At 65.4% G+C, this 55,118-nt stretch carries 59 protein-coding genes and 5 tRNA genes (2 of these 64 only partly in view); 56 read left to right on the top strand and 8 right to left on the bottom strand.

Annotated features, from left to right (window positions below):
- The 4 genes from IB225_RS05170 to hemA form a co-directional block, all read right to left on the bottom strand.
- Positions 1 to 807 carry the 5' end (the start) of a tetratricopeptide repeat protein gene (locus tag IB225_RS05170; RefSeq protein WP_192310131.1) on the bottom strand. The gene continues 912 nt to the left of window position 1, outside the view, so 807 of the gene's 1,719 nt are visible here — the first part of the coding sequence; its start codon is at positions 805 to 807; its stop codon lies beyond the left edge, outside the window.
- Complete coding sequence (locus IB225_RS05165; protein WP_192310130.1) at positions 804 to 1,253, bottom strand: GNAT family N-acetyltransferase; 450 nt, start codon at positions 1,251 to 1,253, stop codon at positions 804 to 806. The genes IB225_RS05170 and IB225_RS05165 overlap by 4 nt, the downstream gene beginning before the upstream one ends.
- Positions 1,254 to 1,326: 73 nt before the next feature.
- On the bottom strand, positions 1,327 to 2,412 hold the full coding sequence (prfA, locus tag IB225_RS05160; protein WP_192310129.1) for a peptide chain release factor 1: 1,086 nt from the start codon (positions 2,410 to 2,412) through the stop codon (positions 1,327 to 1,329).
- Positions 2,390 to 3,670 carry a glutamyl-tRNA reductase gene (gene hemA / locus IB225_RS05155; protein ID WP_192310128.1) on the bottom strand — a complete coding sequence of 427 codons (1,281 nt, stop codon included), beginning with the start codon at positions 3,668 to 3,670 and terminating at the stop codon, positions 2,390 to 2,392. The genes prfA and hemA overlap by 23 nt, the downstream gene beginning before the upstream one ends.
- A gap of 68 nt (positions 3,671 to 3,738) precedes the next feature.
- Here hemA and IB225_RS05150 point away from each other — a divergent pair, with 68 nt between their 5' ends.
- The 54 genes from IB225_RS05150 (at position 3,739) to IB225_RS04885 (ending at position 46,251) form a co-directional block, all read left to right on the top strand.
- Entirely contained in the window at positions 3,739 to 5,424 is a 1,686-nt protein-coding gene (locus tag IB225_RS05150; RefSeq protein WP_192310127.1) for a hypothetical protein, read from the top strand.
- Complete coding sequence (gene lolB, locus IB225_RS05145) at positions 5,421 to 6,071, top strand: lipoprotein insertase outer membrane protein LolB (protein WP_192310126.1); 651 nt, start codon at positions 5,421 to 5,423, stop codon at positions 6,069 to 6,071. The genes IB225_RS05150 and lolB overlap by 4 nt, the downstream gene beginning before the upstream one ends.
- Positions 6,068 to 6,958, top strand: coding sequence for a 4-(cytidine 5'-diphospho)-2-C-methyl-D-erythritol kinase (gene ispE, locus IB225_RS05140; RefSeq protein WP_192310125.1), 891 nt, complete (start codon positions 6,068 to 6,070; stop codon positions 6,956 to 6,958). Before lolB ends, ispE begins: the two co-directional genes overlap by 4 nt.
- Positions 6,957 to 7,032 (top strand) — tRNA-Gln (locus IB225_RS05135). The genes ispE and IB225_RS05135 overlap by 2 nt, the downstream gene beginning before the upstream one ends.
- 31 nt (positions 7,033 to 7,063) lie before the next feature.
- Positions 7,064 to 8,023 (top strand): ribose-phosphate diphosphokinase, encoded by a 960-nt coding sequence (locus tag IB225_RS05130; RefSeq protein ID WP_055940747.1) that lies wholly within the window; start codon positions 7,064 to 7,066, stop codon positions 8,021 to 8,023.
- 112 nt (positions 8,024 to 8,135) lie between these two features.
- Entirely contained in the window at positions 8,136 to 8,789 is a 654-nt protein-coding gene (locus tag IB225_RS05125; RefSeq protein WP_192310124.1) for a 50S ribosomal protein L25/general stress protein Ctc, read from the top strand.
- Positions 8,790 to 8,840: 51 nt separating this feature from the next.
- On the top strand, positions 8,841 to 9,422 hold the full coding sequence (gene pth / locus IB225_RS05120) for an aminoacyl-tRNA hydrolase (RefSeq protein WP_192310123.1): 582 nt from the start codon (positions 8,841 to 8,843) through the stop codon (positions 9,420 to 9,422).
- Positions 9,423 to 9,502: 80 nt separating this feature from the next.
- Complete coding sequence (ychF, locus tag IB225_RS05115; RefSeq protein ID WP_192310122.1) at positions 9,503 to 10,594, top strand: redox-regulated ATPase YchF; 1,092 nt, start codon at positions 9,503 to 9,505, stop codon at positions 10,592 to 10,594.
- Between the two features lie 108 nt (positions 10,595 to 10,702).
- Positions 10,703 to 10,788 (top strand) — tRNA-Tyr (locus IB225_RS05110).
- 39 nt (positions 10,789 to 10,827) lie between these two features.
- Positions 10,828 to 10,901: transfer RNA gene (locus IB225_RS05105), tRNA-Gly, on the top strand.
- 52 nt (positions 10,902 to 10,953) lie between these two features.
- A tRNA-Thr gene (locus IB225_RS05100) sits at positions 10,954 to 11,029 on the top strand.
- A gap of 35 nt (positions 11,030 to 11,064) precedes the next feature.
- A complete protein-coding gene (gene tuf / locus IB225_RS05095; protein ID WP_192272445.1) occupies positions 11,065 to 12,255 on the top strand; it encodes an elongation factor Tu in 1,191 nt (396 codons plus the stop codon).
- Positions 12,256 to 12,354: 99 nt separating this feature from the next.
- Positions 12,355 to 12,430: transfer RNA gene (locus IB225_RS05090), tRNA-Trp, on the top strand.
- A gap of 61 nt (positions 12,431 to 12,491) precedes the next feature.
- Positions 12,492 to 12,881: a preprotein translocase subunit SecE gene (gene secE, locus IB225_RS05085; RefSeq protein WP_192310121.1), complete on the top strand. Its 390-nt coding sequence runs from the start codon at positions 12,492 to 12,494 to the stop codon at positions 12,879 to 12,881.
- A gap of 13 nt (positions 12,882 to 12,894) precedes the next feature.
- The gene (gene nusG, locus IB225_RS05080; protein ID WP_192310120.1) at positions 12,895 to 13,452 is read left to right on the top strand and encodes a transcription termination/antitermination protein NusG; all 558 of its coding nucleotides are present in this window, start codon (positions 12,895 to 12,897) and stop codon (positions 13,450 to 13,452) included.
- A 200-nt stretch (positions 13,453 to 13,652) separates the two neighbouring features.
- Positions 13,653 to 14,081, top strand: coding sequence for a 50S ribosomal protein L11 (rplK, locus tag IB225_RS05075; RefSeq protein WP_055945202.1), 429 nt, complete (start codon positions 13,653 to 13,655; stop codon positions 14,079 to 14,081).
- A 3-nt stretch (positions 14,082 to 14,084) separates the two neighbouring features.
- Positions 14,085 to 14,783, top strand: coding sequence for a 50S ribosomal protein L1 (rplA, locus tag IB225_RS05070; protein WP_055945206.1), 699 nt, complete (start codon positions 14,085 to 14,087; stop codon positions 14,781 to 14,783).
- Between the two features lie 373 nt (positions 14,784 to 15,156).
- Positions 15,157 to 15,693, top strand: coding sequence for a 50S ribosomal protein L10 (gene rplJ, locus IB225_RS05065; RefSeq protein WP_192310119.1), 537 nt, complete (start codon positions 15,157 to 15,159; stop codon positions 15,691 to 15,693).
- Between the two features lie 60 nt (positions 15,694 to 15,753).
- Positions 15,754 to 16,125 carry a 50S ribosomal protein L7/L12 gene (gene rplL / locus IB225_RS05060; RefSeq protein ID WP_192310118.1) on the top strand — a complete coding sequence of 124 codons (372 nt, stop codon included), beginning with the start codon at positions 15,754 to 15,756 and terminating at the stop codon, positions 16,123 to 16,125.
- Between the two features lie 236 nt (positions 16,126 to 16,361).
- Positions 16,362 to 20,513 (top strand): DNA-directed RNA polymerase subunit beta, encoded by a 4,152-nt coding sequence (rpoB, locus tag IB225_RS05055; RefSeq protein ID WP_192310117.1) that lies wholly within the window; start codon positions 16,362 to 16,364, stop codon positions 20,511 to 20,513.
- A gap of 92 nt (positions 20,514 to 20,605) precedes the next feature.
- Positions 20,606 to 24,838: a DNA-directed RNA polymerase subunit beta' gene (gene rpoC, locus IB225_RS05050; protein WP_192310116.1), complete on the top strand. Its 4,233-nt coding sequence runs from the start codon at positions 20,606 to 20,608 to the stop codon at positions 24,836 to 24,838.
- 234 nt (positions 24,839 to 25,072) lie between these two features.
- Positions 25,073 to 25,447, top strand: a complete 375-nt coding sequence (gene rpsL, locus IB225_RS05045; protein WP_055945224.1) for a 30S ribosomal protein S12 — start codon at positions 25,073 to 25,075, stop codon at positions 25,445 to 25,447.
- A 12-nt stretch (positions 25,448 to 25,459) separates the two neighbouring features.
- Positions 25,460 to 25,927, top strand: coding sequence for a 30S ribosomal protein S7 (gene rpsG / locus IB225_RS05040; protein ID WP_055945227.1), 468 nt, complete (start codon positions 25,460 to 25,462; stop codon positions 25,925 to 25,927).
- A gap of 177 nt (positions 25,928 to 26,104) precedes the next feature.
- Entirely contained in the window at positions 26,105 to 28,195 is a 2,091-nt protein-coding gene (fusA, locus tag IB225_RS05035; RefSeq protein ID WP_192310115.1) for an elongation factor G, read from the top strand.
- A gap of 75 nt (positions 28,196 to 28,270) precedes the next feature.
- On the top strand, positions 28,271 to 29,461 hold the full coding sequence (tuf, locus tag IB225_RS05030; RefSeq protein ID WP_192272445.1) for an elongation factor Tu: 1,191 nt from the start codon (positions 28,271 to 28,273) through the stop codon (positions 29,459 to 29,461).
- A 520-nt stretch (positions 29,462 to 29,981) separates the two neighbouring features.
- Positions 29,982 to 30,293: a 30S ribosomal protein S10 gene (gene rpsJ, locus IB225_RS05025; protein ID WP_027070119.1), complete on the top strand. Its 312-nt coding sequence runs from the start codon at positions 29,982 to 29,984 to the stop codon at positions 30,291 to 30,293.
- 11 nt (positions 30,294 to 30,304) lie between these two features.
- On the top strand, positions 30,305 to 30,958 hold the full coding sequence (rplC, locus tag IB225_RS05020) for a 50S ribosomal protein L3 (protein WP_192310114.1): 654 nt from the start codon (positions 30,305 to 30,307) through the stop codon (positions 30,956 to 30,958).
- Positions 30,959 to 30,969: 11 nt separating this feature from the next.
- Positions 30,970 to 31,575 (top strand): 50S ribosomal protein L4, encoded by a 606-nt coding sequence (gene rplD / locus IB225_RS05015; protein ID WP_192310113.1) that lies wholly within the window; start codon positions 30,970 to 30,972, stop codon positions 31,573 to 31,575.
- Positions 31,572 to 31,871, top strand: coding sequence for a 50S ribosomal protein L23 (rplW, locus tag IB225_RS05010; protein WP_055941273.1), 300 nt, complete (start codon positions 31,572 to 31,574; stop codon positions 31,869 to 31,871). Before rplD ends, rplW begins: the two co-directional genes overlap by 4 nt.
- An 11-nt stretch (positions 31,872 to 31,882) precedes the next feature.
- Positions 31,883 to 32,710, top strand: coding sequence for a 50S ribosomal protein L2 (gene rplB, locus IB225_RS05005; RefSeq protein WP_192310112.1), 828 nt, complete (start codon positions 31,883 to 31,885; stop codon positions 32,708 to 32,710).
- Positions 32,711 to 32,716: 6 nt separating this feature from the next.
- The gene (rpsS, locus tag IB225_RS05000; RefSeq protein WP_055941277.1) at positions 32,717 to 32,992 is read left to right on the top strand and encodes a 30S ribosomal protein S19; all 276 of its coding nucleotides are present in this window, start codon (positions 32,717 to 32,719) and stop codon (positions 32,990 to 32,992) included.
- Between the two features lie 12 nt (positions 32,993 to 33,004).
- Positions 33,005 to 33,340 carry a 50S ribosomal protein L22 gene (gene rplV, locus IB225_RS04995; RefSeq protein WP_055943295.1) on the top strand — a complete coding sequence of 112 codons (336 nt, stop codon included), beginning with the start codon at positions 33,005 to 33,007 and terminating at the stop codon, positions 33,338 to 33,340.
- A gap of 2 nt (positions 33,341 to 33,342) precedes the next feature.
- Positions 33,343 to 34,062 (top strand): 30S ribosomal protein S3, encoded by a 720-nt coding sequence (gene rpsC, locus IB225_RS04990; RefSeq protein WP_056878821.1) that lies wholly within the window; start codon positions 33,343 to 33,345, stop codon positions 34,060 to 34,062.
- Positions 34,063 to 34,068: 6 nt separating this feature from the next.
- Positions 34,069 to 34,482, top strand: coding sequence for a 50S ribosomal protein L16 (gene rplP, locus IB225_RS04985; protein ID WP_097121890.1), 414 nt, complete (start codon positions 34,069 to 34,071; stop codon positions 34,480 to 34,482).
- Complete coding sequence (gene rpmC, locus IB225_RS04980; protein ID WP_055941284.1) at positions 34,482 to 34,667, top strand: 50S ribosomal protein L29; 186 nt, start codon at positions 34,482 to 34,484, stop codon at positions 34,665 to 34,667. Before rplP ends, rpmC begins: the two co-directional genes overlap by 1 nt.
- 12 nt (positions 34,668 to 34,679) lie before the next feature.
- Entirely contained in the window at positions 34,680 to 34,946 is a 267-nt protein-coding gene (rpsQ, locus tag IB225_RS04975; RefSeq protein ID WP_055941286.1) for a 30S ribosomal protein S17, read from the top strand.
- Positions 34,947 to 34,960: 14 nt separating this feature from the next.
- Positions 34,961 to 35,329: a 50S ribosomal protein L14 gene (gene rplN / locus IB225_RS04970; RefSeq protein ID WP_013535986.1), complete on the top strand. Its 369-nt coding sequence runs from the start codon at positions 34,961 to 34,963 to the stop codon at positions 35,327 to 35,329.
- Positions 35,330 to 35,344: 15 nt separating this feature from the next.
- Complete coding sequence (gene rplX, locus IB225_RS04965; RefSeq protein ID WP_162338026.1) at positions 35,345 to 35,662, top strand: 50S ribosomal protein L24; 318 nt, start codon at positions 35,345 to 35,347, stop codon at positions 35,660 to 35,662.
- Positions 35,663 to 35,673: 11 nt separating this feature from the next.
- Entirely contained in the window at positions 35,674 to 36,216 is a 543-nt protein-coding gene (gene rplE / locus IB225_RS04960) for a 50S ribosomal protein L5 (RefSeq protein ID WP_055941290.1), read from the top strand.
- Between the two features lie 20 nt (positions 36,217 to 36,236).
- Entirely contained in the window at positions 36,237 to 36,542 is a 306-nt protein-coding gene (gene rpsN / locus IB225_RS04955) for a 30S ribosomal protein S14 (RefSeq protein WP_062352415.1), read from the top strand.
- 204 nt (positions 36,543 to 36,746) lie between these two features.
- Positions 36,747 to 37,145, top strand: coding sequence for a 30S ribosomal protein S8 (gene rpsH, locus IB225_RS04950; protein ID WP_093296356.1), 399 nt, complete (start codon positions 36,747 to 36,749; stop codon positions 37,143 to 37,145).
- Between the two features lie 16 nt (positions 37,146 to 37,161).
- Positions 37,162 to 37,689, top strand: coding sequence for a 50S ribosomal protein L6 (gene rplF, locus IB225_RS04945; protein WP_062352408.1), 528 nt, complete (start codon positions 37,162 to 37,164; stop codon positions 37,687 to 37,689).
- A 29-nt stretch (positions 37,690 to 37,718) separates the two neighbouring features.
- A complete protein-coding gene (gene rplR / locus IB225_RS04940; protein ID WP_055941298.1) occupies positions 37,719 to 38,075 on the top strand; it encodes a 50S ribosomal protein L18 in 357 nt (118 codons plus the stop codon).
- 156 nt (positions 38,076 to 38,231) lie between these two features.
- The gene (rpsE, locus tag IB225_RS04935; RefSeq protein ID WP_192272439.1) at positions 38,232 to 38,774 is read left to right on the top strand and encodes a 30S ribosomal protein S5; all 543 of its coding nucleotides are present in this window, start codon (positions 38,232 to 38,234) and stop codon (positions 38,772 to 38,774) included.
- The gene (rpmD, locus tag IB225_RS04930; protein ID WP_055941302.1) at positions 38,767 to 38,958 is read left to right on the top strand and encodes a 50S ribosomal protein L30; all 192 of its coding nucleotides are present in this window, start codon (positions 38,767 to 38,769) and stop codon (positions 38,956 to 38,958) included. The genes rpsE and rpmD overlap by 8 nt, the downstream gene beginning before the upstream one ends.
- Positions 38,958 to 39,401: a 50S ribosomal protein L15 gene (gene rplO / locus IB225_RS04925; protein ID WP_082563251.1), complete on the top strand. Its 444-nt coding sequence runs from the start codon at positions 38,958 to 38,960 to the stop codon at positions 39,399 to 39,401. The genes rpmD and rplO overlap by 1 nt, the downstream gene beginning before the upstream one ends.
- A 7-nt stretch (positions 39,402 to 39,408) precedes the next feature.
- Positions 39,409 to 40,770: a preprotein translocase subunit SecY gene (secY, locus tag IB225_RS04920; protein WP_192310111.1), complete on the top strand. Its 1,362-nt coding sequence runs from the start codon at positions 39,409 to 39,411 to the stop codon at positions 40,768 to 40,770.
- 340 nt (positions 40,771 to 41,110) lie between these two features.
- Positions 41,111 to 41,467 (top strand): 30S ribosomal protein S13, encoded by a 357-nt coding sequence (gene rpsM, locus IB225_RS04915; protein ID WP_056878872.1) that lies wholly within the window; start codon positions 41,111 to 41,113, stop codon positions 41,465 to 41,467.
- A gap of 12 nt (positions 41,468 to 41,479) precedes the next feature.
- Positions 41,480 to 41,872 (top strand): 30S ribosomal protein S11, encoded by a 393-nt coding sequence (gene rpsK, locus IB225_RS04910; RefSeq protein WP_055941307.1) that lies wholly within the window; start codon positions 41,480 to 41,482, stop codon positions 41,870 to 41,872.
- Positions 41,873 to 41,886: 14 nt separating this feature from the next.
- Positions 41,887 to 42,516, top strand: coding sequence for a 30S ribosomal protein S4 (gene rpsD, locus IB225_RS04905; protein ID WP_055941309.1), 630 nt, complete (start codon positions 41,887 to 41,889; stop codon positions 42,514 to 42,516).
- A 50-nt stretch (positions 42,517 to 42,566) separates the two neighbouring features.
- Positions 42,567 to 43,565 (top strand): DNA-directed RNA polymerase subunit alpha, encoded by a 999-nt coding sequence (gene rpoA, locus IB225_RS04900; protein ID WP_056878832.1) that lies wholly within the window; start codon positions 42,567 to 42,569, stop codon positions 43,563 to 43,565.
- A gap of 192 nt (positions 43,566 to 43,757) precedes the next feature.
- Positions 43,758 to 44,132, top strand: coding sequence for a 50S ribosomal protein L17 (gene rplQ / locus IB225_RS04895; protein ID WP_062352388.1), 375 nt, complete (start codon positions 43,758 to 43,760; stop codon positions 44,130 to 44,132).
- A 157-nt stretch (positions 44,133 to 44,289) separates the two neighbouring features.
- Positions 44,290 to 44,805, top strand: coding sequence for a disulfide bond formation protein B (locus IB225_RS04890; RefSeq protein WP_192310110.1), 516 nt, complete (start codon positions 44,290 to 44,292; stop codon positions 44,803 to 44,805).
- 51 nt (positions 44,806 to 44,856) lie between these two features.
- Positions 44,857 to 46,251, top strand: a complete 1,395-nt coding sequence (locus IB225_RS04885) for a 3-deoxy-7-phosphoheptulonate synthase class II (RefSeq protein WP_192310109.1) — start codon at positions 44,857 to 44,859, stop codon at positions 46,249 to 46,251.
- 21 nt (positions 46,252 to 46,272) lie between these two features.
- Here the strand turns inward: IB225_RS04885 and IB225_RS04880 are convergent, their stop codons facing one another.
- The 4 genes from IB225_RS04880 to typA all read right to left on the bottom strand — a co-directional run bounded on the left by IB225_RS04880 (position 46,273) and on the right by typA (position 53,859).
- Positions 46,273 to 49,791, bottom strand: a complete 3,519-nt coding sequence (locus tag IB225_RS04880) for an EAL domain-containing protein (RefSeq protein ID WP_192310108.1) — start codon at positions 49,789 to 49,791, stop codon at positions 46,273 to 46,275.
- A gap of 102 nt (positions 49,792 to 49,893) precedes the next feature.
- Positions 49,894 to 51,492 carry an amidase gene (locus IB225_RS04875; RefSeq protein ID WP_192310107.1) on the bottom strand — a complete coding sequence of 533 codons (1,599 nt, stop codon included), beginning with the start codon at positions 51,490 to 51,492 and terminating at the stop codon, positions 49,894 to 49,896.
- A 51-nt stretch (positions 51,493 to 51,543) separates the two neighbouring features.
- Positions 51,544 to 52,014 carry a DUF2127 domain-containing protein gene (locus tag IB225_RS04870; RefSeq protein WP_192310106.1) on the bottom strand — a complete coding sequence of 157 codons (471 nt, stop codon included), beginning with the start codon at positions 52,012 to 52,014 and terminating at the stop codon, positions 51,544 to 51,546.
- Positions 52,015 to 52,029: 15 nt separating this feature from the next.
- Positions 52,030 to 53,859 carry a translational GTPase TypA gene (gene typA, locus IB225_RS04865; RefSeq protein WP_192310105.1) on the bottom strand — a complete coding sequence of 610 codons (1,830 nt, stop codon included), beginning with the start codon at positions 53,857 to 53,859 and terminating at the stop codon, positions 52,030 to 52,032.
- Positions 53,860 to 54,199: 340 nt separating this feature from the next.
- Here typA and IB225_RS04860 point away from each other — a divergent pair, with 340 nt between their 5' ends.
- Together IB225_RS04860 and IB225_RS04855 are read left to right on the top strand one after the other, a co-directional pair.
- Positions 54,200 to 54,697, top strand: coding sequence for a peptidylprolyl isomerase (locus IB225_RS04860; RefSeq protein WP_192310104.1), 498 nt, complete (start codon positions 54,200 to 54,202; stop codon positions 54,695 to 54,697).
- 52 nt (positions 54,698 to 54,749) lie between these two features.
- Positions 54,750 to 55,118: the start of a hypothetical protein gene (locus IB225_RS04855; RefSeq protein WP_192310103.1), read on the top strand. The gene runs 408 nt beyond the window's last position; 369 of the gene's 777 nt are visible here — the first part of the coding sequence; the start codon lies at positions 54,750 to 54,752; the stop codon falls past the right edge of the window.

Genomic DNA, 55,118 nt, shown 5'->3' with positions numbered 1-55,118 from the left:
CGGTTGCCCGGCGACGTCATGCAGCTGTGTCCCGTCCGCCAGCCGTTGCCGGATCGGGCTGCCGTCATCGGGCGTCAGGGAGAACAGGTGCACCGATGTCGTGTCGTGCGCCTGCAAGGCTTCGAAGAACGCCACGATCAGCAGGCCGGTGGGATGCGCACCGAAACCGTTGGACAGGAAGCCCAGGCGCAGTGGCGCGTCTTCCGGCATGTGCGGTGCAGGCGGCAACGGACGGATGACAGACGCCAGCGCCTGCGCGCGCTGCTGGGCGCAGGCGCGTTGTTCCTGCGCACTGGCGTCCTCGCTCAGGAACGCGAACGGTTCGACGACGCCACGGCCTTCGCGCACGGCGCGACGGACCTGCGCCGACAAGGTGTCGAGTTCGCGCCAGTCGCAGAGCTTGCGGCGCCAGTTCAACAGGTGCGCAGCGAACATCGGTTCGTCCGGCACCAGCCGGTACGCGTGCTCGTAGGCCTGCGCGGCGGCTTCGGCTTCGCCTGCATCTTCCAGTGCGTGCCCCAGCCACAGCGCGATGCCCGGATGCTGCGGTGCCTGCGCGGCGGCCTCGCTCAACGCCTGCGCGGCCTGCACGTGGCGGCCCGACAGCCAATGGCTGCGACCGAGCCGCGCGAGGGCTTCGGGATGGCGCGGGCGGAGCAGCAGGGCGCGCTCGGAGGCGCGTAATCCGGCAGTGGCATCGCCGTGGTCGAGTTCGGCGTCGGCCAGCATCACCCAGGCGATGAAGTCCTGCGGCTGTGCACTGACGGCCTGGCGCAGGCGGTCGCGTTCGCTGGCGGCAGCACTCATCGCAGGGGCAGGCGGAAACGCAGCGTGTCGTCGTACGCGGTCCAGCCCATCGCGTGGTACAGCGCCTGTGCCGTGGTGTTGTCGTGGTCGGTTTCCAGTTCCAGCCGCAGCGCACCGTCGGCGCGGGCGAAGTCGGCGGCGGCCGTCAGCAGGGCACGCGCAACGCCCTGGCGGCGCGCGGCAGGCAGCACCAGCAGGTCGTTGAGGATCCAGGTGCGGGTGGCACTGACCGACGAAAAGGCAGGGTAGAGCTGGGTAAAGCCGGCGGCGTTGCCGTCGACCTCTGCCAGCAGGATCACCGACTCGCCCTGCGTCATGCGGGCTTCGATGAATTCGCGCGCCAGCGCGGGATCCGACGGCTTGCCGTAGAACACGCGGTACAGGTCGAACAGGGGCGCGACGATATCGATGTCGGCGGGAGTTGCGCGGGTGATCGAGAGGCTCACGGTTCTTTCCTTGTCCCACGATGTGGCGTGGCGTCGGCATCCCGGTGAAGGGATTGCCTGGCCGGCATGCGGCTCAGGCCGCCTCGGTCAGTCGTGCCAATTCGTCCGCCAGATGCTCGCGGCCGAGGCGGTCGATCAGTTCGTCCAGGTTGCCCTGGATGATGTTGGGCAGGTCGTACAGCGTCAGGCCGTCCACGCGGTGGTCGGTGATGCGGCCCTGCGGAAAGTTGTAGGTGCGGATGCGCTGGCTGCGGTCGCCGCTGCCGACCTGCAGCTTGCGTGTCTCCGCCTGCGCGGCCTGCTGCTTGCTGCGTTCGGCGTCGAGCAGCTGCGCCTTCAGGCGCTTCATCGCCTTGTCGCGGTTCGCATGCTGGCTGCGCTCGGTCTGGCATTCCACCACCACGCCGCTGGGGACGTGGGTGATGCGGATCGCCGACTCGGTCTTGTTGACGTGCTGGCCGCCGGCGCCGGAGGAACGGAAGGTGTCGACTTTCAGGTCGGCCGGGTTGATGACGATATCGTCGACTTCGTCCACGTCCGGAATGATCGCCACGGTCGCCGCGGAGGTGTGGATGCGGCCCTGCGATTCGGTTTCCGGTACGCGCTGCACGCGATGGGTGCCGGATTCGAACTTGAGCTTCGAGTACGCGCCGCGGCCCACGACGCGCGCGACGACCTCCTTGTAGCCGCCGTGTTCGCCGGGGCTGTCGGATTCGATCTCGACCTTCCAGCCCTGACGCTCCGCATAACGCGCATACATGCGGAACAGGTCGCCGGCGAAGATCGCGGCCTCGTCGCCGCCGGTGCCGGCGCGCACTTCGAGGAACAGGTTGCCTTCGTCGCGGTTGTCCTTCGGCAACAGCAACAGCATCAGTTCGTCGTCGAGCTGCGCCAGGCGCTGCTGGGCGGCGGTGATCTCTTCGTCCGCCAGCTCCGCCAGTTCCGGGTCGTTGCGCATGGCCTGCGCGGCGGCCAGGTCGGCCTGCGCACGCTTTTCCTCCGCCATCGCGGTGGCCACGGGTTCCAGCTGCGAAAACTCGCGCGAGAAATTGCGGAAACGGTCGCTGTCGCCGATCACGCCGGGGTCGGCGAGCAGGCGTTCGAGTTCTTCCCGGCGTTCGGCCAACGCTTCGAGCTTACGGCGCAGCGTCGGCGTCATCGTCTTTCTTCAGATGGGAGTAGGGCGGCTGCGCGGGGAACAGGCGATCGGCCGCGCGCGCCAGTTCGGCATCGCCGCTCAGCGACGCTTCGCGCAGCGCCGCGGTCGGCGGATGCAGCAGGCGGTTGGTGAGCGTATGGGCGAGGAACTCGAGCACCTGCTCCGGCTCGCGACCACTGGCGAGCTGCTGCCGTGCCTTGGCCAGCACGTCCTCGCGGGTGGATTCGCCGAGCGCGCGCAGGCGCTTCAGCGGTTCCTGGCGGGCGCCGGCGTGCAGGTTCTCCATGAACCGGCCGACCTGCACGTCGATGATCGCTTCGGCGGCGTCGGCGGCCTCGCGCCGGCTGCGGCGGTTGTCTTCGACCGCACGTTCCAGGTCGTCGACCGTGTAGAGGTAGGCATCGCGCAAGTCGGCCACGGAGGCTTCGATGTCGCGCGGCACGGCCAGGTCGAACAGCAGCATCGGCTTGTGCTTGCGCTTGGCCAGCGCGGCGGCGACCTGCGCCTGCAGCACGACCGGCTCGCGCGCGGCGGTGGCGGAGAACACCACGTCGGCTTCGGCCAGGTGCCGTTCCAGCTCGGCCAGCGGCAGCGCGTAGCCGCCATGGCGCGTGGCCAGTTCCTGCGCGTGCGCCAGCGTGCGGTTGGCGATCAGCAGCCGGCGGACCTTGCCTTCGCTCAAATGCTTGGCGGCCAGTTCGATGGTTTCGCCGGCGCCGACCAGCAGCACGGTGGACTCGCTGAGGCGGGCGAAGGAGTTCTGCGCCAGGCGCACGGCGGTGGAGGCGACCGAGACCGGGTTCGCGCCGACACGGGTGTCGGTGCGCGCGCGCTTGGCGACCGCGAAGGTCTGCTGGAACAGGCGGTCCAGGCGGTTGCCCAGCGCGCCGTGTTCGCGCGCCGTGGCCCAGGCGTCCTTCACCTGGCCGAGGATCTGCGGCTCGCCCAGCACCATCGAGTCCAGCCCGGTCGCGACCCGGAACAGGTGGCGGACGGCATCGGCATCACGATGGCGGTAGAGGTAACCGTCCAGTCCTTCCGCATGCGTCGCCAGCCAGCTCGCCAGCACGTCGCCATCCTCGGCCACCGCGTACAGCTCGGTGCGGTTGCAGGTCGACAGCAGGGCGGCCTCGACCACGTCGGGCAGCGCCCGCAGCGACGACAGCGCCTGCGGCACCGTGCCGGCGTCGAACGCCACCCGTTCGCGCAGGTCGACCGGCGCGGTCTGGTGGTTCAATCCGAGGACCCACAACGTCATCGTTCAGGTGCTTGCAGTAAGCTGCTGGCTCATATCAGGGCCGCCATTTTACGGCCGACGTGACGTTCATGCCCGAAATGATTCGCAGGTGGGTTGCGGCGCTGGTTCTTGCAGCCGCGATCCCGTCCGCAGGCGCGGCAACCGCGCCCAAGGCCGCCGACACGAAAGACGACGCGCTGACCACGGTCATGGCGGGCGAATTCGCCCTGCAGGCGGGCCAGTTGCCGGATGCCGCGCGCTGGTACCTCGATGCGGCGAAGCAGGGCGATGACGCCGGACTGGCCGAACGGGCGACCCGCATTGCCCTGCTGGCCAAGGACGATGCCCGGGCCGCCCAGGCCCTCAAGCTGTGGCGCGCACGGTCCCCGCGGACGCTGGCGCTTCGGGGTGCCGAAGCCACGCTGGCGCTGCGCCAGGGTCAGGCACGCGTGGCGCGCCGGGAGCTGGCGGCGCTGATGAAGGATGCCGATGACCTGGGCTGGCGCTACGCGCTGACCGCGCTGGGCAGCGGCGGCAAGGACCCGGCGCTGGCGCCACGGTTGCTGCGGGAGCTGGTGGACGACGGTGCTATCCCCAACAAGCTGCAGCCATGGCTGGCGTTCACCGGCCTGGCCCAGCAACTGGAGCAGCCCGCGCTTGCCGAGCGCATGGTGGGCGACGTGGTGAAGCGCTTCTCCGGCGAACCGTTGGTGGCGCTGCTGCAGGCCAGCCAGTTGCAGCAGGCGGACCGCAAGCCGGAAGCGCGTGCCGTACTGGACACCCTGCTGCCGAAAGCATCGACCGACCCGGCCCTGCGCCTCAAGCTGGCCGAGGAATATGACCGTCTGGGCGATCCGGCCGCGGCGTCGCGCGCGATGGGGCAGGGTCCGCAGGACACGTTGACCTACGGACTGCGTGCCCAGTTGCTCGCCAAGGCCGACGACAAGGTGGCCTTGACCGCGCTTTACGAGGAACTGAAACAGGCCGGCGTTGACCAGCCCACCCAGTACAGCCCGGATCGCCGGTTGCTGCTGGGCCAGATGGCCGAGTTCCTGGAACTGCGCGAGGAAGCCCTGACCTGGTACCGCAGTGTGCCGGCTGGCGACCAGCGTGCCGACGCACGCCTGCGCGCACTCAAGGCGCTGTTCGATCTGGGGCGCAAGGACGAAGCCTTCACCGAGGCCCGTGCGTTGCAGGGCGATGCCAGTGTTGAAGACGGCACGCGCCGCGACGCCTATCTGATGGAAGCCGAACTGCGTCAGCAGGACGAACAGGACGAGGGTGAACTGGAAGTCTTCGCGCGCGGACTGGCGGCGTATCCCGACGACCTGGCGCTGCTGTATTCGCGTGGCCTGGCGTGGGAGCGGCGTGACCGCATCGATCACGCGGAAGCCGATTTCCGCCGGATTCTCGTCATCGAGCCGGACAACGTGGCGGCGCTCAATGCGCTGGGTTACACGCTCGCCGACCGCACCACGCGCTACCAGGAAGCGCTGGAGCTGATCGATCGCGCACGCACTGCGGTGCCGGATGACGCGGCCATCATCGACAGCTATGGCTGGGTGCTTTACCGGCTGGGCCGCAACGCGGAAGCGCTGGTCGAATTGCGGCGCGCCTTTACGCTGCAGAAGGATCCCGAGATCGCCGCCCACGTGGCCGAAGTGCTGTGGGTGATGGGGCAGAAGGACGAGGCGCGCCGGTACTTCGATGAGGCGCGCAAGCTCGATCCCGACAACCGCTCGCTGCTGCGGGCGCTGGAGAAGACAGGCGCATGAAGGTTTCAGGTTTCCTGCTGGCGGGGCTCGCGGCCCTGTCGATGGCGGGCTGCGCCACGCGTGGCGCGTCCGTGGATTCGCCGGTCCTGCGCGACCCCGAGGCGCTGGCGGCGGCGCAGGCCAGCCAGGCGACCCGCGCTGCGTGGCTGGCCTCGCAGGCGGATTGGTCGTTTGCCGGCCGGGTGGCCGTCAGCGCGAATGGAAAGGGCGGTAGCGGCCGCATCGATTGGCAGCAGACCGGCGCGGGTTACCTCGTCGCACTGAGTGCCCCCGTCACCCGGCAGAGCTGGCGTCTGAGCGGGGATCTGCAGTCCCGTGCCGCACGACTCGAAGGGCTGGAGGGCGGGCCACGCGAGGGCGCCGATGCTGACCGCCTGCTGCGCGAGGCCACGGGCTGGGACATTCCCGTCGCGTCGATGGCGCACTGGGCGCGCGGTGTGGCCGATCCGTCTGCGCCCGCCGAGGCGGTGGAGTACGACGTCGAGGGGCGGTTGCGGACGCTGACCCAGCAGGGCTGGCGGGTGGACTACCTGGACTGGTTCGCGCCCGAGGGTGCCCAGCCGGTCATGCCGCGCCGGATGGAGGCGCGCCGGCAAGGCGCGACGGTGAAGGTCGCCGTCGACCAGTGGCAACTGGCGCCGCAATGACGGCGTTCCCGGCCGCGGACGGCTGGTCGGCCTGGCCGGCGCCGGCCAAGCTCAATCTCGCCCTGCAGATCGTCGGGCGCCGGGCGGACGGCTATCACCTGTTGCAGACGGTCTTCCGGCTGCTGGACTGGGGTGACACGATCCACCTGCGGCTTCGAGAGGATGGTGACGTCAGGCGCGTGGGGGAGTCCGTTCCGGGTGTTGCGGAGGCTGACGACCTGGTTGTTCGTGCCGCCAATTTGCTTAAAAAATACGCCAATGTCGCCAAAGGTGTGGATATCGGAGTCGAAAAGCTCATTCCGGCTGGTGGTGGTTTCGGTGGGGGGTCTTCGGACGCCGCTACCGTGCTGGTCGCGCTGAATGTGCTCTGGGATTGCGGTCTGGATCCAGACCAACTGGCGTCCCTCGGACTCCAGCTCGGCGCGGATGTGCCCGTCTTCATCCTGGGTGAGAATGCCTGGGCGGAGGGGGTGGGCGAGCAACTGACGCCACTGGCGCTGCCTCCCGCCTGCTATCTGGTCGTCGATCCGGGGGTCCACGTGCCCACGGCGGCGCTTTTCGCGTCACCGGATTTGACGCGTGATGCTGCACCCGCGAAAATATCGGACTTCGTTTCGGGATCACTGCTCGGCAACGCGTTCGAGCCGGTCGTGCGTCGCCGGGAGCCTGCCATCGAGGCGGTCTTCCAGGCCCTGTCGCAGATCGGTACGCCACGTTTGACGGGTTCCGGTGGCGGCTGCTTCGTGGAGTTTGCCGACCGGACCTCTGCCGAGATCGCGCTGGCGTCACTGCCTGCCGGGCTTCACGTCCGGGTGGTGCAGGGCGCGGCGCGCTCGCCGCTGCTGGATGCGCTGGCGCAGGTCCGCGGGACGGAGAAAAACGCCTAGGGGCGTCGCCAAGTGGTTAAGGCACCGGGTTTTGATCCCGGCATTCGTAGGTTCGAATCCTTCCGCCCCTGCCAATCCAGTCACGCCGCATCCGCCGAGACGACCATGCAAGACGAACGTAACCTGCTTGTGTTTTCCGGCAACGCCAACAAGCCGTTGGCGAACAGCATCTGCCGCGAGCTGGGCGTGCGTCCCGGCAAGGCGCTGGTGTCCCGGTTCTCCGACGGCGAAGTGCAGGTGGAGATCCAGGAGAACGTGCGTCGGCAGGAAGTGTTCGTCGTGCAGCCGACCTGCGCGCCGAGTGCCGAGAATCTGGTGGAGCTGCTGGTCCTGATCGACGCGCTGAAGCGCGCATCGGCCAGCAGCGTCACCGCGGTGGTGCCGTACTTCGGCTACGCCCGCCAGGATCGCCGCATGCGCTCTTCGCGCGTGCCGATCACGGCGAAGGTGGCGGCGAAGATGTTCGGCGCGGTGAGCGCGGACCGCGTGCTGACGGTGGACCTGCATGCGGACCAGATCCAGGGATTCTTCGACATCCCGGTCGACAACGTGTACGCGTCCCCGCTGCTGCTGGCCGACATCTGGCGCGCCTACGGCACGGAGAACCTGCTGGTGGTATCGCCGGACGTCGGTGGCGTGGTGCGTGCCCGTGCCGTGGCCAAACGCCTCGATGACGCCGATTTGGCGATCATTGACAAGCGCCGTCCGCGCGCCAACGTCGCCACGGTGATGAACATCATCGGCGACGTGGAAGGCAAGGATTGCGTGCTGGTGGACGACATCGTCGACACTGCCGGTACGCTCTGCGCCGCGGCGGCGGCGTTGAAGCAGCATGGCGCCAACAAGGTGGCGGCCTACTGCACCCACCCCGTGCTCTCGGGCCCGGCCGTGGACAATCTGAACAACTCGGTGCTCGACGAGCTCGTCGTCACCGATACCATCCCGCTCTCGCCGCAGGCGCAGGGCTGCAGCAAGATCCGCCAGCTGTCGGTGGCGGAACTGCTGGCGGAAACGATCCGCCGCATCGCCTTCGGCGAGTCGGTCAGTTCGCTGTACGTGGATTGAGTCTCCGCTGCGCGCCGGAACATCGGCGGGCGGCATTCCGGGTTCATCTGGTCGCGGGTGAACCTTTCATCAGATCGCCGCAGGGCGGTCCAACAACTAGGTAGTGAAGAAAATGGCTAAGACGCATGAAATCAAGGTCGAGCGCCGCGAAGACGAGGGTAAGGGTGCGAGCCGCCGCCTCCGTCACGCGGGCACCGTGCCTGCCATCGTTTACGGTGGCGAACTGAAGCCGGTCAGCATCCAGCTGAACCACAACGAAGTCTGGCTGGCCTCCCAGCACGACTGGTTCTACTCGTCGATCCTGGACCTGAGCCTCAACGGCGACATCCAGAAGGTCCTGCTGCGTGACATGCAGCGCCACCCGTTCAAGCAGCAGATCATGCACCTGGACTTCCAGCGCGTGAACGAGAACGAGACGCTGCGCACCGCGGTGCCGCTGCACTTCCTCAACGAAGACAAGTCGCCGGCCGGCAAGTCCGCCGAAGTCGTGGTCACCCACGAACTGAACGAAGTCGTCGTCGAGTGTCTGCCGAAGGATCTGCCGGAATTCATCGAAATCGACCTGGCCGACCTGGCCATCGGTGCGGTGATCCACCTGTCCGACGTCAAGCTGCCAGCCGGCGTGACCATTCCCGAGCTGAAGCTGGGCAAGGAACACGACGTCGCCGTCGTGATCGCCAAGCACGGCAAGGAAGAGGCTGAAGAAGCCCCGGCGGAATCGGCCGAAGTGCCGGCGTCGAAGGTCGCCAAGAAGGACGACAAGTAATCGCGTGATCCTGCGCCCGCTCGCGCGGGCGCAGGTGCGCGTTGCGTCCCCATGGCAGGCTTGCGCCTCATTGTCGGGCTGGGCAATCCCGGTGCCGAACATGCCCGAACCCGGCACAACGCCGGGTTCCATTTTGTCGACGCCCTGGCGGAACGGCAGGGTGAGCGTTTCGGGCTGGACAGCAAGCTGTTCGGCGAAACCGCGAAGGTCGTGGTCGCCGGCCAGCCGGTGTGGCTGCTGAAGCCGGCCACCTTCATGAATCTCAGCGGCAAGTCGGTAGCGGCCGCGCTGCGCTTCTGGAAAATCGCGCCTGAAGAAGTGCTGCTCGCGCATGATGAGCTGGATCTCGCGCCGGGCGCCGCACGCCTGAAGTTCGATGGCGGCCACGGCGGCCAGAATGGCCTGCGCGACACCATCCAGCACCTCGGGCACGGCAAGTTCCATCGGCTGCGGATCGGTATCGGTCATCCCGGCCACAAGGATCGGGTGACGGGCTGGGTGCTGGGCAAGCCGGGCAAGGATGATGAAGTGCTGATCGCGCGTGCGATCGACGATGCGATGGACGTGCTGCCGCTGGCGGTGGCGGGCAATTTCATGGACGCGATGACGCGACTGCACACGCAGAAGGCATGATTGGTCATTGGTGATTGACGATTTTCAGGCGGTATCCGCCACGAATCGCCAATCACGAATTACGAATCCGGGAAGTAGACATGGGCATCAAATGCGGCATCGTGGGCCTGCCGAACGTCGGCAAGTCCACCCTGTTCAACGCGCTGACCAAGGCGGGCATCGCCGCGGCCAACTTCCCGTTCTGCACCATCGAGCCGAACGTGGGCGTGGTGCCGGTGCCGGATCTGCGCCTCAACCAGTTGGCCGAGATCGTCAAGCCGCAGAAGGTGATCCCGACGGCGGTCGAGTTCGTCGATATCGCCGGCCTGGTGGCGGGTGCGGCCAGCGGCGAAGGCCTGGGCAACAAGTTCCTGGCCCACATCCGCGAAGTGGATGCGATCACGCATGTGGTGCGCTGCTTCGAGAACGACGACGTCATCCACGTCAACAATCGCATCGATCCGCTGTCGGACATCGACACCATCGATACCGAGCTGGCGCTGGCGGACCTCGATAGCGTCGAGAAGGCGCTGAATCGTGCAGAGCGCTCGGCCAAGCAGGGCGAGAAGGACGCCATTGCCCGTAAGCCCGTGCTGCAGAAGCTGCAGGCCGGACTCAATGATGGCAAGCCGGGTCGCGCACTGGGCCTGGATGACGAAGAGAAGGCGCTGGTCCGCGACCTGTTCCTGTTGACGCTGAAGCCGGTGATGTACGTGGCCAACGTGCTCGAGGACGGCTTCGAGAACAATCCGCACCTGGATGCCGTGCGCGCGCGTGCCGCGACCGAAGGCGCCCAGGTGGTGCCGGTGTCGGCGGCCATCGAGGAGGAGTTGTCCCAGCTCGACGACGCTGACCGCGATGCCTTCCTGGCCGACCTCGGTCTGGACGAGCCCGGCCTGAACCGGGTCATCCGGGCCGCTTACACGTTGCTGGGCCTGCAGACCTACTTCACCGCAGGCGTGAAGGAAGTCCGCGCCTGGACGGTGCGGGGCGGTTCCACCGCCCCCCAGGCGGCGGCCGTGATCCATACCGACTTCGAGAAGGGCTTCATCCGCGCCGAGACCATCGCGTTCGACGACTTCCTCAAGTACAAGGGCGAGGCGGGTGCCCGCGATGCCGGCCGCCTGCGGCTGGAGGGCAAGGAATATCGCGTGCAGGAAGGTGACGTCCTGCATTTCCGGTTCAACGTCTGAGAAAAAAGTGTCCCGAACGCGTTGACAGACGTGCCGGCACACGCCAAAATCTCGGGCTGTTTCACCCTGGTTTGATTTGGCCCTTGGCCCAGTCAGTCCGGTGATCCCGGAGGGATACCCAAGCGGCCAACGGGGGCAGACTGTAAATCTGCTGGCTTACGCCTTCGGTGGTTCGAATCCACCTCCCTCCACCAGTTTTTCGTTGTTGTTTCGAGTTGTAGTGGTCTCCCGGTGCGGGAGTAGTTCAATGGTAGAACTGTAGCCTTCCAAGCTACTAGTGCGGGTTCGATTCCCGTCTCCCGCTCCACTGAACACCCGTGCAAGACCAGCGGCAATCCAGGCAACACAACCGGTTTCACGCTCACGTAGCTCAGTCGGTAGAGCACCTCCTTGGTAAGGAGGAGGTCGAAGGTTCGATTCCTTTCGTGAGCACCACTTCCATCCATTGATCCACTCGAGAACCAGCAGCCATGGCAAAGGGTAAGTTCGAACGCACCAAGCCCCACGTGAACGTGGGCACGATTGGTCACGTTGACCACGGCAAGACGACGCTGACGGCGGCGCTGACGAAGATCGGCGCGGAGCGTTTCGGTGGCGAGTTCAAGGCCTATGACGCGATCGACGCGGCGCCGGAAGAGAAGGCGCGCGGCATCACGATCTCCACGGCCCACGTGGAATACGAATCCGCCTCGCGCCACTACGCGCACGTGGATTGCCCGGGTCACGCCGACTACGTGAAGAACATGATCACCGGTGCGGCCCAGATGGACGGCGCGATCCTGGTGTGCTCGGCCGCTGACGGCCCGATGCCGCAGACCCGCGAGCACATCCTGCTCTCGCGCCAGGTCGGCGTGCCGTACATCGTCGTGTTCCTGAACAAGGCCGACATGGTCGACGACGCCGAGCTGCTCGAGCTGGTCGAAATGGAAGTCCGTGAGCTGCTGAGCAAGTACGAGTTCCCGGGCGACGACACCCCGATCATCTCGGGTTCGGCCCGTCTGGCGCTGGAAGGCGACCAGAGCGAAATCGGCGTGCCGGCGATCCTGAAGCTGGTCGATGCGCTGGACACCTGGATCCCGACCCCGGAGCGCGACGTCGACAAGCCGTTCCTGATGCCGGTGGAAGACGTGTTCTCGATCTCGGGTCGCGGTACCGTGGTGACCGGCCGTATCGAGCGCGGCGTGATCAAGGTGGGCGAGGAAATCGAAATCGTCGGTATCCGTCCGACCCAGAAGACCACGGTCACGGGCGTGGAAATGTTCCGCAAGCTGCTGGACCAGGGTCAGGCGGGCGACAACGCCGGTCTGCTGCTGCGCGGCACCAAGCGTGACGACGTGGAGCGTGGCCAGGTGCTGGCCAAGCCGGGTTCGATCACCCCGCACACTGAGTTCGAAGCCGAAGTCTACGTGCTGAGCAAGGACGAAGGCGGCCGTCACACCCCGTTCTTCAAGGGCTACCGTCCGCAGTTCTACTTCCGCACGACCGACATCACGGGCGCCGTGACCCTGCCGGAAGGCGTGGAAATGGTGATGCCGGGTGACAACATCAAGATGGTGGTCACCCTGATCAACCCGGTGGCGATGGACGAAGGCCTGCGTTTCGCGATCCGCGAAGGCGGTCGTACGGTCGGCGCCGGCGTGGTGGCCAAGATCATCAAGTAAGCCCCTGCGGTCCCGGCGAGGACTCGCCGGACAGCGACAAGGGCGGACCGGAACCTCGGTCCGCCTTCGCCGTCTAAGGGAAGGTTGTAGCAAATCGATACGCCAGTAGCTCAATTGGCAGAGCAGCGGTCTCCAAAACCGCAGGTTGGGGGTTCGAGTCCCTCCTGGCGTGCCACTTCCTCCCTCGCGGAGTCCGGGTCCCCGGTACTCCCCAAAAGCAAAGAGCGACAACTGACTTGAACAGCAAGGTCGAACAATCCAAAGCCGGCACGCCTGCAGCCGACATCACCAAGTACGTCCTGGCGCTGGCGCTGGTCGTGGCTGGCCTCGTCGCGTGGTGGTGGTTCAACGGCCAATGGGCTACGCCGGTGCGTGCGTTGGCGGTGGTCGCAGGACTGGTGCTGGGTGCGCTGGTGTTCCTGCAGACGGGCAAGGGTCGCGAGACGCGCGAATTCCTGTCCGAATCCCGTTTCGAGCTGCGCAAGGTCGTGTGGCCGACCCGTGAGGAAGCGACACGCACGACCTGGGTGGTCGTCATCGTGGTCATTATCCTCAGCCTGATCCTGGCTGCCTTCGATTTCGGCATCCAGAAGGCGATCGAGCTGTTCTTGAATTTTGGTCGTTGAGGAGAGTGCCGCAGTGAAGCGTTGGTATGTCGTCCATGCCTACTCGGGCTTCGAGAAGTCGGTGGCCCAGGCCCTCCGTGATCGCATCGTCCGCGATGAAATGCAGGAAAAGTTCGGCGACGTCCTCGTCCCGACCGAAGAGGTCGTGGAAATGCGCTCCGGCCAGAAGCGCCGTTCCGAGCGCAAGTTTTTCCCCGGCTACGTGCTGGTCCAGATCGAGACCCATGACGAAGCGGGCATCCCGCGCATGGACAATGAAAGCTGGCATCTGGTGAAGGACACGTCCAAGGTGTTGGGCTTCATCGGCGGCACCGCCGACCGTCCGCTGCCGATCCGTGACGAAGAGGCGGCCGCGATCCTTGATCGCGTCCAGGAAGGCGTCGAGAAGCCGAAGCCCAAGGTGCTGTTCGAGCCGGGCGAGATGGTCCGCGTCACCGATGGCCCGTTCAACGACTTCAATGGCGTGGTCGAGGAAGTCAATTACGAGAAGAGTCGCCTGCGCGTTGCGGTGCTGATCTTCGGCCGTTCCACCCCGGTGGAGCTGGAATTCGGGCAGGTCGAGAAGGCCTGACCCGGCGGCCCGGCGCGTTCAGCCGGGTCCGCAAAACCCTGATATACTGCGCGGCTCCCTGACGGCGATGCCGGGCAGGAGCCATGGCCGCCCTCGGGTGGCCATTGGTGCGTTCTAGAAAACGCGATGCCGGGACGCGTGATTTTCCCGGTCCGATGGGGAGCCTGTTACCCAGGCGTTAGCACCCGGAGAGTACTCACATGGCAAAGAAAGTTGTCGGTTACATCAAGCTGCAGGTGAAGGCCGGTCAGGCCAACCCCTCGCCGCCGGTCGGTCCTGCGCTGGGTCAGCGCGGCCTGAACATCATGGAATTCTGCAAGGCGTTCAACGCCGCCACGCAGAAGCTGGAACCGGGTCTGCCGATTCCGGTGGTCATCACGGCCTATTCCGACCGTACCTTCACCTTCATCACGAAGACGCCGCCGGCGTCGATCCTGCTGAAGAAGGCCGTCGGCATCACGTCCGGCTCCAAGCGCCCGAACACCGAGAAGGTGGGCAAGGTCACCCGCAAGCAGCTCGAGGACATCGCCAAGGCGAAGGAACCCGACCTGACCGCGGCCGACCTGGACGCAGCGGTGCGCACGATCGCGGGTTCGGCCCGCTCCATGGGCCTGACGGTAGAGGGTTAAGAGATGGCACAGAACAAGCGACAGAAGGCCATCCTGGCCGCCGTGACCCCCGGCAAGGCGTACGCCATTGACGAGGCCCTGAAGATCATCAAGACCGCGGTCAAGTCCAAGTTCGTCGAGTCCGTGGACGTCGCCGTCCGTCTGGGCGTGGACGCGAAGAAGTCCGACCAGCAGGTGCGCGGTTCGACCGTGCTGCCCGCCGGCACCGGCAAGTCGGTCCGCGTGGCCGTGTTCGCCCCGGCGGGCGCCAAGGCCGACGAAGCCGCCGCCGCTGGCGCCGAAGCCGTCGGCATGGATGACCTGGCCGAGAAGATGCTGGCTGGCGACATCAACTACGACGTGGTCATCGCCACGCCGGACGCGATGCGCGTGGTCGGTAAGCTCGGTACGGTGCTGGGCCCGCGCGGCCTGATGCCGAACCCGAAGGTCGGCACCGTGTCGCCGAACCCCGCCGAGGCGGTCAAGAACGCCAAGTCCGGCCAGGTGCGCTACCGCACCGACAAGGCCGGCATCATCCATTGCACGATCGGCAAGGCCAGCTTCGAAGACGAAGCGCTGAAGTCGAACCTGCAGGCGCTGCTGATCGACCTGGTGAAGGCCAAGCCGGCCACCTCGAAGGGTCAGTACCTGCAGAAGATCTCGGTCAGCTCGACCATGGGCCCCGGCGTGACCGTGGACCAGTCCTCGCTGTCCCTGAAGTAATCGCGTCATCCCTGTCCCGCGACGCGGGACAGGGCGCAACGAAATTTTGAGGGCAGTCGCCCAGGCCGGTCTCCGGTGCAAGCGACAGCCGTCAAAGACCGCAGGTGCGGTCAGCGCGCAACGACGACGGGCACGGAGGCTCGTGTTGGCAGGGAATCGCCGTCGTGGCTAGCGGGATCGCTTAATCCATTCCCCGCAAGGGAGTGCGCCTGCGTAGATGGTGCCGCCTTCTGGAAGTTTTCTGGTGCTGACCGCGAGGTCGGCCAGTCAGACAGGCCACCGACGGGACCGCAAGTCCCCGGCATCCAGGATGGACGCCGTCCAGGACCGCGAGCGGCAGGAGCCGCAAGCGGAGTCAATTAGTGAGGAGTGTATGGCTCTCAATCTGTCCCAGAAGCAAGAAGTAGTCGCCGAACTGGCAGACGTCGCCGCCAAGGCGCACTCCCTGGTCGCTGTCGAATACGCAGGCACCACGGTCACCCAGATGACCGCGATGCGCAAGAAGGCCCGCGAGACCGGCGTGTACTTGAAGGTTGTCAAGAACACGCTGGCCGTGCGTGCCATCGCCGGTACCGAGTTCGAGGTTGTCCAGGACAAGCTCGTCGGTCCGCTGCTGTATGCGTTTTCGACCGAGGAGCCCGGCGCTGCCGGTCGCCTGATCAAGGAATTCGCCAAGGGCAACGACAAGCTGCAGCCGAAGGTCGTCTCCGTGGGTGGCCAGCTGTATCCGGCCAGCCACGTGGAAGTCCTGGCATCGCTGCCGACCCGTGATCAGGCGCTGGCCATGCTGGCCCGCGTGCTGGCGGAACCTGCGTCCATGTTCGCCCGCGCCGTCAAGGCCGTGGCCGACAAGCAGGGTGGTGGCGAAGCACCGGCGGAAGCCGCTGCCGAAGCCCCGGCCGAAGCCTGAGTTCGACGTCTTTACGGTTCTACGAACCCTAATCCCAGATAATTTCCAAAGGTAAACACAATGTCCCTTTCCAACGAACAGATCGTCGACGCCATTGCCGGCAAGACCCTGATGGAAGTGATGGAGCTGGTCAAGGCCATCGAAGAGAAGTTCGGCGTCTCCGCCGCCGCCCCGGTCGTCGCCGCTGCCGGTCCGGCCGCCGCTGCCGCCCCGGTCGAAGAGCAGACCGAGTTCACCATCGTCCTGAAGGACGCCGGTGCCAAGAAGGTCGACGTCATCAAGGCTGTCCGCGCCATCACCGGCCTGGGCCTGAAGGAAGCCAAGGACCTCACCGAAGCCGGTGGCGTGCTGAAGGAAGGCATCTCGAAGGAAGACGCCGACAAGTTCAAGAAGGAACTCGAAGCCGCTGGTGCGAGCGTCGAAGTCAAGTAAGTCGTATCCGTCGCCGGTTCACCCAGGCGACAACCCGAGGCCGGGGGCGAAAGCCCCTGGCCTTCGGTCGTTTCAAGACGTAGCGATGTAGACGCGAGTTTGTAGTTGGAAGTAGCGGCAGAAGGCGTGCTGGTGCCGGCAATACCAGCGACTTCCAACTGGAAATTCCCCCGTTCGAAAGAATGTCCCCCGTGTGGTCGCGGACGCGCGCCCCACGCTGCCAGAGGCACAGTCACATGACGACATATTCGTTCACCGAAAAGAAGCGCATCCGCAAGGATTTCGGCAAGCAGCGGTCGATCCTCGAGGTCCCGTTCCTGCTGGCCATCCAGGTCGATTCCTACCGTGAGTTCCTGCAGGAGCACACCGATCCCGCCAAGCGCGAAGACCGTGGCCTGCACGCCGCGCTGAAGTCGGTCTTCCCGATCGCCAGCTACAGCGGCAATGCCGCGTTGGAATACGTCGGCTACAAGCTCGGCGAGCCCGTGTTCGACGAGCGCGAGTGCCGCAACCGTGGCCTGAGCTACGGCGCCCCGCTGCGCGTGACCGTGCGCCTGGTGATCTACGACCGTGAGTCGTCCACCAAGGCCATCAAGTACGTGAAGGAGCAGGAGGTCTACCTGGGCGAGATCCCGCTCATGACCGACAACGGCACCTTCATCGTCAACGGCACCGAGCGCGTCATCGTCTCGCAGCTGCACCGTTCGCCGGGCGTGTTCTTCGATCACGACCGCGGCAAGACGCACAGCTCGGGCAAGCTGCTGTACAGCGCCCGCATCATTCCTTACCGCGGCTCCTGGCTGGACTTCGAGTTCGACCCGAAGGACGCGCTGTTCACGCGTATCGACCGCCGCCGCAAGCTGCCGGTCTCGATCCTGCTGCGCGCGCTGGGCTACTCCAACGAGGAGATGCTCAACGAGTTCTTCGACGTCAACACCTTCCACATCCTGCCGGAAGGCGTGCAGCTGGAGCTGGTCTCCGAGCGCCTGCGTGGCGAGACGCTGAACTTCGACCTGGCCGATGGCGACAAGGTCATCGTGGAAGCCGGCAAGCGCATCACCGCGCGCCACGTGAAGCAGCTGGAGCAGTCCGGCATCGCTGCGCTGGCCGTGCCGGATGAATACCTGGTCGGCCGCATCCTGTCGCACGACGTGATCGACGCCAACACCGGCGAGCTGCTGGCCGCGGCCAACGACGAGATCACCGACGACCAGCTGGCCAAGTTCCGCAAGGCCGGCGTGGACGCCGTGGGCACGTTGTGGGTCAACGACCTGGACCGTGGTCCGTACCTGTCCAACACGCTGCGCATCGACCCGACCAAGACCCAGCTGGAAGCGCTGGTCGAGATCTACCGCATGATGCGTCCCGGCGAGCCGCCGACCAAGGACGCCGCGCAGAACCTGTTCCACAACCTGTTCTTCACCTTCGAGCGCTACGACCTGTCCAATGTCGGCCGCATGAAGTTCAACCGTCGCGTGGGCCGCAAGGAAACCACCGGCGAGGCCGTGCTGTACGACAAGAAGTACTTCGGTGCGCGTAACGACGAAGAGGCCAAGCGCCTGGTCGCCGAGCTGGGCGAGACCTCGGACATCCTGGACGTCATCAAGGTCCTGACCGAGATCCGCAACGGCCGCGGCACCGTGGATGACATCGACCACCTGGGCAACCGTCGCGTGCGTTCGGTCGGCGAAATGGCCGAGAACGTGTTCCGCGTGGGCCTGGTCCGCGTCGAGCGCGCCGTGAAGGAGCGCCTGTCGATGGCGGAGTCCGAGGGCCTGACGCCGCAGGAACTGATCAACGCCAAGCCGGTGGCTGCCGCGATCAAGGAGTTCTTCGGCTCCTCGCAGCTGTCGCAGTTCATGGACCAGAACAACCCGCTGTCGGAAGTCACGCACAAGCGTCGCGTCTCGGCCCTGGGCCCGGGCGGCCTGACCCGCGAGCGCGCCGGCTTCGAAGTCCGCGACGTGCACCCGACCCATTACGGCCGCGTCTGCACCATCGAGACGCCGGAAGGCCCGAACATCGGCCTGATCAACTCGCTGGCCGTGTACGCCCGCACCAACAGCTACGGTTTCCTCGAGACGCCGTACCGCAAGGTCGTGGACGGCACGATCACCGACGAGATCGAATACCTGTCGGCGATCGAAGAGAACGAGTACGTCATCGCGCAGGCCAACGCGCTGCATGACGCCAAGAGCCGCCTGACCGAACAGTTCGTGCCTTGCCGCTACCAGGGCGAGTCGCTGCTGAAGCCGCCGAGCGAAGTCGATTACATGGACGTCTCGCCGATGCAGACCGTGTCGGTCGCCGCGGCGCTGGTGCCGTTCCTGGAGCACGATGACGCCAACCGCGCACTGATGGGCGCCAACATGCAGCGCCAGGCCGTGCCTACGCTGCGTGCGCAGAAGCCGCTGGTCGGTACCGGCATCGAGCGCGCCGTGGCGCGCGACTCGGGCGTGACCGTGAATGCCCGCCGTGGCGGCGTGGTCGAGCAGATCGACGCCGGCCGCATCGTGGTGAAGGTCAACGAGGTCGAGATCTCCGGCGAAACCGATGCCGGCGTCGATATCTATTCGCTGATCAAGTACACGCGCTCCAACCAGAACACCTGCATCAACCAGCGTCCGCTGGTGAACGTGGGCGACGTGGTTGCGCGCGGCGACGTGCTGGCCGACGGTCCCTCGACCGACATCGGCGAGCTGGCGCTGGGCCAGAACATGCTGATCGCGTTCATGCCGTGGAACGGCTACAACTTCGAAGACTCCATCCTGCTCTCCGAGCGCGTGGTGGAAGAGGATCGCTACACCACGATCCACATCGAAGAGCTGACCTGCGTCGCGCGTGACACCAAGCTGGGTCCGGAGGAAATCTCGGCCGACATCCCGAACGTCTCCGAGCAGGCGCTGAACCGCCTCGACGAGAGCGGCGTGGTGTACATCGGTGCGGAAGTGCGCGCCGGCGACATCATGGTCGGCAAGGTCACGCCGAAGGGCGAGAGCCAGCTGACCCCGGAAGAGAAGCTGCTGCGCGCGATCTTCGGCGAGAAGGCTTCGGACGTGAAGGACAGCTCGCTGCGCGTGCCGCCGGGCATGGACGGCACCGTCATCGACGTGCAGGTCTTCACCCGCGACGGCATCGAGAAGGACAAGCGTGCGCGCCAGATCGAGGAAAACGAGATCAAGCGCGTCAAGAAGGACTTCGACGACCAGTTCCGCATCCTCGAAGGCGCCATCTACGCCCGCCTGCGTTCGCAGCTGGTCGGCAAGGTTGCCAACGGTGGTCCGGGCACGCTGAAGAAGGGCGACGCGATCTCCGACGCCTATCTGGATGGCCTGAAGAAGGCCGAGTGGTTCACCCTGCGCATGAAGGACGATGACGCGTCCGACGCCATCGAGCGCGCCCAGATGCAGATCCAGGCGCATGAGAAGGAATTCGAGCGTCGCTTCGCCGACAAGCGCGGCAAGATCACCGCCGGCGACGACCTCGCCCCGGGCGTGCTGAAGATGGTCAAGGTCTACCTGGCCGTGAAGCGCCGCATCCAGCCGGGCGACAAGATGGCCGGCCGCCACGGCAACAAGGGCGTCGTGTCGACCATCGTGCCCGTCGAGGACATGCCGTACATGGCCACCGGCGAGACCGTGGACATCGTGCTGAACCCGCTGGGCGTGCCGTCGCGTATGAACATCGGCCAGGTGCTGGAAGTCCACCTGGGCTGGGCCGCCAAGGGCCTGGGTCGCAAGATCCAGGAGATGCTGGAAGCCCAGGCCAAGGTCGCCGACCTGCGCAAGTTCCTGACCCAGATCTACAACCACGACCAGAAGCTGGGCGAGGACCGCGTGGACCTGGACCAGTTCAGCGATGCCGAACTGATCGCGCTGGCCAAGAACCTGACCGACGGCGTGCCGATGGCCACCCCGGTGTTCGACGGTGCGGCGGAAACCGAGATCAAGCACATGCTCGACCTCGCGGGCCTGCCGATCAGCGGCCAGACGCAGCTGTTCGACGGCCGCACCGGCGAGGCGTTCGATCGCCACACCACGGTCGGCTACATGCACATGCTGAAGCTGAACCACCTGGTCGACGACAAGATGCACGCGCGTTCCACCGGTCCGTACTCGCTCGTCACCCAGCAGCCGCTGGGCGGCAAGGCGCAGTTCGGCGGCCAGCGCTTCGGTGAAATGGAAGTCTGGGCGCTGGAAGCCTACGGCGCGGCGCACACCCTGCAGGAAATGCTGACGGTCAAGTCGGACGACGTGCAGGGCCGCAACCAGATGTACAAGAACATCGTCGATGGTGCCCACGAGATGGTTGCGGGCATGCCGGAATCCTTCAACGTGCTGGTGAAGGAAATCCGCTCGCTCGCTATCAACATGGAACTGGAAGACTGACCGATGTGGCGCGGCGGCACTGACCTGCCGCTGCGCCGATCGACCCTGGTCAACCCGCCATCGACAAAGATTCCTCCTGACGGAGAAACACCATGAAAGACCTGCTCAACCTCTTCAACCAGCAGCGCCAGACGCTGGACTTCGACGCGATCAAGATCGCGCTGGCCTCGCCGGACCTGATCCGTTCGTGGTCCTTCGGCGAAGTGAAGAAGCCGGAAACCATCAACTACCGTACGTTCAAGCCGGAGCGTGACGGCCTGTTCTGCTCGGCCATCTTCGGCCCGATCAAGGACTACGAGTGCCTGTGCGGCAAGTACAAGCGCATGAAGCACCGCGGCGTGGTCTGCGAGAAGTGCGGCACGGAAGTGACGCTGGCCAAGGTGCGCCGCGAGCGCATGGGCCACATCGACCTGGCCAGCCCGGTCGCGCACATCTGGTTCCTGAAGTCGCTGCCGTCGCGCATCGGCCTGATGCTGGACATGACCCTGCGCGATATCGAGCGCGTGCTGTACTTCGAAGCCTACGTCGTCACCGAGCCGGGCCTGACCTCGCTCGAGCGCCGCCAGCTGCTGACCGAAGAGCAGTTCATGCAGGCGCGCCAGGAGCACGGCGACGACTTCGACGCCGCCATGGGTGCCGAAGCCGTCTACGACCTGCTGCGCACGATCGACCTGCAGGCCGAGATGGTGAACCTGCGCGAAGACATCGCCAGCACCGGTTCGGAAACCAAGCTCAAGCGCCTCACCAAGCGCATCAAGCTGATGGAAGCCTTCCTGGAGTCGGGCAACCGTCCGGAATGGATGGTCATGACCGTGCTGCCCGTGCTGCCGCCGGACCTGCGTCCGCTGGTGCCGCTGGATGGCGGCCGCTTCGCGACCTCCGATCTGAACGACCTGTACCGCCGCGTCATCAACCGCAACAACCGCCTGCGTCGCCTGCTGGAGCTCAACGCTCCGGACATCATCGTGCGTAACGAAAAGCGCATGCTGCAGGAGTCGGTTGACGCCCTGATGGACAACGGCCGTCGCGGCCGCGCCATCACCGGTACCAACAAGCGCCCGCTGAAGTCGCTGGCCGACATGATCAAGGGCAAGCAGGGCCGCTTCCGCCAGAACCTGCTGGGCAAGCGCGTCGACTACTCCGGCCGTTCGGTCATCGTGGTCGGCCCGACCCTGCGCCTGCACGAGTGCGGCCTGCCGAAGAAGATGGCGCTGGAGCTGTTCAAGCCGTTCGTGTTCGCCAAGCTGCAGCGTCGCGGCCTGGCCACCACCATCAAGGCGGCCAAGAAGCTGGTCGAGCGCGAAGAAGCCGAAGTCTGGGACATCCTGGAAGAGGTCATCCGCGAGCACCCGGTGCTGCTGAACCGCGCGCCGACGCTGCACCGCCTGGGCATCCAGGCGTTCGAGCCGGTGCTGATCGAAGGCAAGGCGATCCAGCTGCACCCGCTGGTCTGCACCGCGTTCAACGCCGACTTCGACGGTGACCAGATGGCCGTGCACGTGCCGCTGTCCCTGGAAGCGCAGCTGGAAGCGCGCGCGCTGATGATGTCCTCCAACAACATCCTGTCGCCGGCCAACGGCGAGCCGATCATCGTGCCGTCGCAGGACGTCGTGCTGGGTCTGTACTACATGACCCGTGCGCTGGAGAACAAGAAGGGCGAGGGCATGGCCTTCGCCAACATCGCCGAGGTCAAGCGCGCCTACGACAACCGCGCCGTCGAACTGCACGCGAAGGTCAAGGTCCGCATCAGCGGCACCGTGATCGACGAGGAAGGCGGCCGCAGCCAGCAGACCAGCATCGTGGACACCACGATCGGTCGTGCGCTGCTCGCCGAGATCCTGCCGGAAGGCCTGCCGTTCGCGCTGGTCAACACCGAGTTGAACAAGAAGGCCATCAGCCGCCTGATCAACTCCAGCTACCGCATGCTGGGCCTGAAGGACACGGTCGTGTTCGCCGACAAGCTGATGTACACCGGCTTCGCGTACGCCACGCGCGCCGGCGTTTCCATCGGCATCGACGACATGCTGATCCCGGCCGAGAAGAAGGGCATCCTGGGCGAAGCCGAACAGGAAGTGCTGGAGATCCAGGAGCAGTACCAGAGCGGTCTGGTCACCGCCGGCGAGCGCTACAACAAGGTGGTCGACATCTGGTCGCGCACCAACGAGCGCATCGCCAAGGCGATGATGGACACCATCGGTACCGACAAGGTGCAGAACGCCAAGGGCGAGACCATCAACGAAAAGTCGATGAACTCGCTGTACATCATGGCCGACTCCGGCGCCCGTGGTAGCCAGGCGCAGATCCGCCAGCTGGCCGGTATGCGCGGCCTGATGGCGCGTCCCGACGGTTCGATCATCGAGACGCCCATCAAGGCGAACTTCCGCGAAGGCCTGAACGTGCAGGAGTACTTCAACTCCACCCACGGTGCCCGTAAGGGTCTGGCCGATACCGCGCTGAAGACGGCGAACTCCGGTTACCTGACCCGTCGCCTGGTCGACGTGGCGCAGGACGTGGTGATTACCGAGGTCGACTGCGGCACGCAGGAAGGCCTGACCATGACCCCGATCGTGGAAGGCGGCGACGTGGTCGAACCGCTGCGCGATCGCGTGCTGGGCCGCATCGTGGCCGAAGACGTGTTCCTGCCGGGCAACGACGAGGATCCGATCGTCACCCGCAACACGCTGCTGGACGAAGCCTGGGTGCAGAAGCTGGAAGATGCCGGCGTGCAGGCCCTGAAGGTGCGCTCCACCATCACCTGCGAATCCGACTTCGGCGTCTGTGCGCACTGCTACGGCCGTGACCTGGCCCGTGGCCACATCGTCAACATCGGCGAAGCGGTCGGCGTCATCGCCGCGCAGTCGATCGGCGAGCCCGGCACCCAGCTGACCATGCGTACGTTCCACATCGGTGGTGCGGCATCGCGTGCGGCGGCGGTCGACAACATCACGGTCAAGACGACCGGCTCGATCAAGTTCAACAATCTGAAGTTCGTCGAACACGCCAACGGCAGCCTGGTCGCGGTGTCGCGCTCGGGCGAACTGTCAGTGCTCGACGGCCATGGCCGCGAGCGCGAGCGCTACAAGCTGCCCTACGGCGCCACGATCAACGTCAAGGACGGCGACCAGATCACCGCCGGCCAGGCCGTGGCGAACTGGGATCCGCACAACCACCCGATCGTGTCGGAAGTGGCCGGTTTCGTGCGCTTCGTCGACTTCGTCGACGGCGTCACCGTCATCGAGAAGACCGACGACCTGACCGGCCTGGCCTCGCGCGAGATCACCGATCCGAAGCGTCGTGGCTCGCAGGGCAAGGACCTGCGCCCGATCGTCCGCATCGTGGACAAGGACGGCAAGGACCTGAGCATTCCGGGTACCGACCTGCCGGCGCAGTACCTGCTGCCGCCGCGCTCGATCGTCAACCTGCAGGACGGCGCGCCCGTCGGCGTGGGCGACGTGGTCACCAAGGTGCCGCAGGAAGCCTCGAAGACCCGCGACATCACCGGTGGTCTGCCGCGCGTCGCCGACCTGTTCGAAGCCCGCAAGCCGAAGGATCCGGCGATCCTGGCCGAGCGCTCCGGTGTCATCAGCTTCGGCAAGGACACCAAGGGCAAGCAGCGCCTGATCATCAAGGACACCGACGGTTCGGAGCACGAGGAGCTGATTCCGAAGTTCCGCCAGATCATCGTGTTCGAAGGCGAGCACGTGGCCAAGGGTGAGACCATCGTGGACGGCGAGCCGAGCCCGCAGGACATCCTGCGCCTGCTGGGTGTCGAGCCGCTGGCGGCCTACCTGGTGAAGGAAATCCAGGACGTCTACCGCCTGCAGGGCGTGAAGATCAACGACAAGCACATCGAAGTCATCACCCGCCAGATGCTGCGCAAGGTGGAAATCACCGACGCCGGCAACAGCAAGTTCCTGGCAGGCGAGCAGGTCGAGAAGCAGCGTTTCATCGAAGAGAACGCCAAGCTGCTGGCCCGCAACGAACTGCCGGCGAAGTACGACCCGGTCCTGCTGGGCATCACCAAGGCCTCGCTGGCGACGGAGTCGTTCATCTCGGCGGCGTCGTTCCAGGAGACCACGCGCGTGTTGACCGAGGCAGCCGTTCGCGGCACTCGCGACACCCTGCGCGGCCTGAAGGAAAACGTCATCGTGGGTCGTCTGATCCCGGCCGGTACCGGCTTGGCGTACCACAACCAGCGTCGCCGCAACGCCTCCGGTCTGACCGAGGCCGAGGTGAACGCCCTGTCGGGTGGCAGCACCGAGGCCGCTCCGGCGGCTGCGGTGGTCGCGTCCGACGAAGCCGGCGAGGAGTCCAGCGCCAGCTAAACCGTACTACCTGACGGCCTTCGGGCCGTCCCAGACCACGAAAAGAGGCGCAGGATGCGCCTCGTTTTCGGCCCAGGAAGGGCGGGATCGCAGTCAGTTGGCAGGCACCCACCTCCGTCGCGTTGACGGTCGGGCGGGTTGCCGGCTATACTTTTCCGTCTAGGTGGGCCGTCATACGGCCTGCCTTCGTTTTCATGTCAAACAAGGCTCCGGCCTTCACACGAAGAATCCACTATGGCAACCGTCAATCAGCTGGTCCGCAAGCCGCGGCAGGCCCCCACGTACAAGAGCCAGTCGCCCGCGCTGGACAACTGCCCGCAGCGTCGCGGCGTGTGCACCCGCGTCTACACGACGACCCCGAAGAAGCCGAATTCGGCTCTCCGCAAGGTCGCCAAGGTGCGCCTGACCAACCAGGAAGAAATCATCAGCTACATCGGCGGTGAAGGTCACAACCTGCAGGAGCACTCCGTGGTGCTCGTGCGCGGCGGCCGTGTGAAGGACCTGCCGGGCGTGCGCTACCACACCGTGCGCGGTTCGCTCGACGCCTCGGGCGTCGCCAAGCGCCGCCAGGGCCGTTCCAAGTACGGCGCCAAGCGTCCCAAGGCTTAAGGAAAAAGAATCATGTCGCGCAAAGGCTCTGCCCCCCAACGTGAAATCCTGCCGGACCCCAAGCACGGCAGCCAGACGATTGCCCGCTTCATCAACATGGTGATGTTGAGCGGCAAGAAGTCGGTCGCCGAAAAGATCGTCTACGGCGCCATGGACGTCATCGGTGAGAAGAATCCCAACGCCCTCGAGCTGGTCGAGAAGGCGCTGGACAACGTGTCCCCGGCCGTCGAAGTGAAGTCGCGCCGTGTCGGTGGCGCGACCTACCAGGTGCCGGTCGAAGTGCGTTCGTCGCGTCGCATGGCGCTGGCGATGCGCTGGCTGATCGAATCCGCGCGCAAGCGTGGCGAGAACACCATGCCGCGCAAGCTGGCTGCCGAGCTGCTGGATGCCTCCGAGAACCGCGGCGGCGCCATCAAGAAGCGTGAAGAGACCCACCGCATGGCGGAAGCGAACAAGGCGTTCGCGCACTACCGCTGGTAACGGCCTCCGGACCCTTGCAAGCAAGGGTCACCGGCATCATCTAGGTGCCACCTGGGGCGCGTATTCCGCGCCCCGCACCGAAGGCCGCCGAAAGGCGGCATTCGGCCATCTGAAGATCCGCCCTCCACGGAAGGCCCCCGCATCCTGCTGGCCCTCCATCAGAAAAGAGAGACTGTCGTGGCTCGCACCACTCCCATCGAGCGTTACCGCAATTTCGGCATCATGGCGCACATCGACGCCGGCAAGACCACCACGTCCGAGCGCATCCTGTTCTACACCGGCGTCAGCCACAAGATCGGTGAAGTGCACGACGGTGCCGCGACCATGGACTGGATGGAGCAGGAGCAGGAGCGCGGCATCACCATCACGTCCGCCGCCACCACGGCGTTCTGGACCGGCATGGATAAGTCCTTGCCGCAGCACCGCTTCAACATCATCGACACCCCCGGCCACGTCGACTTCACCATCGAAGTCGAGCGCTCGCTGCGCGTGCTCGACGGTGCCGTGTTCGTGCTGTGCGCCGTCGGTGGCGTGCAGCCGCAGTCCGAGACCGTGTGGCGCCAGGCGAACAAGTACGCCGTGCCGCGCCTTGCATTCGTCAACAAGATGGACCGCACCGGTGCCGACTTCTTCAAGGTCGTCGACCAGCTGAAGACCCGCTTGGGCGCGTACCCCGTGCCGATGCAGGTGCCGGTCGGCGCCGAGGACGGCTTCGAGGGCGTCATCGACCTGCTGAAGATGAAGTACATCCATTGGGATGTCGCTTCCCAGGGCACCAAGTTCGAGTACCGCGACATTCCCGCCGAGCTGGCCGACAAGGCGGCGACGGACCGTGCCTTCATGGTGGAAGCCGCCGCTGAAGCCAGCGAAGAGCTGATGGACAAGTACCTCAATGAAGGCGACCTGTCCGAAGCCGAGATCATCGCCGGCCTGCGCGAGCGCACCCTGAAGGTCGAAGTGATCCCGGTTTACTGCGGCTCCGCGTTCAAGAACAAGGGCGTGCAGGCCATGCTCGACGGCGTGATCCAGCTGCTGCCGTCGCCGACCGATCGTCCGCCGGTGCAGGGCATCGACGAGAACGAGAAGGAAGACAGCCGCAAGGCGGGCGACAACGAGCCGTTCTCGGCGCTGGCGTTCAAGATCATGACGGATCCGTTCGTGGGTTCGCTGACGTTCTTCCGCGTCTACTCGGGCGTGCTGAACTCCGGCGACGCGGTGTACAACCCGGTCAAGTCGAAGAAGGAGCGCGTGGGTCGTATCCTGCAGATGCACTCCAATCAGCGCGACGAGATCAAGGAAGTGCGCGCGGGCGACATCGCGGCAGCCGTCGGCCTGAAGGACGTCACCACGGGTGACACGCTGTGCTCGCTCGACCACATCATCACCCTGGAGCGCATGGTGTTCCCGGAACCCGTCATCTCGATGGCGGTGGAGCCGAAGACCAAGTCCGACCAGGAGAAGATGGGTCTGGCCCTGGGTCGCCTCGCGCAGGAAGATCCCTCGTTCCGCGTCAAGACGGACGAAGAGTCCGGCCAGACGATCATCTCGGGCATGGGTGAGCTGCATCTGGAAATCCTGGTGGACCGCATGAAGCGCGAGTTCAACGTGGAAGCCAACGTCGGCAAGCCGCAGGTGGCCTACCGCGAGACCATCCGCAAGTCGGTCAAGCAGGACGGCAAGTTCGTGCGCCAGTCGGGCGGTCGCGGCCAGTACGGCCACATCGTCATCGAAATGTCGCCGGTCGAGCGCGGCGTGGGCTTCTCGTACGAAAGCGCCATCGTCGGTGGCGTCGTGCCGAAGGAATACGTTGCCGCTGCCGGTAAGGGCATCGAAGATGCCATGAAGAGCGGCCCGCTGGCCGGCTTCCCGGTGGTCGACATCGCCATCAAGGCCGTCGACGGTTCGTTCCATGACGTCGACTCCAACGAAATGGCGTTCAAGGTCGCCGGCTCGATGGCCTTCAAGGAAGCTTTCAGCAAGGCCCAACCGGTCCTGCTGGAGCCGATGATGAAGGTCGAGATCGTCACCCCGGAAGACTATCTGGGCGACGTGATGGGCGACGTGAGCCGTCGTCGCGGCATCCTGCAGGGCCAGGACGACAGTCCGTCCGGCAAGGTGATCGCCGCGATGGTGCCGCTGGGCGAAATGTTCGGCTACGCCACCACGCTGCGTTCGATGTCGCAGGGTCGCGCCACGTTCTCGATGGAGTTCGACCACTACGCGGAGGCGCCGGCCAACATTGCCGACGCGGTCGTCAAGAAGAACTAAGAGTTTGGGGCAGGGCGCTGCGGTTGCGGTGCCCTGCATTCCCGTCACGAATCACGCATAACAAGGTAGAAGACAATGGCAAAGGGTAAGTTCGAACGCACCAAGCCCCACGTGAACGTGGGCACGATTGGTCACGTTGACCACGGCAAGACGACGCTGACGGCGGCGCTGACGAAGATCGGCGCGGAGCGTTTCGGTGGCGAGTTCAAGGCCTATGACGCGATCGACGCGGCGCCGGAAGAGAAGGCGCGCGGCATCACGATCTCCACGGCCCACGTGGAATACGAATCCGCCTCGCGCCACTACGCGCACGTGGATTGCCCCGGCCACGCCGACTACGTGAAGAACATGATCACTGGTGCGGCCCAGATGGACGGCGCGATCCTGGTGTGTTCGGCCGCTGACGGCCCGATGCCGCAGACCCGCGAGCACATCCTGCTCTCGCGCCAGGTCGGCGTGCCGTACATCGTCGTGTTCCTGAACAAGGCCGACATGGTCGACGACGCCGAGCTGCTCGAGCTGGTCGAAATGGAAGTCCGTGAGCTGCTGAGCAAGTACGAATTCCCGGGCGACGACACCCCGATCATCTCGGGTTCGGCCCGTCTGGCGCTGGAAGGCGACCAGAGCGAAATCGGCGTGCCGGCGATCCTGAAGCTGGTCGATGCGCTGGATACCTGGATTCCGACCCCGGAGCGCGACGTCGACAAGCCGTTCCTGATGCCGGTGGAAGACGTGTTCTCGATCTCGGGCCGCGGCACCGTGGTGACCGGCCGTATCGAGCGCGGCGTGATCAAGGTGGGCGAGGAAATCGAAATCGTCGGTATCCGTCCGACCCAGAAGACCACGGTCACGGGTGTGGAAATGTTCCGCAAGCTGCTGGACCAGGGTCAGGCGGGCGACAACGCTGGTCTGCTGCTGCGCGGCACCAAGCGTGACGACGTGGAGCGCGGCCAGGTGCTGGCCAAGCCGGGTTCGATCACCCCGCACACCGAGTTCGAAGCCGAAGTCTACGTGCTGAGCAAGGATGAAGGCGGCCGTCACACCCCGTTCTTCAAGGGTTACCGTCCGCAGTTCTACTTCCGCACGACCGACATCACGGGCGCCGTGACCCTGCCGGAAGGCGTGGAAATGGTGATGCCGGGTGACAACATCAAGATGGTGGTCACCCTGATCAACCCGGTGGCGATGGACGAAGGCCTGCGTTTCGCGATCCGCGAAGGCGGCCGTACGGTCGGCGCCGGCGTGGTGGCCAAGATCATCAAGTAAGCCCCTGCGGTCCCGGCGAGGACTCGCCGGACAGCGACAAGGGCGGACCGGAACCTCGGTCCGCCTTTTGTTTGCAGAAAGTTCTTCGCCATTCGGGCGGAGATGCTGCAAAACAGCAAAACATGCGCTATGATGCGCGCCCCTTGAAAGCCGCTTGGCCCGATAGGAATCGCTTGATCCGCCAGCGCCCCCTGGGAGGCCGCTGGTAATACCGCGAAAAGAGGTGCAGGAAGCGCCTCGTGTTCGCCAGACACGGAGTGTCGCGTGCCTTCCTGCAGGCTTTCGAGCCGGGCAGGGCGCCCCGATGGTTGACGGGGTGTGTCACGCGTCCTATACTTTCATGTCTGGGCGGGCCGGTTTACCGGCCTGCCTAGTTTTTCAGGAAGATCCCCAGCCGATTCCGGCGCTGCCCGTCCGTGGAGTTCACGCGGCCGGTGGGGAGCTGGAACAGCTTGGACTAACCGGGGCAAGGCATCCCAGAGGCCGCGCCCGTCGCTCTTTAACGAAGGAAATTTCCGTCATGGCGGACCAAAAGATCCGAATCCGGCTCAAAGCGTACGATCATCGCCTGATCGACCGCTCGGCCAGCGAGATCGTCGAGACGGCCAAGCGGACCGGCGCGCAAGTGCGCGGCCCGATCCCGCTGCCGACCAAGATCGAGCGCTACACCATCCTGGTTTCCCCGCACGTCGACAAGGACGCGCGTGACCAGTACGAAACCCGCACGCACAAGCGCGTGCTCGACATCGTCGATCCCAACGACAAGACCGTGGACGCGCTGATGAAGCTCGAGCTCGCGGCTGGCGTCGACGTGCAGATCAAGCTGACCTGAGGCCCACGACCATGACCGCGAAGAAATATTCGTTGGGTCTCGTCGGCCGCAAGGCTGGCATGACCCGTGTGTTCACCGAAGATGGCAAGTCCATTCCGGTGACGCTGATCGAAGCTACCCCGAACCGCATCACCCAGATCAAGACCCCGGAAGCCGACGGCTACAGCGCCGTGCAGGTCGCCGTGGGCACCCGTCGCGCCTCGCTGATCACCAAGCCGGTCGCCGGTCACCTGGCCAAGGCCAAGGTCGAAGCCGGTCGTGGCCTGTGGGAGCTGCGCGTGGAAGCCGACAAGCTGGGCGACTTCACCGTCGGCGGCGAGATCAAGGCTGACATCTTTGAAGTCGGCCAGATCGTCGACGTCCAGGGCGTCACCAAGGGCAAGGGCTTCCAGGGCACCATCAAGCGCTGGAACTTCCGCATGGGCGACGCCACCCACGGTAACTCGCTGTCGCATCGCGCACCGGGTTCGCTGGGTCAGCGCCAGACGCCGGGTCGCGTGTTCCCGGGCAAGAAGATGTCGGGCCACATGGGTGCCGTGCAGCAGAGCACGCAGAACCTGGAAGTCGTCCGCGTGGACGCCGAGCGCGGCCTGATCGCCGTTCGCGGCGCCGTGCCGGGTGCGCCGGGTGGCGACGTGATCGTGCGTCCGGCGAGCAAGGGTTGAGGAGAACGACCATGGAACTAGCCATTACAGGTAGCGCCAACAAGCTGTCGGTCTCCGACGACGTGTTCGGCCGCGAGTTCAGCGAAGATCTGGTTCACCAGGTCGTCGTTGCCTACCGCAACGCCGGTCGTGCCGGCACCAAGGCGCAGAAGACGCGCGCCGAAGTGAACGGCACCACCAAGAAGTCCAAGAAGCAGAAGGGTGGCGGTGCTCGTCACGGTGCCCTGACCGCGCCGATCTTCGTCGGCGGCGGCGTGACCTTCGCGGCGAAGCCGCGCAGCTTCGCGCAGAAGGTCAACCGCAAGATGTACCGCGCGGCCATCAGCTCGATCCTGTCCGAGCTGAACCGCCAGAACCGCCTGAAGGTCGTGGAAGCGTTCGACGTGGACGCCACCAAGACCAGCGCCCTGGTTGAAAAGCTGAAGGGCCTGGATCTGGGTCAGCGTCCGCTGATCGTCACCGAGGATGCCTCCGAGCACCTGTACCTGTCCGCCCGCAACCTTCCCTACGTGGAAGTGCGCGACGTGCAGGGCCTGGACCCGGCGGCGCTGGTTGGTGCCGACTCCGTGCTGATCACGGCCGACGCCGTCAAGAAGATCGAGGAGTGGCTGGCATGATCAGCAACGAAAAGATTTTTGCCGTGCTGCGTGCTCCGCGCGTCTCCGAAAAGACCGTGCGCCTGCAGGAACTCTCCAACCAATACGTCTTCGAAGTCTCGAACGATGCCACCAAGGCCGATGTGAAGGCCGCGGTCGAGCAGCTGTTCGACGTCAAGGTCGAGACGGTCAACGTGGTCAACGTCAAGGGCAAGAACAAGTCCTTCCGTAACCGCGCCGGCCGCCGCGGCGACTGGCGCAAGGCGTACGTGCGTCTGGCCGATGGTCAGGCCATCGACGTGTCGGCCAAGGCCTGAGGTAGACCCACATGCCATTGATGAAATTCAAGCCCACCTCCCCCGGTCGCCGTTCGGCGGTCCGCGTGGTGACGCCCGACCTGCACAAGGGTGCTCCGCATGCTGCGCTGCTCGAGAAGCAGAGCAAGTCCGGCGGTCGCAACCACCACGGTCGCATCACCACCCGTCATATCGGCGGTGGCCATAAGCAGCATTACCGCATCATCGACTTCAAGCGCGACAAGGAAGGCATCCCGGCGCGCGTGGAGCGGATCGAATACGATCCCAACCGCACCGCGCACATCGCGCTGCTGTGCTACGTCGATGGCGAGCGTCGCTACATCATCGCCCCGAAGGGCCTGAAGGCCGGTGACCAGGTCATCGCCGGTAGCGATGCCCCGATCAAAGCTGGCAACACGCTGCCGCTGCGCAACATCCCGGTCGGTACGACGATCCACGGCATCGAGCTGAAGCCGGGCAAGGGCGCGCAGATCGCCCGCGCCGCTGGCGCCGCCGTGCAGCTGGTCGCTCGTGAGCAGGGCTTCGCCACGCTGCGTCTTCGCTCCGGCGAAATGCGCAAGGTGCAGGTCGAGTGCCGCGCCACGGTGGGCGAAGTCGGCAACGACGAGCACAGCCTGGAGAAGCTCGGCAAGGCCGGTGCCAAGCGCTGGCGCGGTGTCAAGCCGACCGTCCGCGGTGCGGCCATGAACCCCGTCGACCACCCGCACGGTGGTGGTGAGGCCAAGGCCGGCCAGGGCAACCCGCATCCGGTCACCCCGTGGGGTGTCCCGACCAAGGGTTACAAGACGCGCAAGAACAAGCGCACGCAGCAATTCATCGTCCGCGATCGTAGGGGCTAATCGACCATGGCACGTTCACTCAAGAAGGGCCCGTTCGTCGATCACCACCTCGTCAAGAAGGTGGAGGCCGCGGGCGGCAGCAAGAAGCCGATCAAGACTTGGTCGCGCCGTTCGATGATCCTGCCGGAAATGGTGGGCTTCACGATCGCCATTCACAACGGCAAGAACCACGTTCCGGTGCTGGTCAACGAGAACATGGTCGGCCACAAGCTCGGCGAATTTGCCGTCACCCGTACCTTCAAGGGTCACGGTGGCGACAAGAAAGCCGGCGGCAAGAAGTAAGGAGAGATGACCATGGAAGCGAAAGCCATCCTGCGCACCGCGCGCATCTCCCCCCAGAAGGCTCGCCTGGTCGCTGACCAGGTGCGTGGCCTGCCTGCCGAACGCGCTGTCAACCTGCTGAAGTTCTCGGACAAGAAGGCTGCCCACCTGATCAAGAAGGTCGTGGAGTCCGCCATCGCCAACGCCGAGAACAACCAGGGCGCCGACGTCGACGAGCTGAAGGTCAAGACCATCATGGTCGACGAAGGTCCGATGCTGAAGCGTTTCATGGCCCGCGCCAAGGGCCGTGGCACCCGCATTCTGAAGCGCACCAGCCACATCACCGTGGTCGTGGGCGAGGGCAAATAAGTATGGGTCACAAAGTTCATCCGACCGGTATCCGCCTGGGCATCGCCAAGGACTGGAATTCCAAGTGGTTCGCCAACAAGCGCGACTACGCCGACTACCTCGCCGCGGACCTCAAGGTGCGCGAGATGCTTCGCAAGAAGCTGGCGCAGGCGGGCATTTCCAAGATCCTGATCGAGCGTCCGGCCAAGACCGCCCGCGTGACCATCCACACCGCCCGTCCGGGCGTGGTGATCGGCAAGCGCGGTGAGGACATCGAGAAGCTGCGCAAGGAAGTGAGCGACCTGATGGGCGTCCCGGCGCACATCAACGTCACCGAAGTGCGCAAGCCCGAGCTGGACGCACAGCTTGTGGCCGAATCGATCGCGCAGCAGCTGGAACGCCGCATCATGTTCCGTCGCGCCATGAAGCGCGCCGTCGGCAACGCGATGCGCCTGGGTGCCCTGGGCATCAAGGTCAACGTGGCAGGCCGCTTGAACGGTGCGGAAATCGCCCGTTCGGAGTGGTACCGCGAAGGCCGCGTGCCGCTGCACACGCTGCGTGCCGACATCGATTACGGTTTTGCCGAGGCGAAGACCACCTACGGCATCATCGGCATCAAGGTGTGGGTCTACAAGGGCGAAATCTTCGATTTCAGCCAGGTGGGTCAGGAGAAGCAGGACGACGCGCGCCCCGAGCGCAGCGAACGTCCGTCGCGCCCGGCTCGTGACCGCGACGCGAGGTAATCAGTCATGTTGCAACCCAAGCGAACCAAGTACCGCAAGATGCACAAGGGCCGTAACGAAGGCCTGAGCTGGAGCGGAAACCTCGTCAGTTTCGGCGAGTACGGCCTGAAGGCCACGGCGCACGGTCAGCTGACCGCGCGCCAGATCGAAGCGGCCCGCCGCTCGATCAGCCGCTACGTGAAGCGCGGCGGCAAGATGTGGATCCGTGTGTTCCCCGACAAGCCGATCACCAAGAAGCCCATCGAAGTCCGAATGGGTTCGGGTAAGGGTAACGTCGAGTACTGGGTCGCCCAGATCCAGCCGGGCCGCATGATCTATGAAATCGAAGGCGTCAGCGAGGAAATCGCGCGCGAGGCGTTCCGCCTGGCCGCGGCCAAGCTGTCGGTCACCACCACTTTCGTGACCCGGACGGTGCGCTAATGGAACTCAAGCAACTCCGCGAGAAATCGGCTGACGAGCTGAAAGCCCACCTGACCGAGCTGCGCAAGGAGCAATTCTCCCTGCGCATGCAGAAGGTGACCGGCCAGCTGCCGAAGACGCATGAAACCCGCCGGGTCCGTCGCGAGATCGCTCGCGTCAAGACCCTGCTGGGCAGCCAGAAGTAAGGAGCGACCAAGATGAGCGATAACAAAGACAAAGCGCAACGCACCATCGAAGGCCGCGTCGTCAGCAACAAGATGGACAAGACGGTCACCATCCTGGTGGAGCGTCAGGTCAAGCACGCCCTGTACGGCAAGTACATCAAGCGTTCCACGAAGCTGCACGCGCACGACGCGGACAACAGCTGCAAGGAAGGCGACGTGGTGCGCGTGACCGAGATCGCCCCGATGTCCAAGACCAAGAACTGGCGCGTGGTGGAAATCATCACCCGCGCGGCTGAATAAAGGAGATCTGACTCATGATCCAGATGCAGAGCTACCTTGATGCAGCCGACAACTCCGGTGCCAAAGAACTGATGTGCATCAAGGTGCTGGGCGGCTCCAAGCGCCGTTACGCCGGCATCGGCGACATCATCAAGGTGACCGTCAAGGACGCCATCCCGCGTGGCAAGGTCAAGAAGGGCGAAGTCTACGACGCCGTGGTCGTGCGTACCCGCAAGGGTGTCCGCCGTCCCGATGGCTCGCTGATCCGCTTCGATGGCAACGCCGCCGTCCTGCTGAACAACAAGCAGGAGCCGATCGGTACCCGTATCTTCGGGCCCGTGACCCGCGAGCTGCGTTCCGAGAAGTTCATGAAGATCGTTTCGCTCGCGCCTGAAGTGCTCTGAGCGGAGGACATAGAAATGGCAAACCGTATCAAGAAGGGCGACCAGGTCGTCGTCACCGCCGGCAAGGACAAGGGCAAGAAGGGTGATGTGGTGCGTGTGGACGGCGACCGCGTGGTCGTGTCCAACGTCAACGTCGTCAAGCGCCACACCAAGCCGAACCCGCAGGCCGGTATCGCGGGTGGCGTGGTTGAGAGCGAGCGCTCGATCCACATCTCCAATGTCGCGCTGTTCAACCCGGCAACGGGCAAGGGCGAGCGTATCGGTTTCAAGGTGCTGGAGGATGGACGCAAACTGCGTGTGTTCCGCTCCAGCGGTGAGGCGCTCGACGCCTGAGGAATGAGGACATGACCACCCGTCTCGAAAAAATCTACAAGGAAGAAGTGGCGCCGGCTCTGATGAAGAAGTTTGGCTACACCAATCCGATGGAAGTGCCGAAGATCACCAAGATCACCATCAACATGGGTGTGGGTGAAGCGGCGACCAACAAGAAGATCCTGGAAAACGCCGTGGCCGACCTGGCCAAGATCACCGGCCAGAAGCCGATCACGACCAAGTCCCGCGTGTCGGTGGCTTCGTTCAAGATCCGCGATGGCTGGCCGATCGGCTGCAAGGTCACCCTGCGTCGCGCCAAGATGTACGAATTCCTGGATCGCCTGATCAGCATCTCGCTGCCGCGCGTCCGCGACTTCCGTGGCGTGTCCGGCCGTTCGTTCGACGGTCGCGGCAACTACAATATGGGCGTGAAGGAACAGATCATCTTCCCGGAAATCGACTTCGACGCCGTCGACGCGATCCGCGGCATGGATATCGCCATCACGACGACCGCCAAGAACGACGCCGAAGCCAAGGCGCTGCTCGAAGCGTTCAAGTTCCCGTTCCGCAACTGATTCGCTAGGAAAACGACATCATGGCAAAGACCTCGATGGTCAACCGCGACATCAAGCGGGAAAAGCTGGCCAAGCAGTACGCCGCCAAGCGTGACGCGCTGAAGAAGATCATCTCCAGCCAGAACGCCTCGTACGAAGAGAAGGCCGACGCGGTCGTCAAGCTGCAGAAGCTGCCGCGCGACTCCTCGCCGAGCCGCCAGCGCAACCGCTGCGAGCTGTCCGGTCGTTCGCGTGGCGTGTACCGCAAGTTCGGCCTGGGCCGCAACATGCTGCGCAAGGCCACCATGAACGGCGACGTCCCCGGCCTGCGCAAGGCCAGCTGGTAAGGACGCCAGGGGCGCCCGATACGGGCTCCCCCGTGGATTCAAGGACAAGTCCGGCACATGCCGGACTTGTTGTTGTACAATGTTCGGCTCCCGCGGCTTGGCCGGGGGAGGGTCGGGGAACCGGCCGCCCGCCTGGGGGATTCCAGGGACAACACAAGATTTTCGCGAAAGCGGATATCGGTGCTACTCATAAGGCAGACTCTAATGAGCATGACTGATCCCATCGCCGACATGCTGGTGCGCATTCGCAATGCCGCCGCTGTTGGCAAGCCGACGGTGAAGATGCCGTCCTCCAAGATCAAGACCTCGATCGCCAACGTCCTCAAGGCGGAAGGCTATGTCGGCGACGTCCGCGTGACGAAGACCGAGAACAACAAGGCCGAGCTCGAGATCGTCCTGAAGTATTTCGAAGGCAAGCCGGTCATCGAGAAGCTGAGCCGCGTGTCCCGTTCGGGCCTGCGCCAGTACCGTGGCAAGGCCGAGCTGCCCAAGGTCCTCGGTGGCCTGGGCGTCGCCATCATCTCCACCTCGAAGGGCATCATGACCGATGCGCAGGCCCGTGCGGCCGGCGTGGGTGGTGAAGTCCTGTGCTTCGTGGCCTAAGCGAAGGAGCCCAGACATGTCCCGCGTAGCCAAGAAGCCGATCAATCTCCCCAAGGGCGTCGAACTGAATGCCCAGGGTGAAACCCTCAACGTCAAGGGCCCGAAGGGCACCCTGTCCATCGCCAAGCCGGCCGGCGTCGAACTGAACGTCGACAACGGTACGGTAAACCTGTCGCCGGTCACCCCGGCCGACGACGCCATCACCGGCACCATCCGCGCGATCCTGGCCAACATGGTCAAGGGCGTCTCGGACGGTTTCGAGCGCAAGCTCGAGCTGGTCGGCGTGGGTTACCGCGCCGCGATGCAGGGCAAGGACCTGAACCTGTCGCTGGGTTTCTCCCACCCGATCCTGTTCAAGACGCCGGAAGGCATCACCATCGTCACCCCGACCCAGACCGAAATCCTGGTGCAGGGCGCCGACAAGCAGCGCGTTGGTGAAGTGGCCGCCAAGATCCGCGGTTTCCGTCCGCCGGAACCCTACAAGGGCAAGGGCGTGAAGTACTCCGACGAAACCATCATCCGCAAGGAAGCGAAGAAGGCCTAACCGGGCTTTCGGCTTCGAGGAACCAGATCATGAGCATCAAGAACACCGCCCGCCTGCGCCGTGCCAAGTCGACCCGCGCGCACATCCGCGAACTCGGCGTGCCGCGCCTGTCGGTGCTGCGCACCGGCCAGCACATCTACGCCCAGTTGTTCACCGCCGATGGCTCGAAGGTCATCGCGTCGGCCAACACGCTGCAGGCCGATGTGAAGGATGGCCTGAAGAACGGCAAGAACAGCGATGCCGCTGCCCGCGTGGGCAAGGTCATCGCCGAGCGCGCCAAGGCCGAAGGCATCGAGAAGATCGCGTTCGACCGCTCGGGTTACCGCTACCACGGCCGCATCAAGGCCCTGGCCGACGCGGCCCGCGAAGGCGGCCTGCAGTTCTAATCTTGAAAGGCATGGGGGCGACCCCATGCCTTGACCTGCCGGCGCGGGTAGCGCCGGGCACGGTCGCTCTTCTGCAGCGGCCGTTGCGTCACCGCTCCACACCACAACCATAAGCGGCCAAGCCGTACATACCTCAACAACCAAGGAATTCAAGCAATGGCAGAAGAACGTCAGTCGCGAGGTCGCGATCGCGACCGTAACCGCGAAGAGAAAGTCGACGACGGCATGATCGAGAAGCTGGTCGCGGTCAACCGCGTCAGCAAGACCGTCAAGGGCGGTCGCCAGTTCACCTTCACCGCACTGACGGTGGTGGGTGACGGCAACGGCAAGATCGGTTTCGGCTACGGCAAGGCACGCGAAGTGCCGGTCGCCATCCAGAAGTCGATGGAATATGCCCGCAAGGGCATGCTGAACGTCGATCTGAACAATGGCACCCTGTGGCATCCGGTGAAGGCCGGCCACGGCGCGGCGCGCGTGTTCATGCAGCCGGCGTCGGAAGGTACGGGCGTGATCGCCGGCGGCGCCATGCGCGCCGTGCTGGAAGCGGTGGGCGTGAAGAACGTGCTGGCCAAGGCCGTCGGTTCGCGCAACCCGATCAACCTGGTGCGCGCCACGCTGAAGGGCCTGAGCGACATGCAGTCGCCGACCCGCATTGCGGCCAAGCGCGGCAAGAAGGTGGAGGAACTCCTCAATGGCTAATGAGTCCAACAAGACCGTCAAGGTGCGCCTGGTGCGCGGCCTGCGTGGTTCCCAGTCGCGTCACCGCCTGTCGGTGAAGGCGCTGGGCCTGAACAAGCTCAACGATGTGCGTGAACTGAAGGACAGCCCGCAGGTGCGCGGTCTGATCGCCAAGGTTCACTACCTCGTCAAGGTCGAGGAGTAATCAACATGCGTCTCAACACACTGAAGCCCGCCGATGGCGCCCGCACCGAACGCACTCGCGTCGGCCGTGGTATCGGTTCCGGCCTGGGCAAGACCGCGGGCCGCGGTCACAAGGGTTCGTTCGCCCGCGCCGGTAAGGGCAAGATCAAGGCGAAGTTCGAAGGCGGCCAGATGCCGCTGATCAAGCGTCTGCCGAAGGTCGGTTTCCGCTCCAAGCTGAAGCTGGATTGCGCCGAAGTGCTGTCGTACCAGCTCGAGAAGCTGGAAGCCGGCGAGATCGACTTCGCTGCGCTGCGTGCCGCCAAGCTGGTGCCCAGCACCGCCAAGCGCGCCAAGATCGTCAAGAAGGGCGAGCTGACCAAGAAGTTCGTGCTGAAGGGCGTGGCCGCCACGGCCGGTGCCAAGGCCGCCATCGAGGCTGCCGGCGGCAGCGTGCAGGAGTAACGGACGCATGGCGCAGGGTAATGCCGCCGGTGCACTGGCAGGCGCAGGCAAGTTCACCGAACTCCGCCAGCGCCTGCTGTTCGTCCTGGGTGCGCTGATCGTCTACCGGATCGGCTGTTTCATCCCGGTCCCGGGCGTCAATCCCGATGCCATGCTTGCGATGATGCAGGCGCAGGGCGGCGGCATCGTGGACATGTTCAACATGTTCTCGGGCGGCGCCCTGCACCGTTTCAGCATCTTCGCGCTGAACGTCATGCCCTACATCTCGGCGTCGATCGTGATGCAGCTGGGCGTTCACATCTTCCCCAGCCTGAAGGCGCTGCAGAAGGAAGGCGAGTCCGGTCGTCGCAAGATCACCCAGTACTCGCGCATCGGCGCAGTGCTGCTGGCGATCGTGCAAGGCGGCAGTATCGCCACCGCGCTGCAGAACCAGGTTGCACCGGGCGGTATGCCGGTGGTCTACGCGCCGGGCATGGGCTTCGTGCTGACGGCCGTCGTAGCGCTGACGGCCGGTACCATCTTCCTGATGTGGATCGGCGAGCAGGTCACCGAGCGCGGTATCGGCAACGGTGTTTCGCTGATCATCTTCGCGGGTATCGTCGCGGGCCTGCCGGGTGCGGTCATCCAGACCGTCGGTGCCTTCCGCGACGGCACGCTGAGCTTCATCTCGTTGCTGATCATTGCTGTGGTGGTGCTGGCGTTCACGTTCCTGGTGGTGTTCGTGGAGCGCGGACAGCGACGGATCACGGTGAATTACGCGCGCCGCCAGGGCGGTCGCAACGCGTACATGAACCAGACCTCGTTCCTGCCGCTGAAGCTCAACATGGCTGGCGTGATCCCGCCGATCTTCGCCTCCAGCATCCTGGCCTTCCCGGCCACGCTGGCGATGTGGTCCGGCCAGAACAGTGGCGCGACGACGTGGCTGCAGCGCATCTCCAATGCGCTGGCTCCAGGTGAGCCGCTGCACATGATCGTGTTCGCGGCGATGATCATCGGCTTCGCGTTCTTCTACACGGCGCTGGTGTTCAACTCGCAGGAAACGGCCGAGAACCTGAAAAAGTCGGGTGCGCTGATTCCGGGCATCCGTCCCGGCAAGGCCACGGCCGACTACGTCGACGGCGTGCTGACGCGCCTGACGGCGATCGGTTCTATGTACCTGGTCGCAGTCTGCCTGCTGCCCGAAGTGATGCGCACGCAGCTGAACACCTCGTTCTACTTCGGCGGCACGTCGCTGCTGATCGTGGTGGTGGTGGTGATGGACTTCATTGCGCAGATCCAGGCGCACCTGATGTCGCACCAGTACGAGAGCCTGCTGAAGAAGGCCAATCTGAAGGGCGGTTCGCGGGGCGGTCTTGCCCCCCGCGGCTGAGGTATAATCGCGGGCTTCCCGCACCAGTCCGGCCCTCATGGCCGGCTGACTTAGATGGGCGGCCCCCGCAGCGATCCGGTGCGGGGGTGTGAGCCAGCCAGTCCCGCGCCAGAGTAGCGCGGGCGGGGAGAGCAGGGGGAAACCCCGGTTCTCCACCAGGCAGGCTTCGGCGCCGGAGCATGGGCACACTCCCCATGCCGGTCCGCTGTCGGCTCCGCCGGCACGGGCTTCCTGTAAACACCGGATCTTGTTAGAATTTCCAGTTCACTCCGCCTGTCTGCGCGAATCCCGCCCGGGATGACCGTACACGGGCCAATACTCACAGTTGGAGAGCCGCGTCATGGCGCGTATTGCAGGTGTCAACCTGCCTGCCCAGAAGCATGTCTGGGTCGGTTTGCAAAGCATCTACGGCATTGGCCGTACCCGTTCCAAGAAGGTCTGCGAAGCCGCTGGCGTCGTATCGACCACCAAGATCCGCGACCTGTCGGAGCCGGAAGTCGAGCGCTTGCGCGCCGAAGTCGGTAAGTACGTGGTCGAGGGCGACCTGCGCCGTGAAGTCGGCATCGCGATCAAGCGCCTGATGGATCTGGGTTGCTATCGCGGTCTGCGCCACCGTCGCGGCCTGCCGCTGCGTGGCCAGCGCACCCGCACCAATGCCCGCACCCGCAAGGGTCCGCGCAAAGCCATCAAGAAGTAAGGGGCGACCATCATGGCCAAGCCAGCTGCTGCCAAAGTCAAGAAGAAGATCAAGCGCGTCATCACCGATGGCGTTGCCCACGTCCACGCTTCTTTCAACAACACCATCGTCACCATCACCGACCGCCAGGGCAATGCGCTCTCGTGGGCGACCTCGGGTGGTGCCGGTTTCCGCGGTTCCCGCAAGTCCACGCCGTTCGCGGCGCAGGTCGCTGCCGAAAAGGCCGGCCGTGCCGCTCTGGACTATGGCGTGAAGTCGCTGGAAGTCCGCATCAAGGGCCCGGGTCCGGGTCGTGAGTCGGCCGTGCGTTCGTTGAACAACGTGGGCTACAAGATCACCAACATCATCGACGTGACGCCGATCCCGCACAACGGGTGCCGTCCGCCGAAAAAGCGTCGCGTCTAAGGGGGCGATAAGAAATGGCTCGTTATATCGGTCCTACCTGTAAGCTCGCGCGCCGCGAGGGCGCCGACCTGTCGCTCAAGAGCCCGGCCCGTGCGCTGGACTCCAAGTGCAAGCTGGAGCAGAAGCCCGGCCAGCACGGCGCCACCGCCCGCAAGGGCAAGCTGTCCGACTACGCCACCCAGCTGCGTGAAAAGCAGAAGGTCAAGCGTATCTACGGCCTGCTGGAGCGTCAGTTCCGCAACTACTACAAGAAGGCCTCGACCAAGAAGGGCAACACCGGCGAGAACCTGCTGCAGCTGCTGGAAACCCGTCTCGACAACGTCATCTACCGCATGGGCTTCGCCGTGACCCGTCCGGCCGCTCGCCAGCTGGTCTCGCACCGTGGCGTGCTGGTCAACGGCAAGCCGGTCAACCTGCCGTCCTACCAGGTCAAGGCCGGTGATGCGATCGCGCTGTCCGAGAAGGCCCAGAAGCAGCTCCGCGTGCAGGAGTCGCTGACGGTTGCCGAGCAGCTCGACCTGAACCCGTCGTGGGTTGAAGTCGACGCGAAGAAGTTCAGCGGCGTGTTCAAGGCGGTTCCGGCGCGTTCGGACCTGCCCGCCGACATCAACGAAGCGCTGATCGTCGAGTTGTACTCGAAGTAATTCATTCACGCACCCCCGGGCGACCGGGGGACCGCAGGAGACAAAGCAACATGACGGGTATTACTCAGCAAGTGCTGCGCCCCCGCGGCCCGCAGATCGAGCGCCTGACCGGCAATCGCGCGAAGGTGGTCATCGAACCGCTGGAGCGTGGTTACGGCCATACGCTCGGCAATGCGTTGCGCCGCGTGCTGCTGTCGTCGATCCCCGGCTTCGCGATCACCGAAGTCGAGATCGATGGCGTGCTGCACGAATACAGCACCATCGAAGGCATGCAGGAAGACGTGCTGGAAGTGCTGTTGAACCTGAAGGATGTGGCCATCCGCATCCATAGCGGCGACTCCTCCACGCTGAGCCTGGCCAAGCAGGGCCCGGGCGTGGTCACCGCCGGCGACATCAAGACCGACCACAACGTCGAAATCCTGAATCCGGAACTGGTCATCTGCAACCTGACCAAGGACACGGCGCTGAACATGCGCCTGAAGATCGAGCGTGGTTTCGGCTACCAGCCGGCCGCCGCCCGTCGTCGTCCGGACGAAGAAACCCGTGCGATCGGTCGCCTGGTGCTGGACGCCTCGTTCTCGCCGGTACGCCGCGTCGCGTACGCGGTGGAAGCCGCGCGCGTCGAGCAGCGCACCGACCTGGACAAGCTGGTCCTGGACATCGAAACCAACGGCACGATCGACGCCGAGGAAGCCGTGCGCACCGCCGCCGACATCCTCAGCGACCAGCTGTCGGTGTTCGGTGACTTCACGCACCGCGACCGCGGCGCACCGAAGCAGGCTGCCAGCGGCGTGGATCCGGTGCTGCTGCGCCCGATCGACGACCTGGAGCTGACGGTACGTTCGGCCAACTGCCTGAAGGCCGAGAGCATCTACTACATCGGCGACCTGATCCAGAAGACGGAAGTCGAACTGCTCAAGACCCCGAACCTCGGCAAGAAGTCGCTGACCGAGATCAAGGAAGTCCTGGCACAGCGTGGTCTGTCCCTGGGCATGAAGCTGGAGAACTGGCCGCCGGCCGGTGTCGCCCAGCACGGCATGCTCGGCTGATGAAGTAACAAGGAACTCCCGCGTTCGCGCGGGAGTTCCGCTGTTTCAAGCGCAGTACCTCGTCGACGGACCTGAAGGCCCGCGACGCTCCGGTCAAGGATGGCCGGTCCGGACCACCCGCAGTCCACTGTTACGACGCCAGGACGGCGACAGCGAAATCCAACGTCCCATCATTCACTAGGAATCCAACCCATGCGCCACCAGAAAGCCGGTCGCAAGTTCAACCGCACCAGCGCCCATCGCGAAGCGATGTTCCGCAACATGGCTGCCTCGCTCATCAAGCACGGCCTGATCAAGACCACCCTGCCGAAGGCCAAGGAACTGCGCCGCGTCGCCGAGCCGCTGATCACCCTCGGCAAGATCGATGGCGTCGCCAACCGCCGCCTCGCCTTCGCCCGCCTGCGTGACAAGGAAGCCGTCGGCACGCTGTTCACCACCCTCGGCCCGCGCTACCAGTCGCGTCCGGGTGGCTACCTGCGCATCCTGAAGTGCGGCTTCCGTGCCGGCGACAACGCCCCGATGGCGTACGTCGAGCTGGTCGATCGTCCGGAAGCGGCGGCCGAGTAAGCCCCGCTCCCCGTAAGACACCAGAAACCCCGGCCCATGCCGGGGTTTTTGCTTCTGTGCCTCGCGCGATTGCGGCACACGCGGCAAACCGTCGCAGGGTGACGCGCGACCTGCCTCGCATGGATAATGCGGACAAGACCTCACGCTACCGGTACCAATGAATCCTCTTCGCTGGAGTTTCCGCGCGCAGTGCTTCCTGGGTTTCGCGATCTGCGCAGGCCTGCTCGGCTACGCGCTGTACGTACAGTTCGCCCACCAGCTTGAGCCGTGCCCGTTCTGCATCTTCCAGCGATTGGCATTCGCCGCGACCGGCGTGCTGTTCCTGCTGGGTGCGCTGCATGGGCCGAGGAAGGCGGGCGGACGGCGTGTATACGGGGTGCTGGCGTTCCTCGGGGCAGCGACTGGTATCGGTATCGCGGGCAAGCACGTATGGGTGCAGCTGTATCCGCCGCTGATGCCGAGCTGTGGTCCTGGCTGGGACTACATGATCGAGAACAACACCTGGTTGGGCGTCGTCCAGAAGGTGCTCGCCGCCAAGGGCGACTGCAGCACGATCGACTGGAGTTTCCTCGGCCTGACCATGCCCATGTGGAGCCTGGTGTGGTTCGTGCTGCTGGCGATCTGGGCGCTCTGGATCGGCTTCCGCGCTCGCAGGACCTCCACCTTCCGCTGATTTGACGCGGCGCACCAATCTGGCACGATGGTGGGCCGCCAGGAGTCCACCATGAATCCGTCCGATCGCAATCTGCGCGCCGTCACCCTGCCGCCCAACTGGGCGCCGGACAGCTGGCGCGCGCGGCCGGCGATGCAGATGCCGACGTATCCCGACGCCACGGCGCTGGAATCCGCGCTGGGCGAACTGCGCCAACTGCCACCGCTGGTGACGTCGTGGGAGATCTTCTCGCTGAAGAAGCAGCTGGCCGAGGCGCAGGAGGGTAAGCGCTTCCTGCTGCAGGGCGGTGACTGTGCGGAGAACTTCAGCGACTGCGAATCCGGGCTGATCTCCAACCGGCTCAAGGTGCTGCTGCAGATGAGCCTGGTGCTGGTGCACGGCCTGCGCCTGCCGGTCGTGCGGGTCGGCCGTTTCGCGGGCCAGTACGCCAAGCCGCGCTCGGCGGATACCGAAACGCGTGATGGCGTCACGCTGCCCAGTTATCGCGGCGATGTGGTCAATGCGCCCGATTTCACGGCGGAAGCGCGCGTGCCCGATCCGCGTCGCATGATCAAGGCGCACGCGCGCTCGGCGATGACGATGAATTTCGTTCGCGCACTGATCGACGGTGGTTTCGCCGACCTGCACCATCCCGAGTACTGGAATCTCAACTGGGTTGGCTACTCGCCGCTGGCGGCCGAGTACCAGCAGATGGTCGCCTCGATCGGCGATGCGGTGAGGTTCATGGAGACGCTGTCGGGCTCCGAGGTGCACAACCTCAACCGCATCGATTTCTACACCTCGCACGAAGCACTGCTGCTGCCATACGAAGAAGCGCTGACCCGCGAGGTGCCGCGCCAGTGGGGCTGGTTCAACCTCAGCACGCACTATCCCTGGATCGGCATGCGGACTGCGGCCGTTGACGGCGCGCATGTGGAGTACCTGCGTGGCGTGCGCAATCCGATCGCCATCAAGGTTGGCCCGTCGGTGACGCCGGACCAGCTGCTGCGCCTCATCGACGTGCTGAATCCGGAAGACGAGGCTGGCCGCCTGACCTTCATCCACCGCATGGGCGCCGCGCAGATCGCCGACAAGTTGCCGCCGCTGCTCGACGCGGTACGCCGTGATGGTCGCCGCGTGCTGTGGGTCAGCGACCCCATGCACGGCAATACCGAAAGCACGAGCAACGGGTTCAAGACGCGCCGGTTCGACAATGTGCGCAGCGAAGTCGAGCAATCATTCGACCTGCATGCCGCCGCCGGTACGCGCCTGGGCGGCGTGCACCTGGAGCTGACGGGTGAGGACGTCACCGAGTGCACGGGCGGTGCGCGCGAACTCACCGATGCGGATCTGGAACGGGCGTATCGCTCCACCGTCGATCCCCGCCTGAACTACGAGCAGTCGCTGGAGATCGCGATGAGCATCGTGCGCAAGCAGAACCAGCTGGCCGCGCCTGCGGCACGTTGATCCGCTGCCCGCGGGGCGTTTCTAGGGCGCCGGCGTGTCGTCGCCGGCGCTGGCCTGCGGGATGTCCCAGGTCATGCCGCGCGCATACAGTTTGGCGAACTCCGCCGCGGGCACGGGCTTGCTGAAGTAGTTCCCCTGCAGTTCGTCGCAGCCGTTGGCGGCCAGCCAGGCGGCCTGCTCCAGCGTCTCCACGCCTTCGGCGATTGTGCGGCATTGCAGCTGTGAGGCCAGGCTGATGATCGCGCGCGTGATGGCGGCCTGGTTCGGCTCGGACACGTCCCGGACGAACGACTGGTCGATCTTCAGCACGTTGAAGCCGTAGTTGCCGAGGTAGCTGAGGCTTGAGAAGCCGGTGCCGAAGTCGTCGATGGCGATGCGCACGCCCAGTGCCTTCAGCGCGCGCAGCGTGCGGTCGGTGCGCTGTACGTCGCGCATCAGCGTGGTCTCGGTGACTTCCAGTTCGAGGAACTCGGCAGGCAGGCCGCTGTCCTGCAGCGCTTCCACCACGGTGTCCACCAGGTCGTCCGTGTCGAAGTTGGCCGCAGCGACGTTGACCGAGACGCGGATCGGCGGCAGGCCTGCCTGTTGCCAGATCCGGTTCTGCCGGCAGGCGGCGCGGATCGCCCACTGGTCGATGTCGACGATGAGGTTGGTTTCTTCCGCGATCGGCAGGAATTCGCCCGGCATCATAAGGCGATCGCCGCGCTGCCAGCGGGCCAGGCCTTCCACGCCGACGATGCGGCCGCTGACGCGGTCGACCTGCGGCTGGTAGTGCAGTGAAAGATCGCCGTTGCGCAGGCTGCGTCGCAGGCTGTTCTCCAGTTCGATGCGTGCGTCCACGCTGGAGGCCAGTTCGCGCGTATAGAAGCGCGTGGCGTTGCGGCCGTTGCGCTTGGCCAGGTACATGGCGGCATCGGCGCGCATCATCAGCGTGGCGGCATCGTAGCCGTCCTCCGGAAACAGGCTGATGCCGATGCTGAAGGCCTGGTGCAGCTCGTGCGACGCGACGGTGTAGGGCGTGCCACCGAGGGCCAGCAGGCGGTCGGCGAGCTGCAGCACGCTGTCGCGCGTCAGCACGTTCGGCAGCAACACCACGAATTCGTCGCCACCGGTGCGGTACACCGTGCCGAGGTTGCCGATGTTGCGCTGGAGGCGACGCGCCACCTGTTGCAGCAGTTCGTCGCCGGTGTGATGGCCGAGCGCATCGTTGACGTGCTTGAACAGGTCCAGGTCCAGGAACAGCACTGCGATGCCGTTGCCGTGGTTGGTCGCGTGGGTAATGGCTTGGCCGAGACGCTCGTTGAGCTGCAGCCGGTTCGGCAGGCCGGTCAATGCATCATGGTGTGCGAGGTAGGTCATGCGCGAACTGAGCGCGCGGGACTCGGTGATATCGCGCAGCACCATCACCGTGCCGACCATGCGCTCGTCGCGGTCGTGGATGGAAGACAGCGAGCACTCCACCAGCATGCGGCTGCCGTCGCGGCGCACCAGTTGCAGATCGCCTGGCTGCGCCATCGGATGCGGGGTGTCGTCGGACTCCTGCGCTTCGACACGCACCAGCGGCGCCACCTGGTCCAGTGGCTGGTCCAGCGCCTGTTCCAGGCTCCAGCCGCAGAGCGCCTCCGCGGTTGGATTCATGTAGGTCACGCGGCTCGCGACGTTCACGGTGATCACGGCTTCGCTGATGGAGGTCAGCGTGACCTCGGCCAGTTCGTTGGCGTCGTGCAGCGCGTGTTCCAGTCGGGCCTTCTCGGTGATGTCGATCGACATGACGAAGAAGCCGCAGACCCGCCCGGTCTCGTCGATGTCGGGCGTATAGAAGCTGTGCATCCGCCGCGCGCCGTCGGCCGTGGAGAAGCCGCTCTCGAACTCGCCGTCGCGCCCGGCGAGTGCGGCTTCGATGTGCGGCATGCGGCGCAGATAGGCTTCCTCGCCGAACAGCTCGCGCATGGCGACGCCGGGCTGCGGCGGCGTCCGCCACCGGACCTGGTCGGCGAAGGCGCGGTTGTGGAAGACCAGGCGCTGCTGCGCATCGAACTGGGCGATCATCGCCGGCAGGCGATCGGTCACACGCTTGAGGTGGTCGCGTGCCATTGCCAGTTCACGATGTGCCTGGCGCTGCTCGCTGACGTCGTTGCCCATCAGATACCAGCCGGCGATCTTCCGGCTGGATTCGACGTCGGGTACCAGGTACAGGTGCACGGCGCGCGCGGGCTGCCCCAGTTCGGCTTCCCACGCGATCCAGTGGTCCGGCGTGCAGTCCTGCATCGCGCGCTTGAGCGAGGCGAGGAAGTCGGGGGCATTGGCATGCACGTCGTCCACGTGCCGTTCGCTCCAGCTCTCGGTAGAACCCGACCACGCGCGGCATGCGCGATTGGCGAAGCCGTACCGGCCGCTGCCATCGATGTAGGCGATCAGGGCAGGGAGATGGTCAGCGACGGCGTCCAGCAACGCGCGGCTGCGGCGCTCCGTGCGCGCAAGGTTGTGCAGCAGCAGGAACAGCAGCAGGCCCAGGCCGATGCCGCACAGCGTCAGTAGGGCGATGGATGCCAGTCCGGGCACCGCTTCGCGCAACGGCGGCGATCGCAGCACCAGGCGCCACTCGCTTCCCAGCAGGCGGAACTCGCGTTGTGCGGTGAATGCCGGCTGCCAGTCGTCGCCGTAGCGGTCTTTCAGGGCCTGGGTCTGGAAGATCGGCTGTTCGCCATGGTCGCGTTCGAGCAACTGCAGATCGAATTCGTCGCCGCCGGCATGGCCGACCGCGTCCTCCATGACGCGCTGCCAGCCGAATCCGGCGGTAGCGAAGCCGCGCAACAGGCGGCGGCGCGCGTCCACGCTTTCGCGTGCCGCGACCGGATCGGCGTAGACCGGCGCGTACAGCAGGAAGCCGGCCAGGCCCGTGCTGCCCTTGGAGGCATCGCCCAGTGCGACCAGCGGAGCCGTGGCCAGTTCGCCGCTGTCGCGCGCGGATTCGATGGCGTCGCGGCGCACGGTTTCCGCCATCACGTCCTTGCCCAGCAAGGGCCGCATGCCCGGCGCATCCGGATACAGCAGGTCGATCACCACGTACTCGTCGCGGTCGCCGACGGGGTGGATGGCGAAGGCGTCGCCATAGCGCGTGCGCTGCGTGGCGAGGTAGGCATCGCGCTCTTCCAGACGCACGCGGCGGGCGAATCCCAGCCCGTGCACACCGGATTGGCGGGTGGGGATCTGCAGCTTCTCCACGAAGGCGTGGAAGCTGTCCTGTTCGATGTCCTGACGCCCCTCCAGCACGGCAGCGGCGGCGCGGACCGTGTCTTCGTAAGCATTCATGTGGGTCGCCACGGCCGTGGCCACCGCGTCGGCGCGGGCGTCGAACTGCGCACGCGCGTGTTCGCGGGTCTGTCGCCAGGCCGTCGTGGCGGCCCACAGCGACAGCAGGCAGGCAATCACCAGCACACCCCACGCCAGCGAATTCAGGTTGCGCTGCCGCCGTCGGGCGGTGGATCCGGATCCACTGAACGCCCGCAGTTCCGATGCCCGGTCCGCGCCTGACTCCACGCGAGAGATCCCCACCTGCTGGTCTGGTGGTTATGACGCCACGAACCCGTTACCGCTGCAAGCACTCGCGTGCACAAAACGGCTCACACTTGCCGCAGGACCTCAGCGGCGCGGTGTGCGTGGGGGTAGCGTCGGCCAATACTCGGGGGGCTTGCGCGCCCGCGTGCGCTGCTCGTAGTCATAGCCCAGCGCGATCAGCTGCGCTTCGCTCCAGGCCGGCCCGATGAAGACCAGGCCGAGTGGAAGACCGTCGCTGTGCCCCATCGGCACGGTGAGGCTGGGGTAGCCCGCGACGGCGGCGGCGCCGTAGCCCGCGCCGGGGAAGTGGTCGCCCGCCTTGTGGTCGGTCAGCCACGCAGGGCCCGTGGTCGGCGCGATCAGGGCGACCAGCTGCTGGGCCTTGAGGGCGGCATCGATGCCTTCCGGGCCCGCCAGGCGCCGCGCGCGGCTGCGGGCGGCGATGTACTCCGCGTCGCCGAGCCCGCCCTTGGCGTTGGCCTGCTCGAACAGCTCCTGGCCGAAGAACGGCATCTCTGAGACGCGGTACTGCTCGTTGTAGCCGATCAGTTGCGTCAGCGTCGTCAGCGGGGCCTTGCGCTCGGTCAGGTAGCGCTCCACGCCGTGCTTGAACTCGTACAGCATCAGCTGCAGCTCGTCCTCGTTCCACTGGCCGTCGGTCGGGATCTCCGTATCGACGATGATCGCGCCGGCTTCTCGCATCACCTGGATCGCGCCTTCCAGCGCGGCGGCGGCATCGGGATGGATCGCCGCCTTGCTGCGCAGTACGCCGATGCGGGCGCCCTTCAACGCGCCGGGCTTCAAACGCGCGCTGTAATCGAGTGTGGTGTTCCAGGCGGCCTGGGTGGTCGCCGCATCCGCGGTATCCCGTCCTGCCAGTGCAGCGAGCAGCAGCGCGGCATCCGACACGCTGCGTGCGATCGGGCCGGCGGTGTCCTGACTGTGCGAGATCGGCAGGATGCCCTGCCGGCTGACCAGGCCGACCGTCGGCTTCAGGCCGACCACGCCGTTGATCGCGGCGGGGCAGAGGATGCTGCCATGGGTTTCGGTGCCTACGCTGATGGTGACCAGGTTGGCCGACACCGCCACCGCACTGCCCGAGCTCGATCCGCACGGATTGCGGTCCAGCGCATAGGGATTGCGGGTCTGGCCACCCCGGCCGCTCCAGCCGGAGGTGGAATGCGTGGAACGGAAGTTGGCCCACTCGCTCAGGTTGGCCTTGCCGAGGATGACCGCGCCGGCGTCGCGCAGGCGACGGACCAGGAAGGCGTCCTGGCCCGGGTGGAAGTCCTTCAGCGCCAGCGAGCCGGCGGAGGTGGCCATCGGCACGGCGTCGATGTTGTCCTTCAGCAGCACCGGGATGCCGTGCAGCGGGCCGCGCACGGCGTTCGCACGCCGTTCGACATCGCGCAGCGCGGCTTCCTTCAGCGCGTCCGGATTCAGTTCGATCACCGCGTTGAGCTGCGGTCCCGCTTTGTCGACGGCGGCGATGCGGTCCAGGTAGGCCTGCGTCAGCTTGCGGCTGTCGAGCTCGCCCGCCTGCATGCGTGCCTGCAGGTCGGCGATGTCGAGTTCGGCGTAGATGAAGTCGGTCGGTGCCGGCGCGGTCGTGGCCGGGGGCGGCGCCGGCTGGCAGGCTGCCAGAGCGAGCATCAGGCCAAGCGGCAGCAGGGATCGACGCATGCGGGCACCTTAGCGGGGTTGCCGCAGGCTACGCAGCCGCGCGCCTGCGCGTCAAATCTTCCTGCGCCGGCGGATGTCGCGCCAGAGCACCCACACGATCACGAGATTGATGGCCAGCAGCGCGCCCGTCGGCCAGCCGGGATGGTGGTAGAGCGCGTGGATTTCCAGCGGCAGGTAGGCCGCCGAACCGATGCAGCCCAGCCACGAGGCCCAGGCGCGTGCACGCCACAGGCCCCAGGCTTCCAGCAGGCGCATGGCGGCGTAGACCGCGATGACCAGAACGGCGATGTGGACGGACTCGGGATTGATCTTGTCGAGCCACTGGCCCATCACGCCAGGACCGGCGCTGGGCACGATGCGCGCGACGATCGCCTGCACGCTCTCGCGCAGGCGATCGGGACCCAAAGCCAGCAGGCCGCCGGCGAAGGCCAGGGCCAGCACGCCCTTGGCGCCCTCGAACAAGGCGATGGCGTGCAGGCCGGGATGCGCCCTGGGATCCGGGTTGTACGCGGACGTCTCCAAGGCGCGGTGCGGCGATCAGGCGGCGCGCGAGGCGCGCTTGCGATCGCTTTCGGTCAGGAACTTCTTGCGCAGGCGGATTTCCTTCGGCGTGATCTCGACCAGTTCGTCGTCGTCGATGAAGTCCAGCGCCTGCTCCAGCGAGAACTTGATTGCCGGGGTCAGCTGGATGGCGTCGTCCTTGCCCGAGGCGCGCATGTTGGTCAGCGGCTTGGTCTTGATCGCGTTGACGGTCAGGTCGTTGTCCTTGGAGTGGATACCGATCAGCTGGCCTTCGTACACGTTGTCGCCTTCGGCGGCGAACAGCTTGCCACGCTCCTGCAGCGGGCCCAGCGAGTAGGCCGGCGTGGCGCCCGGCGCATTGGCGATCATCACGCCGTTCAGGCGCTTGGCGATGGCGCCCTGTTCCTTCGGACCGTAGTGGTCGAACACGTGGAACAGCAGGCCCGAGCCCTGGGTCAGCGTCTTGAACTCGTTCTGGAAGCCGATCAGGCCACGCGCCGGAATCTGGTAGTCCAGGCGCACGCGGCCCTTGCCGTCCGGTTCCATGTTCTTCAGCTGGCCCTTGCGGACGCCGAGCTTCTCCATCACGCCGCCCTGGTGGGTCTCTTCCACGTCGACGACGAGCTGCTCGATCGGCTCCATCTGCTGGCCGTCGATTTCCTTGATGATCACTTCCGGACGCGACACGGCCAGTTCATAGCCTTCGCGACGCATGTTCTCGATCAGCACCGACAGGTGCAGCTCGCCACGGCCGGAGACCAGGAACTTGTCCGCGTCTTCCAGCTGCTCGACCTTCAGTGCCACGTTGTGCACGGTTTCGCGCTCCAGGCGCTCCTTCAGCTGGCGGCTGGTCAGGAACTTGCCGCCCGACAGGTCCTTGTTGCCGGCGAACGGCGAGTTGTTGACCTGGAAGGTCATCGAAATGGTCGGTTCGTCGACGGTCAGGGCCGGCAGCGCTTCCGGGGTGTCCAGCGCGCAGACGGTGTCGGAGATCGTCAGGTCCTGGATGCCCGAGATGGCGACGATGTCACCCGCCTCGGCGCTGTCCTGCTCGATGCGCTCCAGGCCCAGGAAGCCCAGCACCTGCAGCACCTTGCCCTGGCGCTTCTTGCCTTCGCGGTCGATCACGGCGACCGGCATGTTCTTCTTCAGCGTGCCGCGCTGGATGCGGCCGATGCCGATGACGCCGACGAAGTTGTTGTAGTCCAGCTGGCTGATGCGCATCTGGAAGGCGCCTTCCGGATCGACTTCCGGCTTCGGCGCGTGCTGCATGATCGCTTCGTACAGCGGGGTCATGTCGCCGCCGCGGACGCTGTCTTCCAGGCCGGCGTAGCCGTTCAGCGCCGACGCGTAGACGATCGGGAAGTCCATCTGCTCGGGCGTGGCGCCCAGGCGGTCGAACAGGTCCCACACCTGCTCCACGACCCACTCCGGACGCGAGCCCGGGCGGTCGACCTTGTTGATCACCACGATCGGCTTGAAGCCCATCGCGAACGCCTTCTGGGTGACGAAGCGCGTCTGCGGCATCGGGCCGTCCATCGCGTCGACCAGGATCAGCACGGTGTCGACCATCGACAGCACGCGCTCGACCTCGCCGCCGAAGTCGGCGTGGCCCGGGGTGTCGACGATGTTGATGCGGTTGCCCTGCCAGGTGATGGCGGTGTTCTTGGCCAGGATCGTGATGCCACGTTCCTTTTCCTGGTCGTTGCTGTCCATCACGCGCTCGGCCAGCACGGTGCGCTCGGAGAGGGTGCCGGACTGCTTCAGCAGCTGGTCGACGAGGGTGGTCTTGCCATGGTCGACGTGCGCGACGATCGCGATATTGCGGAGGTTTTGGATGGACATGCCGAAGGGGCGCGAACGGGCGCGCTCAGAGTGGGGAAAGGAAGCGGCGTATTATAACGGGCTGCGGTGCGCTAAGCACCTGATTTATCGAAAAACGCCAGAATGAACGCCGCCGCCGGGGCCCGCCCTTGAAATCCCTGGCCGGCGCCGTGATCTGGCAACAGGGCCGGACCCGCACCGCGGAGCCTGGTCTTCCCCATCGCAGCCCCTGTCGACACCGGCCGGGTCGGCGGGTCCGCCGCACCCCGTCCCCAGACCGACTCCTGATACCGGGTGGGGCAGGGGACGGAACGCAAGCGACGGCCCGCAGCGCCTTTTTTTCACCCTGGAGAACCGTTCCATGAGTCAGTTGACCGCCACCTTCGACACCTCCCGCGGCCCGATCGTGATCGAGCTGTACCCCGACAAGGCCCCGTTGACGGTCGCCAACTTCGTCAACCTGGCCAAGCGTGGCTTCTACGACGGCCTGAACTTCCACCGCGTCATCGCCGATTTCATGATCCAGGGCGGTTGCCCGGAAGGCTCCGGCCGCGGCGGCCCGGGCTACCGTTTCGAGGACGAGACCAACAACGGCGTGCGCCATGAGCGCGGCGTGCTTTCGATGGCCAACGCCGGCCCGAATACCAACGGCAGCCAGTTCTTCATCACCCACGTGCCCACCCCGCACCTGGATGGCCGCCACACCGTGTTCGGCAAGGTCCTGGAAGGTCAGGACGTCGTGGATTCGGTCAAGCAGGGCGACCTGATCACCAAGGTGACCATCGCCGGCGACGCCGATGCCGTGCTGGCCGCCAAGGCCGAGCGCGTGGCGGAGTGGAACCGCTTCCTGTCCGCGTGATGGAATGAAAGGGCCGGTCACTGACCGGCCCTTTTTCTTTGGGAGCACCACCATGAAGGATCGCTGCCTGCGCTTCGTGCGCCTGGCCCTGCTGCTCGCGGCCGTCGTGATGCTGACGTCCTGCCGCCAGGACGCCGATACCGACCCCATCGAGGCGGCGCCGGAAGTCGAGCTGCCGTCGGCGCAAAGCTTCCAGCAGAGCCTGGAAGGTCTGTGGAGCACGGAAGAAAGCGAGGGGGACGACGCGGAAACGCTCTATCTCTTTGAATGGCAGGCGAGTGGCGGGCTGCGCGTGGTGCGTGACGGCGTCTGGCTCAACGGTACCGTCGAGGATGTCGACCTGGACAATGGCACGCTGGCCCTGCACGTGACCTCGGACAGCGGGCCGAGCGAGACCGTCACGGTGCGCAAGGTGCCGGAC

Source organism: Pseudoxanthomonas sp. PXM02 (assembly GCF_014851805.1).
Taxonomy (GTDB): Bacteria; Pseudomonadota; Gammaproteobacteria; order Xanthomonadales; family Xanthomonadaceae; genus Pseudoxanthomonas_A.
Note: the sequence above shows the minus strand (reverse complement) of the source record. Positions and strands in the feature narration are given on the sequence as shown.

Bases quoted from the DNA above. Each gene is read 5' to 3' on its own strand.
- prfA (WP_192310129.1), bottom strand. From the start codon at position 2,412: ATGACGCCGACGCTGCGCCGTAAGCTCGAAGCGTTGGCCGAACGCCGG.
- hemA (WP_192310128.1), bottom strand. From the start codon at position 3,670: ATGACGTTGTGGGTCCTCGGATTGAACCACCAGACCGCGCCGGTCGAC.
- IB225_RS05150 (WP_192310127.1), top strand. From the start codon at position 3,739: ATGCCCGAAATGATTCGCAGGTGGGTTGCGGCGCTGGTTCTTGCAGCC.
- lolB (WP_192310126.1), top strand. From the start codon at position 5,421: ATGAAGGTTTCAGGTTTCCTGCTGGCGGGGCTCGCGGCCCTGTCGATG.
- ispE (WP_192310125.1), top strand. From the start codon at position 6,068: ATGACGGCGTTCCCGGCCGCGGACGGCTGGTCGGCCTGGCCGGCGCCG.
- IB225_RS05130 (WP_055940747.1), top strand. From the start codon at position 7,064: ATGCAAGACGAACGTAACCTGCTTGTGTTTTCCGGCAACGCCAACAAG.
- IB225_RS05125 (WP_192310124.1), top strand. From the start codon at position 8,136: ATGGCTAAGACGCATGAAATCAAGGTCGAGCGCCGCGAAGACGAGGGT.
- pth (WP_192310123.1), top strand. From the start codon at position 8,841: ATGGCAGGCTTGCGCCTCATTGTCGGGCTGGGCAATCCCGGTGCCGAA.
- ychF (WP_192310122.1), top strand. From the start codon at position 9,503: ATGGGCATCAAATGCGGCATCGTGGGCCTGCCGAACGTCGGCAAGTCC.
- tuf (WP_192272445.1), top strand. From the start codon at position 11,065: ATGGCAAAGGGTAAGTTCGAACGCACCAAGCCCCACGTGAACGTGGGC.
- rplK (WP_055945202.1), top strand. From the start codon at position 13,653: ATGGCAAAGAAAGTTGTCGGTTACATCAAGCTGCAGGTGAAGGCCGGT.
- rplA (WP_055945206.1), top strand. From the start codon at position 14,085: ATGGCACAGAACAAGCGACAGAAGGCCATCCTGGCCGCCGTGACCCCC.
- rplJ (WP_192310119.1), top strand. From the start codon at position 15,157: ATGGCTCTCAATCTGTCCCAGAAGCAAGAAGTAGTCGCCGAACTGGCA.
- rplL (WP_192310118.1), top strand. From the start codon at position 15,754: ATGTCCCTTTCCAACGAACAGATCGTCGACGCCATTGCCGGCAAGACC.
- rpoB (WP_192310117.1), top strand. From the start codon at position 16,362: ATGACGACATATTCGTTCACCGAAAAGAAGCGCATCCGCAAGGATTTC.
- rpoC (WP_192310116.1), top strand. From the start codon at position 20,606: ATGAAAGACCTGCTCAACCTCTTCAACCAGCAGCGCCAGACGCTGGAC.
- rpsL (WP_055945224.1), top strand. From the start codon at position 25,073: ATGGCAACCGTCAATCAGCTGGTCCGCAAGCCGCGGCAGGCCCCCACG.
- rpsG (WP_055945227.1), top strand. From the start codon at position 25,460: ATGTCGCGCAAAGGCTCTGCCCCCCAACGTGAAATCCTGCCGGACCCC.
- tuf (WP_192272445.1), top strand. From the start codon at position 28,271: ATGGCAAAGGGTAAGTTCGAACGCACCAAGCCCCACGTGAACGTGGGC.
- rpsJ (WP_027070119.1), top strand. From the start codon at position 29,982: ATGGCGGACCAAAAGATCCGAATCCGGCTCAAAGCGTACGATCATCGC.
- rplC (WP_192310114.1), top strand. From the start codon at position 30,305: ATGACCGCGAAGAAATATTCGTTGGGTCTCGTCGGCCGCAAGGCTGGC.
- rplD (WP_192310113.1), top strand. From the start codon at position 30,970: ATGGAACTAGCCATTACAGGTAGCGCCAACAAGCTGTCGGTCTCCGAC.
- rplW (WP_055941273.1), top strand. From the start codon at position 31,572: ATGATCAGCAACGAAAAGATTTTTGCCGTGCTGCGTGCTCCGCGCGTC.
- rplB (WP_192310112.1), top strand. From the start codon at position 31,883: ATGCCATTGATGAAATTCAAGCCCACCTCCCCCGGTCGCCGTTCGGCG.
- rpsS (WP_055941277.1), top strand. From the start codon at position 32,717: ATGGCACGTTCACTCAAGAAGGGCCCGTTCGTCGATCACCACCTCGTC.
- rplV (WP_055943295.1), top strand. From the start codon at position 33,005: ATGGAAGCGAAAGCCATCCTGCGCACCGCGCGCATCTCCCCCCAGAAG.
- rpsC (WP_056878821.1), top strand. From the start codon at position 33,343: ATGGGTCACAAAGTTCATCCGACCGGTATCCGCCTGGGCATCGCCAAG.
- rplP (WP_097121890.1), top strand. From the start codon at position 34,069: ATGTTGCAACCCAAGCGAACCAAGTACCGCAAGATGCACAAGGGCCGT.
- rpmC (WP_055941284.1), top strand. From the start codon at position 34,482: ATGGAACTCAAGCAACTCCGCGAGAAATCGGCTGACGAGCTGAAAGCC.
- rpsQ (WP_055941286.1), top strand. From the start codon at position 34,680: ATGAGCGATAACAAAGACAAAGCGCAACGCACCATCGAAGGCCGCGTC.
- rplN (WP_013535986.1), top strand. From the start codon at position 34,961: ATGATCCAGATGCAGAGCTACCTTGATGCAGCCGACAACTCCGGTGCC.
- rplX (WP_162338026.1), top strand. From the start codon at position 35,345: ATGGCAAACCGTATCAAGAAGGGCGACCAGGTCGTCGTCACCGCCGGC.
- rplE (WP_055941290.1), top strand. From the start codon at position 35,674: ATGACCACCCGTCTCGAAAAAATCTACAAGGAAGAAGTGGCGCCGGCT.
- rpsN (WP_062352415.1), top strand. From the start codon at position 36,237: ATGGCAAAGACCTCGATGGTCAACCGCGACATCAAGCGGGAAAAGCTG.
- rpsH (WP_093296356.1), top strand. From the start codon at position 36,747: ATGAGCATGACTGATCCCATCGCCGACATGCTGGTGCGCATTCGCAAT.
- rplF (WP_062352408.1), top strand. From the start codon at position 37,162: ATGTCCCGCGTAGCCAAGAAGCCGATCAATCTCCCCAAGGGCGTCGAA.
- rplR (WP_055941298.1), top strand. From the start codon at position 37,719: ATGAGCATCAAGAACACCGCCCGCCTGCGCCGTGCCAAGTCGACCCGC.
- rpsE (WP_192272439.1), top strand. From the start codon at position 38,232: ATGGCAGAAGAACGTCAGTCGCGAGGTCGCGATCGCGACCGTAACCGC.
- rpmD (WP_055941302.1), top strand. From the start codon at position 38,767: ATGGCTAATGAGTCCAACAAGACCGTCAAGGTGCGCCTGGTGCGCGGC.
- secY (WP_192310111.1), top strand. From the start codon at position 39,409: ATGGCGCAGGGTAATGCCGCCGGTGCACTGGCAGGCGCAGGCAAGTTC.
- rpsM (WP_056878872.1), top strand. From the start codon at position 41,111: ATGGCGCGTATTGCAGGTGTCAACCTGCCTGCCCAGAAGCATGTCTGG.
- rpsK (WP_055941307.1), top strand. From the start codon at position 41,480: ATGGCCAAGCCAGCTGCTGCCAAAGTCAAGAAGAAGATCAAGCGCGTC.
- rpsD (WP_055941309.1), top strand. From the start codon at position 41,887: ATGGCTCGTTATATCGGTCCTACCTGTAAGCTCGCGCGCCGCGAGGGC.
- rpoA (WP_056878832.1), top strand. From the start codon at position 42,567: ATGACGGGTATTACTCAGCAAGTGCTGCGCCCCCGCGGCCCGCAGATC.
- rplQ (WP_062352388.1), top strand. From the start codon at position 43,758: ATGCGCCACCAGAAAGCCGGTCGCAAGTTCAACCGCACCAGCGCCCAT.
- IB225_RS04890 (WP_192310110.1), top strand. From the start codon at position 44,290: ATGAATCCTCTTCGCTGGAGTTTCCGCGCGCAGTGCTTCCTGGGTTTC.
- IB225_RS04885 (WP_192310109.1), top strand. From the start codon at position 44,857: ATGAATCCGTCCGATCGCAATCTGCGCGCCGTCACCCTGCCGCCCAAC.
- IB225_RS04875 (WP_192310107.1), bottom strand. From the start codon at position 51,492: ATGCGTCGATCCCTGCTGCCGCTTGGCCTGATGCTCGCTCTGGCAGCC.
- typA (WP_192310105.1), bottom strand. From the start codon at position 53,859: ATGTCCATCCAAAACCTCCGCAATATCGCGATCGTCGCGCACGTCGAC.
- IB225_RS04860 (WP_192310104.1), top strand. From the start codon at position 54,200: ATGAGTCAGTTGACCGCCACCTTCGACACCTCCCGCGGCCCGATCGTG.